This is a genomic window from Chryseobacterium cheonjiense, from assembly GCF_012927265.1.
GTDB classification, from domain to species: domain Bacteria; phylum Bacteroidota; class Bacteroidia; order Flavobacteriales; family Weeksellaceae; genus Chryseobacterium; species Chryseobacterium cheonjiense.
The window spans coordinates 229,762-287,432 of the sequence record NZ_JABBGF010000002.1; the positions used below are offsets into that span (position 1 = coordinate 229,762).

General features: G+C 36.4%; 52 protein-coding genes and 2 tRNA genes (2 of these 54 only partly in view). 26 read left to right on the forward strand and 28 right to left on the reverse strand.

Annotation, left to right across the window (positions count from 1 at the left end):
- From rpsT to HHL20_RS11595, 3 genes are all read left to right on the forward strand, one after another.
- Positions 1–2, forward strand: partial view of a 30S ribosomal protein S20 gene (gene rpsT / locus HHL20_RS11585; protein ID WP_072883895.1) — a 2-nt sliver only. It extends 253 nt beyond the left edge of the window; just 2 of its 255 coding nucleotides fall inside the window; its start codon lies off the left edge, out of view; only part of the stop codon is in view: it crosses the left edge, with 2 bases visible at positions 1–2.
- An 11-nt stretch (positions 3–13) separates the two neighbouring features.
- Positions 14–85: transfer RNA gene (locus HHL20_RS11590), tRNA-Glu, on the forward strand.
- A gap of 94 nt (positions 86–179) precedes the next feature.
- Positions 180–251: transfer RNA gene (locus HHL20_RS11595), tRNA-Glu, on the forward strand.
- Between the two features lie 129 nt (positions 252–380).
- Here HHL20_RS11595 and HHL20_RS11600 read toward each other — a convergent pair.
- From HHL20_RS11600 to HHL20_RS11645, 10 genes are all read right to left on the reverse strand, one after another.
- Entirely contained in the window at positions 381–1,322 is a 942-nt protein-coding gene (locus HHL20_RS11600; protein WP_169231353.1) for a transporter, read from the reverse strand.
- Between the two features lie 6 nt (positions 1,323–1,328).
- Positions 1,329–2,405: a cytochrome-c peroxidase gene (locus tag HHL20_RS11605; protein ID WP_169231354.1), complete on the reverse strand. Its 1,077-nt coding sequence runs from the start codon at positions 2,403–2,405 to the stop codon at positions 1,329–1,331.
- On the reverse strand, positions 2,398–3,225 hold the full coding sequence (locus HHL20_RS11610; protein WP_169231355.1) for an MbnP family protein: 828 nt from the start codon (positions 3,223–3,225) through the stop codon (positions 2,398–2,400). Before HHL20_RS11610 ends, HHL20_RS11605 begins: the two co-directional genes overlap by 8 nt.
- 180 nt (positions 3,226–3,405) lie before the next feature.
- Positions 3,406–3,774 (reverse strand): hypothetical protein, encoded by a 369-nt coding sequence (locus HHL20_RS11615; RefSeq protein WP_169231356.1) that lies wholly within the window; start codon positions 3,772–3,774, stop codon positions 3,406–3,408.
- A gap of 4 nt (positions 3,775–3,778) precedes the next feature.
- Complete coding sequence (locus HHL20_RS11620) at positions 3,779–4,453, reverse strand: superoxide dismutase (RefSeq protein ID WP_169231357.1); 675 nt, start codon at positions 4,451–4,453, stop codon at positions 3,779–3,781.
- A gap of 107 nt (positions 4,454–4,560) precedes the next feature.
- Complete coding sequence (locus HHL20_RS11625; protein WP_169231358.1) at positions 4,561–5,241, reverse strand: SCO family protein; 681 nt, start codon at positions 5,239–5,241, stop codon at positions 4,561–4,563.
- Positions 5,228–5,503, reverse strand: a complete 276-nt coding sequence (locus HHL20_RS11630; protein ID WP_169231359.1) for a YHS domain-containing protein — start codon at positions 5,501–5,503, stop codon at positions 5,228–5,230. Before HHL20_RS11630 ends, HHL20_RS11625 begins: the two co-directional genes overlap by 14 nt.
- Positions 5,504–5,882: 379 nt before the next feature.
- Positions 5,883–6,245 carry a hypothetical protein gene (locus tag HHL20_RS11635; protein WP_169231360.1) on the reverse strand — a complete coding sequence of 121 codons (363 nt, stop codon included), beginning with the start codon at positions 6,243–6,245 and terminating at the stop codon, positions 5,883–5,885.
- A 404-nt stretch (positions 6,246–6,649) separates the two neighbouring features.
- Positions 6,650–8,614 carry a heavy metal translocating P-type ATPase gene (locus HHL20_RS11640; protein ID WP_169231361.1) on the reverse strand — a complete coding sequence of 655 codons (1,965 nt, stop codon included), beginning with the start codon at positions 8,612–8,614 and terminating at the stop codon, positions 6,650–6,652.
- A 46-nt stretch (positions 8,615–8,660) separates the two neighbouring features.
- Positions 8,661–9,080 carry a Fur family transcriptional regulator gene (locus HHL20_RS11645; protein ID WP_169231362.1) on the reverse strand — a complete coding sequence of 140 codons (420 nt, stop codon included), beginning with the start codon at positions 9,078–9,080 and terminating at the stop codon, positions 8,661–8,663.
- 150 nt (positions 9,081–9,230) lie between these two features.
- Here HHL20_RS11645 and HHL20_RS11650 point away from each other — a divergent pair, with 150 nt between their 5' ends.
- On the forward strand, positions 9,231–9,638 hold the full coding sequence (locus HHL20_RS11650) for a type II 3-dehydroquinate dehydratase (RefSeq protein ID WP_169231363.1): 408 nt from the start codon (positions 9,231–9,233) through the stop codon (positions 9,636–9,638).
- Positions 9,639–9,773: 135 nt separating this feature from the next.
- Here the strand turns inward: HHL20_RS11650 and pckA are convergent, their stop codons facing one another.
- The 8 genes from pckA to HHL20_RS11690 all read right to left on the reverse strand — a co-directional run bounded on the left by pckA (position 9,774) and on the right by HHL20_RS11690 (position 23,493).
- Entirely contained in the window at positions 9,774–11,393 is a 1,620-nt protein-coding gene (pckA, locus tag HHL20_RS11655) for a phosphoenolpyruvate carboxykinase (ATP) (RefSeq protein ID WP_169231364.1), read from the reverse strand.
- Between the two features lie 127 nt (positions 11,394–11,520).
- Positions 11,521–12,426 carry a GYDIA family GHMP kinase gene (locus HHL20_RS11660; protein WP_169231365.1) on the reverse strand — a complete coding sequence of 302 codons (906 nt, stop codon included), beginning with the start codon at positions 12,424–12,426 and terminating at the stop codon, positions 11,521–11,523.
- A gap of 15 nt (positions 12,427–12,441) precedes the next feature.
- Complete coding sequence (gene fabD, locus HHL20_RS11665; protein ID WP_169231366.1) at positions 12,442–13,317, reverse strand: ACP S-malonyltransferase; 876 nt, start codon at positions 13,315–13,317, stop codon at positions 12,442–12,444.
- A 70-nt stretch (positions 13,318–13,387) separates the two neighbouring features.
- Positions 13,388–15,322, reverse strand: coding sequence for a LysM peptidoglycan-binding domain-containing protein (locus HHL20_RS11670; protein ID WP_169231367.1), 1,935 nt, complete (start codon positions 15,320–15,322; stop codon positions 13,388–13,390).
- Positions 15,323–15,359: 37 nt separating this feature from the next.
- Positions 15,360–16,946, reverse strand: a complete 1,587-nt coding sequence (bshC, locus tag HHL20_RS11675) for a bacillithiol biosynthesis cysteine-adding enzyme BshC (RefSeq protein WP_169231368.1) — start codon at positions 16,944–16,946, stop codon at positions 15,360–15,362.
- Between the two features lie 12 nt (positions 16,947–16,958).
- On the reverse strand, positions 16,959–18,896 hold the full coding sequence (locus HHL20_RS11680; RefSeq protein WP_169231369.1) for a putative porin: 1,938 nt from the start codon (positions 18,894–18,896) through the stop codon (positions 16,959–16,961).
- Between the two features lie 120 nt (positions 18,897–19,016).
- A complete protein-coding gene (locus HHL20_RS11685) occupies positions 19,017–20,621 on the reverse strand; it encodes a RagB/SusD family nutrient uptake outer membrane protein (protein ID WP_169231370.1) in 1,605 nt (534 codons plus the stop codon).
- A gap of 13 nt (positions 20,622–20,634) precedes the next feature.
- On the reverse strand, positions 20,635–23,493 hold the full coding sequence (locus tag HHL20_RS11690) for a SusC/RagA family TonB-linked outer membrane protein (RefSeq protein ID WP_169231371.1): 2,859 nt from the start codon (positions 23,491–23,493) through the stop codon (positions 20,635–20,637).
- A 546-nt stretch (positions 23,494–24,039) separates the two neighbouring features.
- Here HHL20_RS11690 and HHL20_RS11695 point away from each other — a divergent pair.
- The 3 genes from HHL20_RS11695 to HHL20_RS11705 all read left to right on the forward strand — a co-directional run bounded on the left by HHL20_RS11695 (position 24,040) and on the right by HHL20_RS11705 (position 25,909).
- Entirely contained in the window at positions 24,040–24,381 is a 342-nt protein-coding gene (locus HHL20_RS11695) for a hypothetical protein (protein WP_169231372.1), read from the forward strand.
- An 85-nt stretch (positions 24,382–24,466) separates the two neighbouring features.
- On the forward strand, positions 24,467–25,195 hold the full coding sequence (locus HHL20_RS11700; protein ID WP_169231962.1) for a S8 family serine peptidase: 729 nt from the start codon (positions 24,467–24,469) through the stop codon (positions 25,193–25,195).
- Positions 25,196–25,909 (forward strand): T9SS type A sorting domain-containing protein, encoded by a 714-nt coding sequence (locus HHL20_RS11705; protein ID WP_169231373.1) that lies wholly within the window; start codon positions 25,196–25,198, stop codon positions 25,907–25,909.
- Positions 25,910–26,000: 91 nt separating this feature from the next.
- Here HHL20_RS11705 and HHL20_RS11710 read toward each other — a convergent pair whose 3' ends face one another.
- The 6 genes from HHL20_RS11710 to rimP all read right to left on the reverse strand — a co-directional run bounded on the left by HHL20_RS11710 (position 26,001) and on the right by rimP (position 36,360).
- A complete protein-coding gene (locus HHL20_RS11710) occupies positions 26,001–26,795 on the reverse strand; it encodes a hypothetical protein (protein WP_169231374.1) in 795 nt (264 codons plus the stop codon).
- Positions 26,796–26,818: 23 nt separating this feature from the next.
- A complete protein-coding gene (locus tag HHL20_RS11715) occupies positions 26,819–28,348 on the reverse strand; it encodes a RagB/SusD family nutrient uptake outer membrane protein (RefSeq protein ID WP_169231375.1) in 1,530 nt (509 codons plus the stop codon).
- A gap of 11 nt (positions 28,349–28,359) precedes the next feature.
- A complete protein-coding gene (locus HHL20_RS11720) occupies positions 28,360–31,248 on the reverse strand; it encodes a SusC/RagA family TonB-linked outer membrane protein (protein WP_169231376.1) in 2,889 nt (962 codons plus the stop codon).
- A 306-nt stretch (positions 31,249–31,554) separates the two neighbouring features.
- Entirely contained in the window at positions 31,555–34,563 is a 3,009-nt protein-coding gene (gene infB, locus HHL20_RS11725) for a translation initiation factor IF-2 (protein ID WP_169231377.1), read from the reverse strand.
- Between the two features lie 78 nt (positions 34,564–34,641).
- Positions 34,642–35,877, reverse strand: coding sequence for a transcription termination factor NusA (gene nusA / locus HHL20_RS11730; protein WP_169231378.1), 1,236 nt, complete (start codon positions 35,875–35,877; stop codon positions 34,642–34,644).
- A gap of 15 nt (positions 35,878–35,892) precedes the next feature.
- The gene (gene rimP, locus HHL20_RS11735; RefSeq protein WP_169231379.1) at positions 35,893–36,360 is read right to left on the reverse strand and encodes a ribosome assembly cofactor RimP; all 468 of its coding nucleotides are present in this window, start codon (positions 36,358–36,360) and stop codon (positions 35,893–35,895) included.
- 210 nt (positions 36,361–36,570) lie between these two features.
- On the opposite strand from rimP, the gene HHL20_RS11740 reads away from it, so the two are divergent.
- The 16 genes from HHL20_RS11740 (at position 36,571) to HHL20_RS11815 (ending at position 52,358) form a co-directional block, all read left to right on the forward strand.
- Positions 36,571–37,893: a UDP-glucose dehydrogenase family protein gene (locus HHL20_RS11740; RefSeq protein ID WP_169231380.1), complete on the forward strand. Its 1,323-nt coding sequence runs from the start codon at positions 36,571–36,573 to the stop codon at positions 37,891–37,893.
- Between the two features lie 57 nt (positions 37,894–37,950).
- Positions 37,951–39,030: a dTDP-glucose 4,6-dehydratase gene (gene rfbB, locus HHL20_RS11745; RefSeq protein WP_169231381.1), complete on the forward strand. Its 1,080-nt coding sequence runs from the start codon at positions 37,951–37,953 to the stop codon at positions 39,028–39,030.
- 16 nt (positions 39,031–39,046) lie between these two features.
- Complete coding sequence (gene rfbA / locus HHL20_RS11750) at positions 39,047–39,910, forward strand: glucose-1-phosphate thymidylyltransferase RfbA (RefSeq protein WP_169231382.1); 864 nt, start codon at positions 39,047–39,049, stop codon at positions 39,908–39,910.
- 171 nt (positions 39,911–40,081) lie between these two features.
- Complete coding sequence (locus HHL20_RS11755; RefSeq protein WP_169231383.1) at positions 40,082–40,930, forward strand: ABC transporter permease; 849 nt, start codon at positions 40,082–40,084, stop codon at positions 40,928–40,930.
- Between the two features lie 30 nt (positions 40,931–40,960).
- Positions 40,961–42,196 (forward strand): ABC transporter ATP-binding protein, encoded by a 1,236-nt coding sequence (locus HHL20_RS11760; protein WP_169231384.1) that lies wholly within the window; start codon positions 40,961–40,963, stop codon positions 42,194–42,196.
- On the forward strand, positions 42,187–43,512 hold the full coding sequence (locus HHL20_RS11765; RefSeq protein ID WP_169231385.1) for a glycosyltransferase: 1,326 nt from the start codon (positions 42,187–42,189) through the stop codon (positions 43,510–43,512). Before HHL20_RS11760 ends, HHL20_RS11765 begins: the two co-directional genes overlap by 10 nt.
- 4 nt (positions 43,513–43,516) lie before the next feature.
- Positions 43,517–44,335 carry an NAD-dependent epimerase/dehydratase family protein gene (locus HHL20_RS11770; protein WP_169231386.1) on the forward strand — a complete coding sequence of 273 codons (819 nt, stop codon included), beginning with the start codon at positions 43,517–43,519 and terminating at the stop codon, positions 44,333–44,335.
- On the forward strand, positions 44,320–45,300 hold the full coding sequence (locus tag HHL20_RS11775) for an ATP-grasp domain-containing protein (protein ID WP_169231387.1): 981 nt from the start codon (positions 44,320–44,322) through the stop codon (positions 45,298–45,300). The genes HHL20_RS11770 and HHL20_RS11775 overlap by 16 nt, the downstream gene beginning before the upstream one ends.
- Entirely contained in the window at positions 45,301–45,948 is a 648-nt protein-coding gene (locus HHL20_RS11780) for an HAD family hydrolase (RefSeq protein ID WP_169231388.1), read from the forward strand.
- Positions 45,945–46,577: a NeuD/PglB/VioB family sugar acetyltransferase gene (locus HHL20_RS11785; protein WP_169231389.1), complete on the forward strand. Its 633-nt coding sequence runs from the start codon at positions 45,945–45,947 to the stop codon at positions 46,575–46,577. Before HHL20_RS11780 ends, HHL20_RS11785 begins: the two co-directional genes overlap by 4 nt.
- A gap of 2 nt (positions 46,578–46,579) precedes the next feature.
- Entirely contained in the window at positions 46,580–47,734 is a 1,155-nt protein-coding gene (rffA, locus tag HHL20_RS11790) for a dTDP-4-amino-4,6-dideoxygalactose transaminase (protein WP_169231390.1), read from the forward strand.
- A 2-nt stretch (positions 47,735–47,736) separates the two neighbouring features.
- Entirely contained in the window at positions 47,737–48,345 is a 609-nt protein-coding gene (locus HHL20_RS11795) for a DapH/DapD/GlmU-related protein (protein WP_169231391.1), read from the forward strand.
- A 10-nt stretch (positions 48,346–48,355) separates the two neighbouring features.
- Entirely contained in the window at positions 48,356–49,474 is a 1,119-nt protein-coding gene (locus HHL20_RS11800; protein ID WP_169231392.1) for a glycosyltransferase WbsX family protein, read from the forward strand.
- A gap of 59 nt (positions 49,475–49,533) precedes the next feature.
- The gene (locus tag HHL20_RS11805; RefSeq protein ID WP_169231393.1) at positions 49,534–50,355 is read left to right on the forward strand and encodes a glycosyltransferase family 2 protein; all 822 of its coding nucleotides are present in this window, start codon (positions 49,534–49,536) and stop codon (positions 50,353–50,355) included.
- A gap of 94 nt (positions 50,356–50,449) precedes the next feature.
- Complete coding sequence (locus HHL20_RS11810) at positions 50,450–51,361, forward strand: glycosyltransferase family 2 protein (RefSeq protein ID WP_169231394.1); 912 nt, start codon at positions 50,450–50,452, stop codon at positions 51,359–51,361.
- Between the two features lie 55 nt (positions 51,362–51,416).
- Positions 51,417–52,358: a glycosyltransferase family 2 protein gene (locus HHL20_RS11815; protein WP_169231395.1), complete on the forward strand. Its 942-nt coding sequence runs from the start codon at positions 51,417–51,419 to the stop codon at positions 52,356–52,358.
- Positions 52,359–52,404: 46 nt separating this feature from the next.
- Here the strand turns inward: HHL20_RS11815 and HHL20_RS11820 are convergent, their stop codons facing one another.
- Complete coding sequence (locus HHL20_RS11820; protein WP_169231396.1) at positions 52,405–53,439, reverse strand: acyltransferase family protein; 1,035 nt, start codon at positions 53,437–53,439, stop codon at positions 52,405–52,407.
- A 160-nt stretch (positions 53,440–53,599) separates the two neighbouring features.
- On the opposite strand from HHL20_RS11820, the gene HHL20_RS11825 reads away from it, so the two are divergent.
- The 3 genes from HHL20_RS11825 to HHL20_RS11835 are packed head-to-tail and all read left to right on the forward strand — an operon-like array spanning position 53,600 to position 56,135.
- Positions 53,600–54,145, forward strand: coding sequence for an acyltransferase (locus HHL20_RS11825; RefSeq protein ID WP_169231397.1), 546 nt, complete (start codon positions 53,600–53,602; stop codon positions 54,143–54,145).
- Positions 54,142–54,981, forward strand: coding sequence for a glycosyltransferase family 2 protein (locus HHL20_RS11830; RefSeq protein ID WP_169231398.1), 840 nt, complete (start codon positions 54,142–54,144; stop codon positions 54,979–54,981). Before HHL20_RS11825 ends, HHL20_RS11830 begins: the two co-directional genes overlap by 4 nt.
- Positions 54,981–56,135: a glycosyltransferase gene (locus HHL20_RS11835; RefSeq protein ID WP_169231399.1), complete on the forward strand. Its 1,155-nt coding sequence runs from the start codon at positions 54,981–54,983 to the stop codon at positions 56,133–56,135. Before HHL20_RS11830 ends, HHL20_RS11835 begins: the two co-directional genes overlap by 1 nt.
- On the opposite strand, the gene HHL20_RS11840 is transcribed toward HHL20_RS11835, so the two are convergent.
- The 3 genes in view from HHL20_RS11840 to HHL20_RS11850 are tightly spaced (at most 26 nt apart) and all read right to left on the reverse strand, a layout consistent with a single transcriptional unit that may run on beyond the window.
- Positions 56,136–56,894 carry an SDR family NAD(P)-dependent oxidoreductase gene (locus HHL20_RS11840; RefSeq protein ID WP_169231400.1) on the reverse strand — a complete coding sequence of 253 codons (759 nt, stop codon included), beginning with the start codon at positions 56,892–56,894 and terminating at the stop codon, positions 56,136–56,138.
- A complete protein-coding gene (locus HHL20_RS11845) occupies positions 56,894–57,127 on the reverse strand; it encodes a phosphopantetheine-binding protein (RefSeq protein WP_169231401.1) in 234 nt (77 codons plus the stop codon). The genes HHL20_RS11840 and HHL20_RS11845 overlap by 1 nt, the downstream gene beginning before the upstream one ends.
- Before the next feature lie 26 nt (positions 57,128–57,153).
- Positions 57,154–57,671, reverse strand: partial view of a 3-oxoacyl-ACP synthase III family protein gene (locus HHL20_RS11850; RefSeq protein WP_169231402.1) — the 3' portion only. Its footprint extends 457 nt past the window's final position; the window shows 518 of its 975 coding nt (coding positions 458–975); its start codon lies beyond the right edge, outside the window; the stop codon is at positions 57,154–57,156.

Here is a 57,671-nt window from a genome sequence, read left to right on the forward strand (position 1 = left end):
AATAAGTATAGTTGGCCCGTTCGTCTATCGGTTAGGACCTCAGATTTTCATTCTGGTAAGAGGGGTTCGATTCCCCTACGGGCTACAAAATTTAATTACTACTCTAACCTGGTAATTAATAAGAGTTGATACTTATAAAAACAAAAAAACTAACATACTGGTAACAGTAGAAGATAGCTGGCCCGTTCGTCTATCGGTTAGGACCTCAGATTTTCATTCTGGTAAGAGGGGTTCGATTCCCCTACGGGCTACTTAAAAAGAGATTCAATTTTTTTGAATCTCTTTTTCTTTTTATACGATGAATTTTATCTTAATCAAAACTGTCAGAGTAAAAAAAATAACCTCCACCATTAAAGTAAAGGTTATATTAGATATTACATTCAAATCCCAACATTCAGAAAAATACTGAACCTTGATTTTGCTTCAATGTCACCTCCGGCAAGATTGGTATAAGCAGGAAGCATCACTTCACTGCCCAAACTGAATTTTTTGTAGGAGGCTTCAAAACCCAGTTTTCCGTACAAGGCGCTTCCGGCGGTTTTAGGCATTACTTCTCTAAACTGCCTGTTCCAGTCGTAGACTTCACCCTGCATTCCGAATTTTCCGGATAAAATACTGTTTTCGTTTTTCCAGATTCTGTAAAATCCTGTCGCTGCATAATTCCACTGGTTTCCGAAACGGTAATGCTTTTTGTTTTCTGTTTTTAAAGTATAATCTGTGTTCAGCAATACTGCCAGTTTATCTTTCTGAAATTTGTAATTCAAAACCATCTGATAGTCCCAGCTTCCCGTTCCCAGTTGAAAACTCGGATTTACGCCTGTAATTCCTTTTTCATCAAATCTTCCGATCGGAATTTTCACTCCGAAACCTCCGTTCAGCTGATGGGAAGAATCTTTGGAATCCAGTAGCTGATAAATTCCCATTACATTCGCATCCCCAATTCCTTCAATTTTGATATCTCCCTGTAATGTTTTTTTGGTGTGAAACTGAAACGGAATACTTGCATATACACTTACATTTCTAGCAACCGGAATTTTTCCCCAAAGCTGAACCGTATTGAAATACTGATCCTGTGTAAGATGATTGACAAATAAATTTTCTTTGGCTCTGTAATGCTGTGCAAAATATTTAACGCCGATAAACTGGGGATTCAATAAAGATTCAAAACCTGAAGAACCGTTTCCTGCGGCACAGCCACACGCATCACAATCATCAAATAGAATCGGATTAAATTCTTTTGGAATAAATAAACTGTCACGGATTTCTTTTGCCTGACTAAAAAAGCATCCGGCTAAACCTAATGTTAAAAATATCTTCTTCATGATTTATTATTCTGCAAATTTTGGATTCGTTATAAAATTTTTATCGCTTAACGTTTTCAGAAAAGTGATGATGTTCTGTTTCTCGAAAGACGTCATTGGAATTCCGACGTGTCCGTTTTGTTTCAGCAACGGATCGAGATTAGGCTGGTTTTCCACATTTTCAGAATAGAAATTCATGACTGCTTCTAAACTGTAAAATCTTCCGTCGTGCATGTACGGAGCGGTATATTCTATATTTCTGAGACTTGGAACCCGAAATTTCATATTATCATTCCAATCCAGCGTTACACGATATCTTCCTCTGTCGCCGAACTGCGGATTATAATACATTCCTGTATTCCTATAACTTTCATCGGTAAACAGTTCTCCTGAATGACAAGACGCACATTTATTCTGAAACAAAGCCATCCCCTGATTTTCTTCAGCCGTGAAAACGGCGTTTCCTTTTTTCATACGGTCGTACTTTGAATCGGCGGAAATCATGGTTGCCATAAATTGGGAAATAGCTTTAAGGATTTTTTCACCGGTGATATTTTCATCGCCGAATGCTGCTTTAAACATCTTCTTGTAATTCAAATCTGCATTTAATTTTCCTACGACTTCAGGAAGAGAACTGTCCATCTCAAAATCTGTGGTGATCGGAACCAAAGATCTTTCGTCCAGATTGTGCCCGACTCCGTCCCATGTATAATTTTTCAGAAAAGCCATATTCTGTATCGGCGGTGCATTTCGGATGCCTAATCTGTCATCAATTCCATGACTTACGGTATGACCGTGATGGGTAAAAGCATATTCCTGAATATGACAAAAACCGCATGCAATGGTATTGTTTCTGGATAATTTTCCTTCGTAAAAAAGTTTTTTCCCAAGCGCTACTCCATTCACCGTAACCGGATTTCCTGTAATATCGAAAGTGAGTTCCGGAAAGCCAGATGGTTTGTCAAGACGATAGGCTTCATCTTTTGGCAAAGGTTCAATAAGCTCATCGCTTGTGCAGGAAGTTAATGCAAAAGCAAGAAAGAACAGGAAAATCCAAAGAGAGCCGGATTGCCCTCTTTTGGATTGCTGAAAACAATTAATCATTGTGAACGTGGTCTACTTTAAACATTTTTGAAACATTGTTCGTCACATTCACCAGATACTGGTTCGATCCCATTGCCATGTCGTTGGAACTATCCAATGTTAAAGCAGTCTGTCCGCTGAGATATTGATTAAGATCTGCCAGAATATGAACAGAAGGAGTAATTTCATTTGAAACTCTTGCTGTTGTAGGAAAATCAAGGGTAATTTCACGATAAAGATCCGGTGTATTGTTGGCTGAGGTATTGCCCATGTTTCCGCAATGGTTCATAAATTCTGTTGCTGCCGAAGAAGTTCCGTATTTTCCTTCGAGTTTTGTGAAGATGTATCCTGCCGCCCACGACCAAGCCATTCCCGCGGTTTTTGCTTTCTGCCAGAAAATTCCCTGTCCGCTTTGTCCCAAAAGATAAGCCGACTGACTGATGCCTAAACCGATTCTTATTTTTTTGTAATTGTTTTGAGGAATCTCTTTCAGGTTAATGTAATTGATTCCGGCAACAGCTTCTGCCTGGTCTACAATAAAGGCTCCGTTATCCGGATCGTTGTAATGATACTCGAACTCACCTCCGTTTTCATCAATTAAAGTAATGTTGCTGATTATATATTTCAGGGTAGAAAACTGATGCTTTTGTCCGTTAACGGAAGTTTGGGTGGTTTGGTTCAAAACTACATCTCCAAGATTATTGAACCCGTTTTCGAATTTTAGCTGAAGGTTTCCGGGAGTGGAATCTGCTGTCTCATCGTCATCGCCGGTTCTGCATGATGAAAGGGTAAATAAAGTAAGGGCAATAAAGAATAGTGATAAAAATTTATAGATTTTCATTGTTGATTTTTTAGTGATAAATAGGTTGATATACTCCATCGCGATAGGGATGGAAGCGGTTATCCTTTTTTTGGATTCTGACGAATGGAAGAATCTAAAAAAAGATAGTAGCGGACAGCCTGACCCGTTCAGCGGGAAAAGCAAGGGATAGGGGATCGCCCAAAATGATAAAATAATGCACTAAAAAACCGGTGGTCTGAAAATAGGTTTTAAAAACAGAAAGGAATACGCCGTTTCGTACAGAAAATGGGCGTTTGAAAAGAATGCGTTTTCCGTTGTATGGATTTTGGTAATTTCAGGGAGAACGTATATATCAAGGAGTTTCTGTCCTGAATTTTTTGTTTTGTTTAAAGGCGAAGAATCGGTGTCATTGGTTTTTGCAATTTGTTTGCTTACGTAACATTTTCCGTTACAGTGAAGCTCCGGATTGCTTTTGTTGACACACAAAACTTCGGAGATATAATGATAATTTACAGCATATTCCACCAATGGCACCAGAGGTCTGAATACCACAAATAGTGTGAGAAATATGCTGCAAATTAAGTTCATTGAATTATTTTTTGCTGATGGCTTCTTCGTATCTTCTGCTGATTTCTTTCCAGTTCGTTACGTTCCAGATCGCGGTTAAATAATCTGCTCTTTTGTTCTGATATTTTAGATAATACGCATGTTCCCAAACATCGATCCCGAAAATAGGGGTTCCTTTTTCTTCTACCACATCCATTAAAGGGTTATCCTGATTAGGGGTAGATGAAACAAACAGTTTTCCGTTTTTGTCCACTGAAAGCCATGCCCATCCCGATCCGAAACGGTCTGCCCCCGCTTTTGCCATTTTTGCTTTAAAGGCATCCATACTTCCAAAGGCATCATTAATTGCTTTTGCCAGCTTTGCTGAAGGCTGTGTATTTTTTTCTGGAGTTAAAACGGTCCAGAACAGTTCATGGTTGTAGTGTCCTCCTGCATTATTTCTCACTGCAGCAGGTAATTTCGATGCATTCGACATAATCTCGAATAAAGTCTGTTTTTCCTGAGGCGTTCCCGCGATTGCCTTATTCAGGTTCGCAACATACGCTGCCGCATGCTTGGAATAATGGATTTCCATGGTCTGCGCATCGATATTTCCTTCCAACGCATTGTAGGCGTACGGAAGTGGAGACTGCTTAAACTGAGCCATCGCAAACTGCGCCGCAAATACTGCACTTAAGGCAGCTACTTTCATAATTTTCATACTTTTTATTTTATGGTTTATTTTAGTCGGGAGATGGGTATGGAAGCTTGAAGTTCTTTACATACTACATAAAACTTCCATCTTCTAACTTCCACCTTCCAAACCTTTTATTTCAACAATTTTTTAATATCTTCCATTAAAATTTCGCGGTCCGGATGGTATTTCCCATTCAGCTTCGGAGTTTTTCCTTCAGGATCTCCATAGTTTAATCCCGAATAATAGAGAATCGGCATATTGTCCTTATTATACCGGCAACGGATGTTTCCATCTTTATCCACAAGGGCGATCATTCCACTGTGGTTCAGGCTTTCACTTTCATCTTCCTTATCTCCGACATAAATATTGAACTGATCAGCAATTTTACCGATATAATCCCTGTTACCCGTCAGAAAATGCCAGTTTGGAGATTTTACTCCGATTCTTTCGGCATGTTCTTTCAAAGTCTGAGGGGTATCATTCTCCGGATCAATACTGATGGAAATAATTCCGAAATCCGGACTATTGATTTCATCTTCGATGGCTCTCATATTGGTATTCATTACCGGGCAGATTGTAGGACATCTGCTGAAGAAAAACTCCACCAGATATACTTTTCCCAACATATCTTTATCGGTGATTTTTTTATTGTTCTGATCGGTAAGTTCGAATTGAGGGACTTTCATTACCGTATAGAGATTTTTTTTGAAATAGGCCATTCCGACACCGATTCCTAAGAAAAGCAAAGCAATAACTGCAATCGGAATAATTACTTTATTTTTGGAGTTATTGGTCTTTTTATTTTTGGACATATTTCTCCGGATTTTTTTTGAATTCGTCTTTACAGTAGGCACTGCAAAAACCGTACGTTTTATTTTTATAGACTGCAGTATCTTTCATATCTGCTTCTGTGGGCATATTGCAGATCGGGTCTACTGCATTGGCAAACTTCACCGGTTGCGAATTGGATTTTACTGCTGTTTTTGCCTTTTTATGTTTTACTTTAGGCGTTTCCTGGGCACATGCCATTAATGAAACAGACAATAATGCTGTTAAAATAACTTTTGATTTCATTTTTATTTAAATTGAAATTAATAATGTTTGAATGGATTGATTTTTTAACTAGACTTACTAATGAATTCCTTGCTTATCCTTAATTAATCATAATGTCTTCTAACGCAAAGATCACAAAGATTTTTTTATAAACTTACTGTTTTTAAGTTCGCAAAGGCGTTTCACTTAACAAAGAGCCCAAAGATTTTTATGACGACAATTACGGATAACTACAATGAATCTAATTTAATGCTAAGCTCGCAAGTTTTTTGTAAACTTAATGTTTACGGGTTCGCAAGGGTACTTCGACAGGCTCAGCATAAACTAAGCACTCAGCAATTATTGAAGCTAAGTTTATTTCAACATCAAAATTCAACTAAAGAATTAGCTGAAAATAATATTAAGCTAAAGGAGGATGGAATATTCTGGAAAAATATTCTGAAGTATGGAAATTGATATAGCTCGAATCTGATTTTTTGTTTGAAACATTAAACTGATTGTTCATCGAAAAGGAAAGAATTTCATGGGAGATAAAAACATCAATTCCTGAAATTTTTGCCGTCTGATTGGTAGTGGACTGTTTTTCTGTTTTTGCCAGCTCTTTAGAAACGTAGCATTTCCCTTTACAGGTTGATTGAGGTATATTTCTGTTTTCACAAAGATTTTTTACGATATAATCATAGTTAACCGCATAATTAATCAATGGCAAAACGGGACGTAATGCAATTGTGAAAATGATAAATATGGAAATAAGAAACTTCAATTTCGTTTATTATCACAAATATACTACTGAAATTTTGTTTTAAGGCAGATTATGATGAAAGTCAGCTTCAGCAATTATTTCATAAATGATTTATTTCCCACGGCTTTCTCAGATCACACAGCTTTAAATAAACAAATAACTTAAAGCATTAAAAATCTGCGGCAGTTTTTACATTTCTCAACCACGGATTGCACAGACTTTCACAGATGAATAAAATTATTTTATTATAAACTAAAAAGAATCTGCGAAATCTGTGGGAGAAAAAATAAATTCTGGCTAAAGCCAAATTGAAAAAATTATCCTTGCAAACGGGCTAAAGCCCGTTCCTATTGATGACTAAACCTATTTTGATAATATAGGCGCAATACAATAAACTTCTCATCTTAGTTCCCTCTTCCAGCTTATTAAAACTTCATCCGTTGAATTCTTACCGCATTTAAAATGGCAAGTAACGCCACTCCGACATCTGCGAAAACCGCTTCCCACATCGTTGCCAGACCTCCCGCGCCCAGAATAAGGACAGATGCTTTAATAGTAAAAGCCAACGTGATATTCTGCCAGACAATTTTTCTTGTTTGCTTTCCGATATTGATCGCCATAGGTATTTTGCCTGGCATATCATCCTGAATCACCACATCGGCCGTTTCGATTGTGGCATCGCTTCCCAGTCCGCCCATAGCGATCCCTACATCACTGAGTGCTACAACAGGAGCATCATTCACCCCATCACCAACAAAGGCAACGGATTCCTTTCCTGCTTTTATCTCTTTTACTTTATTAACCTTATCTTCCGGAAGAAGATCGCCACAAGCGTTCGGAATCCCCAATTGGGCAGCAACATGTTTTACAACAGAAGCTTTATCTCCGCTGAGCATAGTTGTTTTTACATGTAATGCTTTTAACCTGTTGATGGCTGATTGGGCATCGGATTTTACAGCATCGGCAATAGTAAAATATCCGGCAAATTTTTTATCATAAGCCACGGCAATCAAGGTATAAATAATGTTTTCGGAGTCGACATCATACTTTATACCGAATTGATCCAGCAGCTTGAGATTGCCTACCAATAATTCTTTATTATCAACTAAAGCTTTAAGTCCTTGCCCAGGAATTTCCTCTACACTTTCAAACTGAATGGAATGATCAATTTCTCCGGCAAATTCATGAATGGCCGTTGCTACAGGATGTGAACTCTTACTTTCCAAAGCATTAACAAGTTTTACAATTTCATCTTTATTAAATTCATTATTAAAGTGAATTTCCTGAACTTTAAAAACACCTTCTGTTAACGTTCCGGTTTTATCCATTACCACATGCTGAATATTAGCCAAAACATCTAAGAAATTACTTCCTTTGAATAAAATCCCATTTCTGCTTCCGGCACCAATTCCTCCGAAATATCCCAACGGAATGGAAATCACCAAAGCACATGGGCAGGAAATTACCAGGAATACTAATGCCCGGTACAGCCAGTCTCTGAACTGGTAGTTTTCAGCAAAGAAATAGGGCAAAAATGTAATTCCAATGGCAAGAAATACCACAATCGGAGTGTAAATCTTAGCAAATTTCCTGATGAATAATTCCGTAGGTGCTTTTTGAGCAGTTGCATTCTGAACGAGTTCTAAAATTTTGCTCAGTTTACTGTCCTGGTAAGCCGTTGTCACTTTTACTTCACTCACCGTATTTAAATTTATCATTCCTGCTAATACGGTTTCTCCTTTTGTTTTTGTATCAGGCTTGCTTTCTCCGGTTAGCGCAGAGGTATTGAAAGAAGCGGTTTCGGAAAGCAATTCTCCGTCTAATGCGAGTTTTTCCCCGGATTTCAGCTGAATTATTTCGCCGATATTTACTTTTTCTGCTTTCACGGCCTGAGGTTTTCCTTCTTTTAAAACCGTCACCTCATCGGGACGCTGGTCGAGCAAATATTTGATATTACTTTTGGCCCTCGTCACGGCCATTGCCTGGAATACTTCACCAACAGAATAGAAGAGCATTACTGCAACACCTTCGGGATATTCGCCAATAGCAAAAGCCCCTACAGTTGCGATTCCCATTAGAAAGAATTCCGAGAATACGTCTCCGCTTTTTATACTTTCAAAAGCTTCTTTTAAAACAGGTAACCCAACCGGAATATACGCAGCTAAATACCAAATGAAACGGATACTTCCTGTAAACCATTCCGGCTTTATCAGATGATCTAAAGCAATTCCCACTACTAATATCGTGAAAGAAAACATTGCCGGAAGGAACATTCTCAATACTGATTTATTTTCAGTATCGTGGGAATGTTCGTGGTCGTGATCATGACCTTTATGTTCGTGTTTGTGTTTGTGTTCCTGCTTTGGTTTTGTACTGCAACATTCTTCCATAATTCTTCAATTTTTATTCAAATGTACAGACAAAATACGTGCAATACTATTGCAAACTTTCCAGGCAGCTTTCGCAGATTCCTTTAGCAAAAAGTCTTATTTCGTCAATTCTGAAGTCGGATTTAATATTTTCGGGGAAAGAAATATCTTCCCTACAGGTAGTCTGCTTACAGATCTTACAGTAAAAGTGGAGATGCCAGTCTTTGTGGGTATTTTCGTTACAGCCATCGTGACAGAGTTTGTATCTGGTAGTCGTGTTTTCCTGAATGCTGTGAACAATTCCTTTTTCTTCGAATGTTTTTAAAGTACGGTAAATGGTGGTACGGTCTGCATTTTCAAAATGATTTTCGATTTCTGATAATGACAAAGCAGCCTCCTGGGAACTCAGAAAATCATACACCAAAATCCTCATGCTGGTGGGCTTTGTGTTTTTATCTATTAATTTATGTTCGATATCTTTTTTCATAGTCGCTTTGAAGATTGCTTTTTCAAAGTTAAAGGTTTTAAAATAGATGAACTGACAGTTCAAATAGCTTCTTCGAAGTTTGTAGTGTATATTTTATTAAAAATTAATCCAATCCACTACATTATAATGAAAAACCATTAATTTTATACCATGAAAGTTTTAATTGTAAACGGTCCAAACCTTAATCTTCTGGGAACCCGCGAACCGGAAATTTACGGAACTACTTCCATGGAAGATTATTTGGAGAATTTGGAGTCCGAATTTCCTTCCCATGAAATACAATATTATCAATCCAATATTGAAGGAGAAATTATCAACAGACTTCAGGAAGATGATTTTGATGCTTTGGTAATTAATCCGGGAGCATTTACGCACTATTCTTATGCTATTGCTGATTGCTTGAAAAATATTCAGAAGCCGAAGATAGAGGTTCATATCAGTAATATTTATAAACGAGAAGAATTTCGGCAAAAGTCTGTAACGGCAGCAAATACGGATGCAGTAATATCAGGATTTGGGATGGATGGATATCGATTGGCTATTTTAAGTTTAAAATAAATTTGAAAACCTGCTAAGATGCTTCGACAGGCTCAGCATGACAGACTCTAATACCAAATATTTTATTTAATAGGAGTTTTAACGCGAAGTATTTACAAATAAAAAATCCTCATCAAACGATGAGGATTTTCACATTTATTTAATTGTCTGTGTCTGCAGTTGAGGCCCTGAAGCGACTAATTTCTTAGCTTCTTCAGAATTGCAGTATTGTTCAAAGTTTTTGATGTATTTTGCTGCAAGATCTTTTGCTTTTTCTTCCCATTCTTCAACATTGCTGTAGGTATCTCTCGGATCAAGGATGCCTTCAGAAACATTAGGGAGTGATGTAGGAACTTCAAGATTCATAATTGGAATTCTTGTTTTCGGAGCATTTTCTATAGATCCGTCGATAATGGCATCAATAATTGCTCTTGTATCTTTTAAAGAAATTCTTTTTCCGGTTCCGTTCCATCCTGTATTTACAAGATAAGCTTTAGCACCGTGCTCTTTCATTTTCCCGATCAGCGTTTTAGAGTACATGGTCGGATGTAATGTTAGGAATGCTTCTCCAAATGCCGGTGAGAAAGATGGTTCAGGTTCTGTAATTCCTCTTTCTGTTCCTGCTAATTTTGAAGTATATCCGCAAAGGAAATGGTATTGTGCCTGATCTTCATCCAAAACAGAAACCGGAGGCAATACTCCGAAAGCATCTGCGGAAAGATAGACGATTTTTTTCGCATGTCCCGCTTTTGAAGGCAATACAATCTTATTAATATGATAAATAGGATACGATACTCTCGTGTTTTCCGTGATGGAATTATCTTTATAGTCGGAAATTCCGTTGTTCACCACTACGTTTTCCAGAAGAGCATCTCTTCTGATTGCTCCGAAAATATCCGGTTCTTTTTCTGCTGAAAGGTCGATCACTTTTGCATAACACCCTCCTTCATAGTTGAAAACGCCATTGTTGTCCCAACCGTGCTCATCATCACCGATCAGGTATCTTTTCGGATCTGCAGACAAAGTAGTTTTTCCTGTACCTGAAAGTCCGAAGAAAAGTGCAACATCACCTTCTTCTCCTACATTTGCAGAACAGTGCATAGAAGCCATTCCTTTTAACGGAAGGTAATAATTCATCATGGCAAACATTCCTTTTTTCATCTCTCCTCCATACCATGTCCCTCCAATGATCTGAAGTTTTTCGGTAAGGTTAAACATGATAAAGTTTTCAGAATGTAATCCCTGCTCTTCCCAGTTCGGGTTTGTCGTTTTAGATCCGTTGATTACTGTGAAATCCGGTTCGCCGAAGTTCTCTAATTCATAATGAGAAGGACGGATGAACATATTCGTAACGAAATGAGCCTGCCATGCTACTTCTACAATGAATCTCACTTTAAGTCTGGTATCTGCATTCGTTCCGCAAAAAGCATCTACAACATAGATTTTTTTTGAAGTCGAAAGCTGATCCAGAACAAGCTCTTTACAAGATTGGAAAATTTCCGGTGATGTCGGCAGGTTTACTTTACCGTCCCAAAAAATCGTATCTCTCGTAACATCATCCTGAACAATATATCTGTCTTTAGGTGAACGACCTGTGAAAATTCCTGTTTTTACTGATACTGCACCAGATTCCGTAAGCTCAGCTTTTTCAAAGCCCTGATTTTCAGGAGAAACTTCAGCCTGATATAATTCTTCATACGAAGGATTATAAACGACTTCATAGTTTCCTTTAATCCCTAATTTTTCTAAATCCTGGATGATTTTAGCGTTTTTCATTTTACTTATATTTTCTATTTCTTTTTTGGAGTTAACAAAATTAATATTAATTAATTGTTAAAAGTGGTTTAAATATAATGATATAAGTCAGAATGGCAAATAAAAAAACAACTTTATAACCTACTGATTACGAGCTAATTATTTCCGACCATTCAAAAATAGTGTTAAAATCTTTTCCCCAAAAATAGTCCTTAAAGCCGTCAAATTTTGAGCTCATGATAAAATCTCCGCCCCATGCACCCAAACTTTTAACAAAAACAGGGCAATCTTCGAAAAAACGGGCTTTAACTGTAGGAATTTCAAGAAAATCTGCTATTTTTTGCTCATGAATCAACATTAAGTCGGAAAAATTTTCCAATTCTCTGCATAACAAAATATTTCTTGTAATATCCGAAAATTCGTCAACGAGTTTTTGGGACTTATTTTTTGACTTGTATAAATTGATTCCTTCCCGGCTGTTCTGCTTCTGATTCAGATGGATAAAAATAAGATCATTTTTGAATGAAGGATTGAAATCTATCTTTTCATATTTTATCTCGGGTTTGCTCTGATAAAGCACTGCAGATTTCTCTTTTGCCACCGCGATATCATAACCGCTTCCGCCGAGACTTATCGTATTCAGATAAAAAGGATCAATGGCTGCCCATTCGGCAAGATTGTTCATTAAAGTAGAACTGCTTCCTAATCCATAGTCTGCAGGAAACTGAAGATTGGTCGTAAGGTAATAGGTAAAATTGCTTTTAAATTTAGTCTGTGAAAGCGCCTGAACGTTTTTTAAGGTTTTTAAGATGAATTCAGCACTTTGGGGGATATTGGTTTCTACAATCTGCCAGTTTTGATAATCGATGACAGCTTTTAACCAAAATTTATTTTGATGATAAGCTTCCCAATAGATAAGGGATCTTTGGTCGTTTTCTTCTTTAAAAGAAAACTCTTGTCCCAGCCTGGTTGGTACCGCTAAGACAAGAGCTCCGTCCATTGCGAAATATTCTGAAGTAAGCATCAGCTTTCCCGGTGAAAATATCTCGCCCATGATTGTATTGTTTATTTAGATTGCAGATGCCACGTCAACAGAACCGTCAATTTTCTTGATCAGTCCCTGTAACGTTCTTCCCGGTCCTACTTCTACAAAGTTATTGGCACCGTCTTTAATCATATTCTGAACCGACTGCGTCCATTTTACAGGACCTGTAAGCTGCGCAATCAGGTTTTTCTTAATTTCATCGGGATCAGAAACTGCCGTTGTGGTAATATTCTGATACACAGGAATTGTTGCTTTTCTGAATTTTGTCTGCTCAATCGCTGCTGCGAGTCTCTCTTGTGCAGGCCGCATCAACGGAGAGTGAAACGCACCATTTACAGGTAATAATAAGGCTCTTTTTGCTCCTGCTTCTTTTAATTGTACACAAGCTTCTTCAACAGCTGCTGTTTCACCTGAGATCACCAATTGCCCCGGACAATTGTAGTTAGCAGGAACAACGATTCCACTGATTTTGGAACAGATCTCTTCTACTTTGGCATCTTCCAGCCCAAGTATTGCGGCCATTGAGCTTGGGTTGGCATCACAAGCTGCCTGCATTGCCTTTGCTCTTTCAGAAACCAACTTCAATCCGTCATCAAAAGATAACACGCCGTTGGCAACTAACGCCGAAAATTCTCCTAAAGAGTGCCCTGCTACCATTTCTGCTCCGAGCCCGTTTACTGCTTTCAGGGCAGCAACCGAATGTATAAAAATTGAAGGTTGGGTAACTTCGGTTTTTTTAAGATCATCATCCGTTCCGCTGAACATGATAGAAAGGATATCGAATCCTAAAATTTCGTTGGCAGATTCCATCAGATCTTTGATGTCTTTTCTAGAATCATACAATTCTTTTCCCATCCCTACGAACTGAGAACCCTGCCCAGGAAACACAAGTGCTTTCATGTATTAATTTAAAATATTTTTGCAAATATAAATATAATGTTAATAATATTCTTTAGAAGTTAATCAGATGTTACGGAACCAGTCTGATTACCCGATAGCCCGTATTGACGTAGGCTCCGTTTGCTTTTGCTTTTACAAACTCAAATTTCGTTGCCAGCTGGGTCTGAACTTTATTCATTTGTTTAAAAATCTCTCCTTTTTTGTTTTCACGGGTAAGCATATCGTTTACTACATCAAAACCGATAATCGCATATTTTGGAGGTGTTTTACAGTATTTACTTTTATAAGCAGCAAGAATTTCTTTTTCAAAATTTCCGTCTGTATTGATTTTTCTGTCCATCAGATACACCAGGTTTGCCAAAGCAAGATCATCCACTTTTTTCTCAAAAGCCGGAACATAATGCATGCTGAATGCTTTTACGCCCTGAACTTCTTTAGACAATGCGATCACCTTATTGGCAAAAGCTTCACCGGTTGCATCGTTATCACTTGCAAGAATCGCAATGACAGGAGCCGATTGCCCGGTCATCATATTCTGGTCAAGCTGGAGATCTGAAGCCGAATTAACAATTGTCACGTTTGGATTTTTCAAGATTTTCTCAAGACCTGCCTTGATGTAGTTGGCGTTTTCTTTTTTAGCGTCAGCAAGAATATATATTTTCTGGTCAGAATATGCCGCTTTTACTTCTTCTACAATTTTATCCGCATAGGTCTGATCGTTTGTTTCAACGATAATGAGACTGCTGTAATTATAGAGTTCCGGAGAGTTAGCAAAAGGAGCTACAACGGGGATTTTCTGATTTTTTGTAAAATCCAGAACGTCTACCACATTCGATTTGAAGAATGGCCCGATGATAAGGTCGGTATTATCCGGATTTATCTGTGTTAAAGAGTTTCGGAAAGAAGCCTCATTTCCGGAATCAACAATTTTGATGTCTAATTTTTGTCCGTTTCTCGCATTCCTTTCAATGGCTAGTTTTGCTCCCGTAAGGAAATCAAGAGCCATTGTTCTGTATTGTGTTTCACCCGTACTGTACCCGAAAGGCAGCATTACTACAACACTCAGTGCATCGCCGTTTTTCTTTACATAGGCAGGATCAAGCTTTTTGATCTTTAAAACCATTCCGGCTTTTAACCCTCTGGATAATTCCGGGTTTAATGCAATTAGTTCATCAATAGAGATTCCGAATTTATTGACAATGGAAAATACGGTGTCTCCCTGCTGAACAGTGTATGTAACATAATCGTCAGCAGCGACAGCATTGCTGCTTTTAGAAGAGTTTTCGTTTCCGGAATCTACTTTTGCTTTTGAATTTTTGGTTTCTTCAAAAACATCTGCACCGGATGCATTTTCGTTTCCGGATTTCTTCACTGAAATTTTATCGCCGGGTTTTAGCCCTCTATCTTCAAGTCCTGGATTTAAAGCGAAAAGTTCTTCTCTGGTAAGATTGAACTGTTTTGAAATTTTATAGTAGTTATCTTTCTGCTGGACAATATATTCTCCTTCTGAAACCGTAACAGCAGAGGTGTCTACGATCTTTTCTTCAGGTTTTACTGTTGAAACGGCAGCTTGTTGCCCGGCTCCATATTTTTTTATGCTTTCAAGAGGCAGGGTAATTTCATCACCGATCTTCATGTGAGATTCGAGGTCAGGATTGAGTTTTCTGAGATCAGTTTCTGAAATCCTGTACTGCTTCGTAATTCCGTAAATGGTCTGTTTCGGCTGAAGTACAATTTTACCCAACTGTGCATTCCCTGCAGGTTTTGTGGAAACAGCCGCTTTAGCCGACGTTCCCGCTTTATCATTTTTTACGGTTAAAACTTCCCCGATTGCCAGCTTTCCATCTTTTACGGATGGGTTAAGCTTCAGCAGTTCATCTACAGTAAGCCCATATTTTTTAGCAATATTATAAGGAGTATCGCCTTTTACAACGGTGTGCGATTTCTGAGCAGACACCCCCAAAACCATACATAAACTGGACAGAATAAAAAACCTCTTTATCATATTGGATCATTATATTTACAAAAATACTTCTTTAAAATTAAATGGCAAGAATTATTAATTTTGACTCGTCAATTTGCATTTCTTCTAAACAAGTCTCAAGCCATGCAGTACCATGATCTGCAAAAAAAACACTGAAATTGTACACTCTTTCCTGCCAGTTCTTGGATGGATGTACCTCCAAAAATAGATTTTCAAGTCTTTCGAGCAGTTCTTTCTGCTTAATTTTTTCGGCGTGAAGTAATCTTTTTTTGAATCTTTCAAAAGATTTCATCTGCCGCACTTCTTCTGCCTTCACCATATTTCCGAAAGATTTCTCAGTAGTTTCGGAGACTCTTTTTAATTCTGAAAACTGCTGCTGCAGGATGTTTTCTTTTTCCTCAAGCAACTGCAGAATTTCATGATTGTCCAAGATCTTATTATTGGTAATAGCTGTGAAGTTCTTAAAGAAATCTTCAATATTTAACTGCAGTTTTTCAATTTTACCTAAAGTCTTTTTGTTTAGAAACAACATTGAGTTTCTTGGAATCAGAATCGGGAAAGGTAGTTTTATTTTCGTGAAATAATCCTTCAGTTCCAGCCAGTACATTATTTCGGCGTTCCCACCAATATAGGCGAGATTAGGCAATATCGTCTCCTGATATACGGGGCGCATCAATGCATTCGGACTGAATTTCTCAGGGTGATTTTCCAGCTCCTGCAGAATTTCATCTTGTGTGAACTGTATGTTTTTGTCAACAATTACATATTTTTTCCCGTTAAAATCAATCCGGTCTCTGGTTTCCGTGAGGTAAAAAAGATTGATTTCCCGTGGGTTTACCTGTACTTTTCCGTACTTATCCGTTAAAAGATTTACTTTTTCTTTTGAAGTTTCAAACAAACTAAAATTCAGAAGTTCATCCGTGAACGTCTGTTTCATTTGCGTTTTCAGCTCCTTTGAATCCCCGTCAAGAATCAGGAGACCAAAGTCTGAAAACAGGCGATTGACCAATATCTGAATGGCCTGCGTTAAAGTATTGCCCGCTTTGTAGGCTTCTTTCAGCATTAAAATCAATTCGGTGCCGAAAACAAAGTCTTTAAATTCTTTTTCGAATTCTGAAATGAAAAATGTATCACTCACAGGAATTCTTCCCACTGCTCCACCAGACTTTTCATTGATTTCGTAATAATTATTCTCTGTTTTAAAATGATTGATTTCGGCAAAGTCATGATCTTCCGACGCCATCCAATATACCGGAACAAAATTGAATTCCGGGAAGTTATCTTTTAAATAAGAACATGTTTTGATGGTCTGCAGGATTTTATAGACAAAGAAAACCGGTCCAGAGAAAAGATTCAACTGATGTCCTGTCGTGATTGTGAATGTATTTTCGAGCTTTATATCCTGTAAGTTCTGCTTTTGCTTTACTGAAAGCATGAGATCCGAAAGCTGATTTTCCAATACAGCCGCAAGACTTGCTCTTTGCTGTTTTGTAAAAGTGTTTTGCTTTTCGTCTATTTTATTTTTAAAGTGATCTAAAGAAAAGGTATTTTCTTCGAAACCTTCAATTTTCTGATTTAAAAAATCTTTTACCAATTGAGGTATACTGTCTATATCCTGAAAAGATATTTTATTAATTGTTTTCAACCTGTTATAATTTTAGTTGAACAAATACCATACAATCCCGATGTTCAGTCTAAAGTCATAGACCGGATAACTTGGGAATGCATACGCTTTATTGTGAGAAATAACGGTACCTATCTGCTGGCCTTCAATAAAGAAGAACATTTTTTTGACTTTCATATTAAAGTAAATATCAGCAATCGGCTGGCCGCCAATTGAGAAAGAATCTGCACCCGGCAGAATGTATTCGTTAAGAATAGGGAAATATTGTCTTGATGCAAATTTTGAGAAATAGTACACTTTTATACCGGCCTGTATTTCGGCAGCATTTTTAAACGCTTTTGACTGGTAAAAGAAATTCGCCCGTCCGATAAATCCCGGTAACGGCAGAAGGTCTTTGTTTGTCAGCACGTTCTGGAACTGCAATCTTGTATTTAAATGGAAATTCCTATAACTGAATGTAGCATCACCCCCGATCTGGGAGATATTCACTGAACTTTCGCTTTGTTTCGGCATCGCCGCTACATCAAAATAGGTATAATTTTCAATTCTGAAATAATTGGCAAACAATTCGGTTTTGAACCATTTAAGGTTAAGACTTCCTCCTGCTTCCATTACCGTCTGGTTCTTTGCGTTCTGAAAGTAGTAGTTGTAATTGTTGTAAATTGAAGTATTCAGAAGATAATTAAATGACGGATAGGCAGTCTGAAAATTCAATTTTGTATTGACAAAATAGTCTTTTACTGGTTCAAATTTCAGATTATTCGCCGTTCTAAGGTAACTTCCGAACTGGCTTCCGTTTGAGAATTCCAAAAATGAATTAAGCTGAAACTTGTTGAATAATTTAATCTGAAGATTACCTACTGCTCCTATTCTGTTTTCTTTAATCTCCGCAGGGATTTCAACCAATGGTAAAATGACCTGACTGGATCCTAATTTCAGCATCTGATATCGGACTCCGGCATCAAGTTTAAACTTTTCATTATCCCAAACCAGACTGACGGTGTTGCTAAAATTGTCTGAGTATTTTTTTGAAGATAAAGGCCCGTCTGGTACAAGCTGTTGTGGGGCTTCATACCAAAATGCTTCCGGCGTGTTCTGGGTATAATAATATTTATTTCCCTGATGAGAAATGGTGTGTCTTATTTTAAAAGGGATCTTTTCTGAATTGAATGGCGCAAACTGATGCGTCAGGTAATACCTCCGATACGAAAACTGAGAGCTTGATGCTGCGAGATTGACCTGCATATTTTGTCTGTTCCTGGAATCGCTGTTTCCGTTTTGGAAAAGGCTGTCTACCGCAATTCCACCGTTTTCCTGGTTGTTCACATTCTGATGGAGATAGTGGGCAAATAATTCATAGTTTCCGCTTTTGGAAACGTAATGCCCTGAAAATAAGGTATTGTTATTGGAGGCTAAGGAGTTCCTGTACATTCCCTGAGATCTTAATCCGCTGTATTCCAAAGAAAAGTTGAATCTCTTCCCGATATTCTGGGTATATGAAGATCTAAGTGCCGCCCCATTTTTCATAGCATTATGATAAATGAATGTTGCGGTTGGAGTCTTTACATCATAATAATGAATATCATTAACACTAAGTATACCATACGATTTATTGGTGGGCAACAGTTCCAGGTTCTGTTCGGGATTGAGTTCATAAGAAAGAGGATTAAATCCTGCCCCGATGTTTGCCACCTGAACTCTTCCAAAGTTATCCCTGTTGTTGTATTGTGAAAAAATATAGGTTTTATCAAAAGTCATTACGGTGTCAAATACTTTCTTCTCCGCAAATTGTGTCTGATATAAATAATCGTTAATCGTTGGTTTAAATATTCTCAAGGAATCTTTCTTTCCAGAATCAATGACCAAAGTATCTTCTCCTTTCTTAGGAAGCTGATTTAAATCGGTCTTGTTTCTGACCTGAGCATTTACCGTAAGGCTTAAGAAGAGTATTATTGAAAGTATATACTTCATGTGTCGATTTTTATACAAAAATGCAAGTGCAAATTTTGTAAGGCAAAAATAAGAAATAATGGGGAATAAAAAACCCCGCACGAATGTACGGAGTTAATAAATAATTAGTTTGAATATATCTTAGTATCCAGGATTTTGTTGACAATTTGGGTTAGCTGCTGTTTCATCTAAAGGAATTGGTAAGGTATACCTATAATCACCATTAGGTAAATTCGTAACTGTAACAATATCATCAGTAGCGTTTCTATCCATGGTTACTCCAGCTTTTGCAGCAAGACGCTTAAGATCAATATAACGATGCCCTTCCAATGCTAATTCTGCTCTACGTTCTTTTAAAATATCTGCATAAGCAACTTGAGCACTTGTATAGACAGGTGTTGTTGCCAGACCCAAATAATTCCTTGCAACTCTAACTTGCTGAATTAGAGATTGTGCAACAGACAAATTATTAGCAGACACTTCTGCTTCCGCTAAAATGAAATACATTTCGGATAGTCTGAATAATTTTAAATCGTTTCGAGTAGCAGCACTTGTTTTTCCCGGATATTTATCAATTATCAACTTATCTGTATTAATTGGGGCAGTACTTGTAGCATAATTTAGGTCAACAATTGATGTAGGGTCTACATAAGCATATCTTCTAATATCACCTTGTACATTTATTAAATTGAATAAATTTCTGCCAAGAAACCACATTGGTACTCCAGAAACAGTCGATGTATTTGTATTCCACCTTGTGCCAATACTACTTCCATTACCAGTTGCCAATCTATTTAAAGAAAATATGATTTCTCCTCTAGAAGAATCATTCCATAGATTTCTGTAAGGATTAAATGAGGATGCAATTCCATAGAAAGCAGAGTTCCATGCTGAAGTCTGATTAACTGGTAAAGTAGCTGGCGGCGTTGGATTAGTAAATACCCCAGAAGTACCTCCTGTAATCGGAGTCGCTACCGTTAATGTTAATCCTGAATTTGAAATTACATCTTGAGCATATTGTTTAGCCAAAGTATAATTCCCTCTATACGCATTGAACCTTGCCGAAAGAGCATTTACAAAACCTTTATCTACATAGAATCTAGCAGCTGCATTTGTCGGTAAAGAATAAGCTAAAATACCTCTTGCATAATCCAGATCAGCATTAATGAAATCATACACTTCCTGATTTGTTGATCTGGGCAATTGTGCATCCGTATCCGGGATATCTTTCACTAATATAACACCTAAAGCATTTGGATTAGTCATATCTGTGGAAAAAAGTGATTCTAATTGAACATAAGAATATGCTCTTATAGCTCTTGCTTGTGCAATAATACTGTTATATTGTGCAGTCTCTGATGAAGAAGGGGTAATTTTACTAGCCCCTTCAAGAAGTCTATTTACTCTATTGATAACCCTATAATGCGTTAACCAAATTCCAGAAACAAGACCTTCTGAATTATTCAAAAAATAACGATGTAACTGAAACTCTTGTCCTCCGCTGCCACTTCCAGGCTTAACTTCATCAGAAATTACCGCGCCAACATAAATTTCATTATTGGTATCTAAAGTTCCATACACAGAACCCACTAAAAAATCATTCAAATTTGAAACACTGGTAAATATTGCATTATCATCAATAAAACCTGGCTGATCTATATCTACTGCATCATTACAACTATTGGAAACAATGCTCACAGCTAAAAGTGAATATACTACAATTACGCTTTTAAATATCTTTTTCATGTTTTATTCTATTTTAAAAATCAATATTAGCCCCTACTGATACAGTCTTTGGGTTTGGATAAACATTCAACGAATATGAGGTTATAGGCTCTGGATCAAAACCTTTCCAACTAGACCAGGTATAAATATTTTCTGCTTGAACAAACAATTTAATTGATCTAACTGGTAAATTTCCTAACTGGCTTTTTGTAAAATTATATCCAAGCGAAATATTCTTTAGCCTAATAAAATCTGATTTGAATAAGAATCTATCTGAAGAACCTTCTAATCCAGCATTATTTGCATTTAAAGAAGGAAGGTTGGCCCCAGTATTTGTAGGTGTCCAGGAATTTAATAAATCTGCTGATACATTAATGTTATTACCAGCGTAGAAAGGATCCATTACCCAAGAGTACAAGTTATCATAGATATAACCACCTTGTTGGAAAGAAAATAAAGTATCTAGAAAAAATCCTTTATAATCAACATTAAATCCAAAACCTCCTGTGAATTTGGGATTCGATGACTTTCCTGTTAATCTTCTGTCATTAGCTGTTGGAGATTTGGTTACATTTCCATTTATGTCCAAAAATAATTGTTCTCCATCAGCAGGATCAACACCTAAATAAGGATACAATTGAAATTGGCTTGCCGGACCACCTATTGCATCTACTACATCACCAGTTAAATTCTCCTTATCCATTGATACAATTTTATTAGAATTGTATGCTGCATTAGCAAAAACAGATAATTTAAAATTCTCGTTTCTAATCGCATTATATCTTAAGAGTGCTTCAATTCCCTTATTATCTAAAATACCATTATTACCATTAATAGTATAAACACTAGTTACACCAGAAACATTGATATTATTGAATAATCTTGATGTTCTTTTTTGATAATAGTCTACACTTCCCGTTAAAACACCTTTATAATTAAAGTCTAAACCAATATTGGATTGCTTTACCTCTTCCCATCTTAAAGCAGTATTACCTAAATTACCTAATCCATATCCTGGTAAATTTTGGTAACCTGTATTACTACCATACTGATCTAGGTATGCAGTTGGTAATAAAATCAAAGGATTAACATTATTTGCCGGTGCAGTTAAGTTTTGGTTGCCGGATGTACCTAATGAAGCCCTTAATTTTAACATTTCAAAACCAGAACCTTCCATAAAAGCTTCTTTATCGATATTCCATCTAAGTCCTACTGACCAAAATGTTTCCCACTTATTTGCAGGAGCAAATCTGTATGAGCCATCTCTTCTTACTACCGCATCCAAACCATATTTATTCTGATAGTCATATTCTAAAGTAGCAAAATAACCTAATGTTCCTGCCTTAACCTTTTGGGCTGTCGCTGAAGGTCTGTATATATTTGGAGTAGCTGGGTTAAATGGAACATATCCAGTACCTGCGCCAAAGGCCCAGTTAAGAGGGTTTAATCCATTTTGCTGTTGGGTATTATTTGCCCAGTGTATCTTATTATAATCCAAGTAAGCTGAGACAGTAACATTATGGTCTCCAAACTCTTTATTAAAAGTAACATTGGTTACAGAGTTGAAAGTTAAATCTTTTGTTGTATTAAATTGCTCAAAACCACCATATTGAGCACTTTGTCCAGCAGCTACAGCGAGAGAAAGATATCCATTTGCTGCCCTGGCAAAAATCCTTTCATATTCTTTGTAATCAATTCCTGTCCTATTACCAATAGTTAAATAATCTGTAACTTTATAACTTGCATTAGCATTAGCAGCTATGCTAATTTCCGTGAATTGATTTCTTATACCTCCATTGATAATGTCTTGAAGGATCCATGGCCGATTTCCTGCGGTATCAGTGCCAATGGCATTAAACAAATCCCTTCCGTTAGAGTAAGGAGATGGAGCCACATAAGTAGGAGAAAGAATAGATCCAAATAACGGGTTCTGAATAACATTCGCATTAATTGCAGTATTCGTCTCGTCATCAAGCTGATTTCTTCTTGAATAGCCCAGACCAATGATTGTCCCATAATTGAGTCTTCCATTTTTAGACTTCCCACTTAAATTATTCCTTAACGTAAATCTTTTAAAATCAGTAGATTTTATAATACCTTCAGACTCTAAGTAACCTAATGATGTATAATTATTTATATTTTCGCCTCCTAGAGATAAACTTAAATTATGCTGTTGAGAAAACCCAGTCCTCATAAATTGTTTAGTCCAATCTGTATCAATGTTCCATTGATCTATTTCCTGCTGAGTCAATGTAGATCCAAACCCTCCTCCATATTGATTCTGAATAGTCAATAATTGCTTGCCGTTTGACATATTATAATCTGTCTTCGGATAGGTTGAAAAAGAAGTTAATGCGTCATAAGAAATTTTTAAAGCAGAGTTGTATTTTCCTCTTTTTGTTGTTATTACAACAACACCATTAGCTGCCCTATTTCCATAGATTGAAGTAGCCTGCGCATCTTTCAAAATAGTAAACGTATCAATATCAGCGGGGTTTAAATTTCTAAATTGAGAGGACGATGTTATCAATCCATCAACGACATATAATGGATCCGTAGATGCATTTAATGAACTAATTCCTCTAATCAAAATATTGAATTGTCCAGAACCAGGAGAACCTGAATTAGAATTTGCAACTATACCAGGGGCTGTTCCTTGGATGGAATTAAGAACAGATATGTTAGGTCTGTTTTCTATTGTTTCGGACCCTACCGTTACTGAAGAAACCGTAGAAGATGCTTTAGTAGCAGTCTTACTATATCCCAAAACAACCACTTCTTCAATGGCTTTTTCTTTAGGAACAGTATCATTTTTTGTTTTTTGCGCTAATAGTGCCTGTCCTCCCATAAAGAACAAGACACCTGCGCTTAATACTCGTAATTTCACATTCATATTAACAAATTTTAATATTTAATGAGACAAATATGTTAATAAATATTAAAATCACCAAACAACAACAGATCGCAACATGTTGAAATACAGTATTTTAAATTAATCAAAAGCAAATTTTTAATTTATAATATTAATTCATAATTATTTTTAAAGAAAAAAATTTTTGTAAAAAAAAATTATGAGTGTATTAATTTTTAATAGAAAAAATTATTTAGAATTATTCTAAATTTATAAAATATAGTTACTCAAGCAAATACAAACTCTTATTAATTATAGAATAACAGTAGATCTCTTTTTTTCAACTGACAAGATGACTTTATTTTTTTACCACAGTTCTCTGTAATGTCTTATTTAAAACAAAATTTTAAATATTCTGAAATCTTTTGGTTAAAAATTCATTTTTTCATCAACTAGAATATTTTCCACAGTATCAAAATTTTTCAATACAAATGTTAAAGGAAATTAAGATATAGATTTTTTTCACGTAAAGATTTTTTGAAAGAATTACAGTTTTTCTATTTTTACTGCTTACGTAAACACATCAATATGAAAAATAGGAGATTATTACTTTTTACTGCAGTTTCCTGGTTCTTCACATTACAGGGCCAAACCGCCGATGAGCGAAAAGAAATTTCAATTCAATCTAATAAAAGCGCTAATACACTATTGCAACATAGATTAAATGTTGAAAAATCTCAGCGTGATTTGCGAATATCCAGATTTCTAAGTCAGAATTCCGGATATTCAAAAAAAATCAGCCAGCCAAACTTAGGAGTCCGAGAGCTTATCGATGTTTTACCTAATGGCGAATATATTTATGCCAAACTGATAATGCCGGCGCCTCGATCACCGCAAGAGCTAATAAACTTTATAATGGCGGCAGTTTAGGTCTTACTATACAGGGACAAAATATGATCGCAGGCGTTTGGGACGGCGGAAGCTCCAAGCTTACCAATATGGATGAGCTGCAAATATAGATCATGCTACTCATGTTACCGGAACTATTTGTGCTCAAGGAATTCTATCGACAGTAAAAGGTATTGCATTCAACGCTTCAGTACTTAATTATGACTGGAATGATGATCTTTCTGAAATACTGTCACAAGCAAGCTCAGGATTATTAACATCCAATCACTCGTATGGTTTTGGTGCATTGAGCAATATTTGGTTTTATGGTGCATACGATTCTAGAGCGCAAACATTTGATGAGATCTGTTATAATAATCCGTATTATCTGCCGGTGGTTTCAGCAGGCAATAGCAGAAATGACACTACCTCGCCAGGATCTGTTCAAATTTCCAACAAAGGCGGATATGATTTAATCTTCGGACATGGCAATGCAAAGAACGTCATGACTGTTGCCGCTGTGAGTGAAGTTTCTAACTATATTGATGAATCTAGTGTAACGATGTCTTCTTTCAGCAGCTGGGGACCATCGGACGATGGCCGAATAAAACCTGATATTTCTATGAAGGGAGTAAGTGTAAGGTCTACACTAAGCACCTCCAATACGGCTACAGGTCTTTTATCCGGAACCTCCATGGCGTCACCGGGAATTACCGGCGTTGTCTTACTATTACAGCAGTATTACAAGCAACTTTATTCCAACTACATGAGATCTGCCACTGTAAAAGGATTAATATTACACACAGCAGATGAGGCGGGATATTGGCCCGGTCCGGACTATGAATATGGATGGTGATTGGTAAATGCGGAAAAAGCCGCCATTGTTATACGAGACAAAAATTCTGTAACTTCTACAAAAAGCATTATTGATGAACTTTCTTTGAACAACGGCGCTACTTATACAAAAACAATTACTGCAAGTGGTACAACTCCTTTGAAGATTTCCATCTCCTGGACAGATCCTCAATCTCCATTTTCAAACTCCGGCACTGTAGGTCCAACTACAAAATATCTGGTAAATGATCTGGATATAAAAATTACCAAAGATGGAATCACTTATTATCCATGGAAAATGCAGGGCATGTCTGCACCATTCGATACTGCAACGAATACAGGAACTAATGATTCGGATAATTTTGAAAGAATAGACATTAATAATCCTTCAGGAACATACACAATAACTGTTACCCACAAAGGAACATTATCCGGAGGCAGTCAGAACTTTTCTCTAATTGCAACAGCCGGGTCTCTAAGTATTTTAAGTGTTGGAGAAACTCAACAAAAAGAAGTAACGCAGTTTTATCCAAATCCCGCCAAAGATTATATTTATATCAATGAAATCGAAAGTAATTTGAAAGTTACGGTTTACGATGTATCAGGAAAAATGGTTTTAAATACATCATTGACAGATAACAGACTTGACGTAAACAGCTTAGAAAAAGGGAATTATGTTGTAAGCTATAGTAGTAAAAAAGGGATGAAGAAGAGCTTTAAATTTATTAAAGAGTAATATTGAATTTCTTCAAATAAAAATGACTGCCTTTTCAGACAGTCATTTTTTATTTATTTAATTATTTTACTTTAATTAAAAACTATTTATATTAGTTCTTTACTAAGCTAAACTTATATCCTGCATTACTACCATAATTAATGGTTGTAATATCTATACTTCCAGTACAGAAATTTACTTTACCACTGCCGCTAACATTTAAAGATCCGGTTGGAGCACCATAGTTAAACGCTTCGTTTGATTGTACAGTAATTGTACCATCATTAGCAACCGTAACAAGCATGTAAGCTGTGGCGGAGTTCGAAATATAAATATTATTGTCTGCTAGTATTTTAAACTGATTTGGAGCTGGCCCTTGTTGAACAGTTATTAAATCACCTGGTTCATAATCCTGCCATGTGTCTGATACCACTTTATATGTTCCAGAAAAAGGCGTGATATTGAAAGGACATGCTTTTGTATACTGTAAAATATAGGTTTGATCAAATGTTGCATTTGGAATTGAAGAAGATTGCAATTTAAATACAATCACCTTTGGTGCTACTGTAGCACCTGCTTCTAAAAGCTTTACCTGAAACTTACCTTCAATTTGCCCAGCATTTACAGTTGTATTCTGATTTACAATTTGAAAATCTACACCTTCTACAGCATTTGAAACACTTGTGTCAACAACAAGCTTAACCTGTGCAGACCCTTCAAGAGCGCTAACGGTTCCAAAATCGATATTTACGGTAGTAGAACCTGTTCCTTGTGTTACTACAGCTTCACCTCTTGTACCCTTGTTAAAATGTAGGTAAGGTTGTCCTTCATATACTTCGGCATCATCTTTACAGCTGTTTAATGCAAATACAAAGAATGCCAATATTAAAAATGCAATTTTTTTCATAAATTTTAAACTATTAATTAATATTAATAACCAGGATTTTGTTGGATATTAGGATTTGCATTAATTTCATCCAATGGAATAGGTAATGTAAATCTGTAATCACTAGCAGGTAATGTAAGAGGAAGTGTTTTGTTATCATCATCATATACATCTCTGTCTACACCAACTCCGGCAGCAACACCTAATCTCTTTAAATCTAAATAACGGTGTCCTTCAAAACAAAGCTCTCTTCTTCTTTCTAATAAGATATCAGCATAAGCCTGTTGAGGTGATGTATAGTTTATAGCAACAGATGCTCCGGCTAACGATCTTGCCTGTCTTACAGCTCTCACTCTAAGTCCAGCTGTTGCTAAATCTCCTTCACGAACTGCAACTTCAGCTAAAATAAGATACATTTCAGAAATTCTATACATTTTGATATCATTTCTTAATCTCATTGTTGCACTTGCTAAACTACCTGATTTACCAGGATATTTGTTAATAACAATAACATCACTTTCTCTAGGGCTTGCTCCGTTAGGATAAAATGCATCAAATGTGCTTGAAGCATCTACAAATACAGGAGATCTTACATCGCCACCAGGTAATTCGTCAAGTAAAGAATATAATTTTCTACCCATATCAAAATTAACAGATCCATCAATATCTGTAGAGTTTGTCGTCCACAAACTTGCAATATTAGACCATGCACCAGTTGAACTGTTTGGTCTGTATAATGACCATAAAATTTCACCTCTTGTAGTATCTGCCCACATCCCAGCATATGTCGATCCTGCCGACAAACTCAAGCTACTTGTAGTGATAGCAGCTGTCGCATTCGTTTTTGCATTGGTATTATCTCCTTTGTAGTTATAATACCTTGCTGCAATCGCATTGATACTTGCCTTTTTATCCAAGTAATTTTGAGCTGGAACAGTACCTGCAGTAAGATTACTTGAATTCCAGTTTGTAAGTGCATATTGTAAATCCGCTTCGATAAGTGCAAAAACTTCTGAGTTCTTTACTCTTGGCAATTTACTTGTAAAAACATCCACAGGTTCTGTACTAAGCATTACTCCTAAAGCATTCGGATCCTTCATATTTGTTGAATAATAAGCCTCCAAAGTTGTGTAAGCATATGCTCTTATTGCTCTTGCATGAGATATGATATTAACATATAGAAGTTTATTATTTGCAGAAAGTGAATTATAATCAATTAACTGGCTTCCCTTTAGAAGAATGTTAACTTTATTGATAATATTATAATTACTAGCCCAAATAGCTGCAGCTTCAGCTGTTGTAGAATTTAACGTAAATCTATGAGTTAAGATGTCGGAAGTACTTACACTGCTTGGCCCAAATCCTACTTCATCTGTAAAAAGTGATGTAAAATAGATCTCATTTAAAGGATCTACAGATGGATAGACACTACCATTAAGAAACTTCTGCATATCTTCAACAGAGGTGAAGGCAGCTTGCTCACTGTTAATTTCACCGTCCTGGACGATATCTAGTGCATCATTACATGAAGTTAGCACTAAAAAAAACGATAATATATAAAATACTTTTTTCATTTTAATAATTTTTAAAAATCAATTTTTACCCCTACAGTGTACATTCTAGGATTAGGATATACACTTAAATTCGATCCTGTAAGTGGTTCTGGGTCGAAACCTCTCCATTTTGTCCATGTATAAAGATTTTCTCCCTGTACATATATTCTTAACCCTGTGATAGGCAGATTTTGTAATTGCTCTTTTTTCAACTGATATCCGATAGTAATAGATCTTACTTTTAAGAAAGATGCATCTTTTAAAAAATAATCAGAATCTGCTGTGAATCCCCAGTTTGTTGCTCTTAAACTTGGAATATCTGAATTGGAGTTTTCTGGTGTCCATGCTCCTAATAAATCTGTTGACATATTGGAAGAACCTACAGCACTTGATCCCAACCCTTCTGGGTTAGCTAACCAGTAAAGTGCATTATCAAATTTCTTTACTCCTGCCTGGAATGTAAATAAAGCATCAAAGAAGAATCCTTTATGACTGCTTTCAAATCCGAAACTACCTGCATATTTAGGAACCGGGCTTACATTCAGATATTGTGCATCTTCAACCTGAGGTGCTTCTGTAACTCCACCATCTTTTGTATAGAATAATAGGTTACCATTACTTTTATTCACCCCAGCATATTTATACACATACCATTCGCTTAGCATGTGGCCAGCTAAAGTGGCAGTACTTCCTGGTGCAGGATCGCCATTGATGTTATATTCGTTAATTTTATTATCATTATAAGAGCCGTTGGCAAATACACTGAAAGAAGTATTTTCATTTCTCAAGACATTATATCTTAATCCAAGTTCAATACCTTTGTTAGTCATTTTACCATTGTTACCTACGATAGAATAAGTACCCGCTACCCCTGAAACCGGAATAGAGCTGAATAGATCAGTAGTCACCTTATTATAAACGTCAAGAGTACCCTCTAATTTATTATTTAATAAAGTAAAATCTAAACCGATGTTTGCCTGTGCTACATTTTCCCACTGTGCAAATGGATTACCATAAGCAAAACCTAATCCCAGAGCATTACCGTAACCTGTTGGTGAGGTATACAAATCTCTTACAACCTGGCTTGCTGTTAATAATGGATTGGATCCGGCACCAGCAGCAATAATATTTTGGTTACCATTCGTTCCATAAGACGCTCTTAGTTTAAGAACATTAAATACAGACCCCTGCATAAAGTTTTCCTGGTCAATATTCCATCTACCTGCTACAGACCAATACGTCGCCCATTTATTGTCACCAATAAATCGGTAAGTTGCATCTCTTCTCAAAGTACCGCTGAAACCATATTTCCCTGCGTAGTCATAATTTACAGTTCCGAAAACAGCCAAAGTTCCTGCTGTAACTCTAGATCCACTCACTGATGGAATATATGGGGATGTTGCACTATTGTCAAATGGCACATATCCTGTTCCTGAACCCGGAACATATGTTCTTGGATCTAGTCCGTTTTGTCTTCTGGAAGTTGATCTATAATATACTTTATTATATTCCATGTTCACAGAAGCATCAACAGAATGGTCACCAGTTTTACCGTTATACAAAGCGGAAACCACATTATTAACAGTTAAATCTCTTGTTGTAGACTGATCTTCAAAACCAGTATACTTAGCATTACCTTGAGTTGCAAGTGCTAAATAAGACCAAGGAGCTCTACCTGTAATTCTATCACTTTGTCTATAATCAATACCAGTTTTGTTATTGATTGTAAAGTTTTTAGTGATCGCATAAGACGCTCCTAAATTAGCCCCAATAGACACTTGGTCTACAAAATTTGGAAGATTACCCCTCGTTAAAAGGTTTTGTAATACATAAATATTGTTTCCATTATTAAAATTGGTTCCAATACTATTAAATAAAGCTTGTCCGTTTGAATAAGCAGTTGGTGACAAATATGGAAGCCCTTGAAGAACCCCAAGAAGCGGATTCTGAACAGAGTTATTTCTGATTCCTGAATTGGTTTCCTCGTTTAATTCGTTTCTTCTTGAAAATGCAAGAGCAATCTGCGAGTTAACGTTCAGCTTGTTATCCTTAGACTTTGCCTGAATGTTTGACCTAACTGTAAATCTTTTAAAATCAGTTGTAGGAACAGCACCTCCTTGTTCCATATAACCAAAAGAGTTATATGAAGAGATGTTTGCACCCCCTGTTGAAAGCGCTACATCATGAGATTGAAACAATTCTGGTTTGAAGAAATATTTAGACCAGTCTGTATCAATTCCAGCATCCACAGCAGCTTTTGCATCATTATAGAGAGGAGAACCTTCATTATAACCATACAATCTCATAATTCCTAAATATTCATTGGAATTAGCTAGTTTGTATTTATCAAGAGGTCTTAAAGACATACCGGTCATTCCTGTATAAGAAACTTTGAAACCACTATTGTACTTACCTCTCTTTGTTCTGATAACTACTACCCCGTTCGCTCCACGGTTACCATATATAGCAGTTGCCGCAGCATCTTTTAGAATGGTTGTAGATTCGATATCGTTTGGGTTCAAGTTTCTATATTCTGATGCATTCGATGGAATATCATCAATCACAATTAATGCATCGGTATTACCATTGATGGAACTTGTACCACGAATCAATAAACTGAATTTAGCAGAACCCGGGCTTCCGGAACCACCATTCATAAGAACACCGGGAGCAGAACCTTGCAAAGAAGTCAATAAATTGGTATTTGGTCTATTCTCGAAGAATACTTCTCCTACAGTATTTGAAGCAACAGTTGATTTAGGCTTCGTAATACTTTTTGAATACCCTAATAAAACTACCTCATCAATTACTGTCTCTCTTTTTGCCGTGTCTTTTTTCTTAGTTGTTGTTTGCTGTGAAAGCACAACCCCTCCAAAGAAGAATAATGCACCTGCACTTAACACACGTAATTTAACATTCATATTAACAAATTTTAATATATTTTAGCGCAAATATGTTAATAAATTTTAACACACGCAAATTTTTAATATTCAATCTTTTTTAAGATTATTTTTACGTATATATCAATAATAACATCTTTATTGTGTAAATTATAATAATACATAATTGATTACCAATTAAAAATAAATAAACACTATTATTACGAAATTTAACATATCTCATTTAACATAATTATAATTATTTAGAATCATTACAAATTATATTTTACATATAAAAAGGCCCGCTTTTAAATAAAGCGGGCCTTTTTTATCTCTATTGAGTGAGTTTTATTTTAGCTTCTTCTTAACAGCTACTTCTTCGTAAACTTCCAGAATATCACCGGTTTCGATGTCGTTATAACCTTTCAGGTTCAATCCACATTCGTAACCTTTAGTTACTTCTTTTACATCATCTTTGAAACGTTTCAAACTTTCAAGCTCCCCATCGAATTTCACGATACCGTCTCTAAGCAAACGAACCTTAGACTGTCTGGTAACTTTCCCTGTAAGAACCATACAACCTGCAATAGTTCCGACTTTGGAAATCTTGAATACTTCACGGATTTCAACATTACCGATCACCTGCTCCTGAATTTCAGGAGAAAGCATCCCTTCCATCGCTTCTTTTACCTCATCGATGGCTTTATAGATTACAGAATATGTTCTGATCTCGATTTCTTCACGGTCTGCAAGATCTTTGGCATTTGCACCGGCTCTTACGTTGAATCCGATAATAATCGCATCAGACGCTGCTGCTAAGTTGATATCAGATTCAGTGATCTGCCCAACACCTGAGTGAAGGATTTTCACACTGATCTCTTCTGTAGATAATCTTTGTAACTGATCAGAAAGTGCTTCTACCGAACCATCCACGTCACCTTTAAGGATAATGTTCAATTCCTTGAACTCTCCTAAAGCAATACGTCTACCCAATTCTTCAAGCGTTGTATGCTTTTTAGTTCTGATAGAAAGTTCTCTCTGAAGCTGTTCTCTCTTGTTAGCAATGGCCTTACCTTCACTTTCATCAGCATAAACACGGAATTTATCACCTGCTGTAGGCGCTCCATCCAGACCTAAAATGGTTGCAGGAATTGAAGGACCTGCTTCAGAAAGATTTTTACCTCTTTCATCAAGCAAAGCTTTTACTTTACCATGATTTTTACCTGCTACTACATAATCACCAACTCTTAAAGTTCCGGTTTGAACTAACATTGTTGCTACGTAACCTCTCCCTTTATCAAGAGAAGCTTCAATAACAACTCCGTTTGCTGCACGATCAGGATTTGCTTTCAATTCAAGTAATTCAGCCTGTAATAAAACTTTCTCAAGCAATACATCTACATTGTTACCGAATTTAGCTGAAATTTCCTGCGCCTGAACGTTTCCACCCCATTCTTCTACCAAAATATTCATTCCGGAAAGCTGCTGACGGATATTATCAGGATTTGCATTCGGTTTATCAACCTTATTGATGGCAATAATCATTGGTACCCCTGCCGCCTGTGCGTGGGAGATTGCTTCTTTTGTTTGAGGCATTACATCATCATCCGCAGCAATTACGATAATTGCAATATCGGTAACCTGTGCACCTCTCGCTCTCATCGCCGTAAAGGCTTCGTGACCTGGTGTATCTAAGAATGTAATTCTTTGTCCGTTTTCCAGTTTAACATTATAAGCACCAATGTGCTGAGTAATACCTCCTGATTCACCGGCAATTACATTTGTTTTTCTGATGTAATCCAGTAATGAGGTCTTACCGTGGTCTACGTGACCCATTACCGTTACAATCGGAGCTCTTGGAAGAAGATCTTCTTCGTTATCAATTTCATCTTCAGAATCTGAATCTTCAAGATCCGCATCCGAGAATTCAATTTTATACCCGAATTCATCTGCTACTAATAACAAGGTGTCCGCTTCAAGTCTTTGGTTCATTGTAACCATTACTCCTAATGAGAAACATGCAGAAATTACTTCTGTAGGAGACACATTCATTAAACTTGCCAATTCACCAACAGTGATGAATTCGGTTACTTTTAATGTTCTGTCTGCCGCATCAATTTCCTGCTGACGTTCGTCCTGCTCTCTACGGAAGTTTCTCTTATCTTTTCTGTGTTTAGCAGATTTCGATTTACCTCCTTTATTAGTTAATTTCTCAAGAGTTTCCTTGATCTGATTTTTAACTTGTTCATCCGTCAACTCAACAGGCATGGTTCTTTGGCCAGGTCTGTTTCCGCCTTGTCCGCCTCTGTTGAATCCGCCTCTGTTTCCGCCTTGGCCTCCCTGTCCTGGGGGACGGTTGCCCTGAGCACCCTGGTTGTTTCCAAAACGGTTTCCACCTTGACCTCCCTGTCCTGGGGGACGGTTACCCTGTCCACCTTGACCTTGAGGACGGTTTCCTTGTCCGCCTTGATTGTTTCCAAAGCGGTTTCCACCCTGGCCTTGAGGACGGTTTCCTTGTCCCTGATTATTTCCTCCTTGTTGGTTATTGTTTCCACCCTGCGGATTTTGGCCTCCTGGTTTTTCAATTCTTTTTCTTTTCTTTTTAGCTCCTGCTCCCTGTTTAGGGGCAAACTGAGTTAAATCGATTTTTTCTCCAACAATTTTAGGACCGTCAAGTTTCTGGTAAACGGTTTCAATTTTTTGTGGTTCCTGAGATTCCTCCCCTGTTTTTGCAGGTTCAGCTGGTTTTTCTTCCACTGGTTTTGCGACAGGCTTTTCAGCAACAGGTTGCGGAGTTTCTTTTACAGGTTCTGCAGGTTTAGGTGCAGGTTTTTCCTCTTCTTTCTTATCTTCTGTTTTCGGTTTGTCTTTTTTCACGGGTCTGTTTCGGGACTCGATCTGAGACAAATCTATTTTGTCCAGAACTTTGAATTCCTGTTTTTCAGGAGCTGCTTTCACTTCAGGAGCAGGAGCAGCCTCTTGTTTTTTCTCTTCAGCCACAGGTTCCGGCTTCGGAGCAGGAGTTTCTTCCACTTCAGGTTTTTTAGGCTCTAAGTCTATTTTCCCTAAAATTTTAGTTTCCGGTTTATTAGCTTTAGCTCTTATTACTTCAGGGGTTTTCTTTTCTTCAATTTCCAGTTTTTCTTCCGGAACTTTTGTGATCACCACCTCATGGGAAGCTTTTCGCTGTTCGCCGTCCTTGGCAAACTCAGCCTCCAATGCAGAATATGCCGCTTCTTCTAATTGAGCGTTAGGATTGCTTTCAACCTCAATGCCCTTTGACTGTAAAAATTCTACTAATCTGGACATGGAAATGTTGAATTCCTTAACCGCTTTATTTAATCTAATTTTTGGCATCTATATTATTTACTGTTTTTTAATTCTTAAAATTAAAGTATTTCTTTTTTACTGTTTATTAAAATTTATTTACAAATCTTAATCTTCGAATTCTTCTCTCAGAATACGTTTCACTTCTTCAATGGTTTCTTCTTCAAGATCTACCATATTCAATAAACTTTCAGTCTCTTTATCCAAAACTGATTTTGCTGTAGTGAGACCTACTTTTTTAAATTCATCCAGAATCCACTGATCGATATCGTCATTGAATTCTTTCAATTCAACGTCATCATCTTCGCTGGCTTCTCTGTGTACATCAATTTCATAACCTGTCAACCAAGAAGCAAGTCTGATATTCTGACCCTGTTTTCCGATAACTTTGGAAATCTCTTCAACGGGCGTATATACTAATGCATATTGCTGATCCTCGTTGATGTCAATTTTATTGATGGTAACATTTCCTAAAGCTCTTTTCACCAAAATTTCAGGGTTTTTAGACCACTGGATCACATCGATGTTTTCATTTCTCAACTCTCTTACCACACCGTGAATTCTTGATCCTTTTACTCCCACACAAGCTCCTACAGGATCGATTCTGTCGTCGTAAGCATCTACTGCAATTTTCGCCTTCTCACCAGGAATTCTTACCACTTTCTTGAGCATAATCGTTCCGTCCTGGATCTCAGGAATTTCCAGCTCTAATAATTTCTCAAGGAATTTAGGTGCAGTTCTGGAAATAATAATCTGCGGTTTTGAACCTTTGAAATCTACTGTTTCTACGATAGCTCTGATGTTTTCTCCTTTTTTAAAGAAATCGGATGGGATTTGATTTTCTTTAGGCAAAATAAACTCGTTCCCTTCATCATCAAGCAGAATTACATGCTTGTGACGGATATGGTGAATTTCTCCTACTACGATCTCCCCGATTCTGTCTTTAAACTGCTCATACAACATGGCATTGTTGTGCTCCTGCAATTTCGTAGCCAAAATCTGCTTCAGGGTAAGAATATTTCTTCTTCCCAGCTGTGCAACAGGAATTTCCATTGTAAAATCTTCACCTACTTCAAAGGTAGGATCAATTTTTTTGGCTTCGGAAATTTCGATTTCAAGATCATCGTCTTCAGACATTTCGTCTTCCACAATGGTTTTATTTAAAAAGATCTGAAAATCGCCCTTATCAGGATTCACAATCACATCAAAATGGTCATCCGAATCATATCTCTTTCTTAAAAGAGTTTTCAGTGAATCTTCAATAATCGCCATAAGATCAATCTTACTGATCCCCTTTTCGTCTTTAAAATCACCAAAGGATTCAATCAACGCTATATTGTCCATGTATTCTTTTTTCTTTTAAAATTTAATTGTTACTAATGCTTTTTTAATCTCAGAGTACGGAATTTCCTTTTCCTCCTCCACATCTACTTTACCTTTCCCAATATCCTTCGGTTTGCGGTAACGCAGAATAAGGGTAATCCTTTCTTCATCTGCTTTTACCAGCTCTCCTTCAATTTTCGAAGAGTCGTTCAGCAAAACCTCAATTTTTCTTCCGATATTTTTAGCAAACTGTCTTTGACTGGCCAACGGCTCGCTTAAACCGGCAGACATTACCTGCAGACTGAAGTCATGTTCCTCACGGTCCATATTGAATTCAATCGCACGGCTTGCATCCAGGCAATCCTGAAGAGAAACCCCGTTGTCACCATCTAAAATCACCGTAATATCATCACCGGCAGAAATTTTCAGATCTATAAGAAATAAGTCCTTTCTGGTCTCCAGAAATTCGTTCAGTAATTCTTCAATTCTTTTTCTAAACTCCATATGTTATTTAAAATCCAGATTTACCCGTACGAAAAAAGGCTTTCTTCCGAAGGCCTTCCCATGTTTTTCCGTAAATCCACTGCAAATATACGAATATTTATGAGAAATGCAAAATATCTTATTATCAACACAATAAGTTAATTATTATTTAAAACTTAACCATGATGGTATTTTTATTATTTTTGTACTAATTTTAAAAAAACATTCACTTTGAATATTACTATTGTAGGAACAGGTTATGTAGGATTAGTCACAGGAACGACTTTAGCAGAACTTGGAAATTCAGTATACTGTGTAGATATTGATGAAAAAAAAGTAGAGGGAATGAAAAACGGCGTAGTTCCCATTTATGAGCCGAATCTTGAGGAGATGTTTTTAAGAAACATTCAGTCCGAGAGATTATTTTTCACGACCGATTTAAAAAAAGCATTAGACAAAAGCGAAGTTATTTATCTAGCTTTGCCCACTCCACCCGGAGAAGACGGATCTGCCGACCTTTCTTACGTATTGAAGGTCGCTTCCGATATTGGAGAAATGATGACCGATTACAAAGTCATTGTTAACAAAAGTACAGTCCCCGTAGGCACAGCAGATAAAGTAAGGGAGGTTATCGAATCAAAAACAACAATTCCTTTCGATGTGGTATCGAATCCTGAATTTCTGAGAGAAGGTTTTGCCGTTGAAGACTCTATGAACCCCTCAAGAGTAGTGGTGGGATCCAGCTCGGAAAAAGCAAAGGATATTATGGCAAAAATTTACCAGCCTTTTACCAACACAGGGATTCCTATTATATTTATGGATGAAAAATCATCCGAACTTACAAAATATGCTGCCAATTCATTTCTTGCTGTAAAAATTACATTCATGAATGAAATTGCCAACTATTGCGAAAAAGTAGGAGCAGATGTAGACAAAGTTCGTCTAGGAATGGGAAGCGACGACAGAATAGGCCACAGATTCCTGTTTCCAGGCATCGGGTACGGCGGAAGCTGTTTTCCTAAAGATGTTAAAGCTTTGATAAAATCCGGGAAAAATGAAGATTTTGATTTTCAAATCCTTGAAGCTACAGAAAAAGTAAATGCCGCTCAAAAAGTAATTCTTGTCGGAGAAATTGAGAAATATTTTGGAGGAAATATCGAAGGAAAAACAATTGCGATGTGGGGACTAGCCTTCAAAGCCAATACCGACGACATCCGCGAGGCATCTTCTCTTGATAATATTTCTATTTTATTGGAAAAAGGGGCAAAAATTGTAGCCTACGATTCCGTTGCAGAAAATAATGTAAAAAAACTTCTGGGAGATAAAATTCAGTTTGCCAAAACCATGTATGATGCACTGGAAAATGCAGACGCGTTATTCATTGCCACCGAGTGGCCTGAATTTAAAAACCCGAATTTTGAACTGATGGCTAAAAAAATGAAAAACAAAGCTGTTTTCGACGGAAGAAATATGTATCCACTGGAAATTCCTGAGCAAAACGGATTCTATTACAAGAGTATAGGTCGTAAAACCATTCAGCAAGACCCAAGTTAAATTAAAAGAATCAAGTAATGCCAAAAGCCAAAGGCCGCGGCCAATAACACAAAAAATATGAAAAATATAATCATTACGGGTGGCGCCGGATTCATCGGTTCGCATGTGGTAAGAGAATTTGTAAAAAATAACCCGGATATTACCATTATCAATCTGGATGCCCTTACTTATGCCGGAAATCTTGAGAACTTAAAGGATATTGAAAATGAGCCTAATTATGTTTTCGAGAAAGCAGATATTACAAGACCTGATGAATTGAGAACCGTTTTTGAGAAATATAATCCTGATGCGGTTGTACATCTGGCAGCAGAAAGCCATGTAGACAGAAGCATTACGGATCCGATGGCATTCATCAATACCAACGTAAACGGCACAGCGAATCTTTTAAATCTATGTAAAGAATTCTGGACGTTGAATCCGGATCATACCCATGGAAGATTTCCTGATGAACAAAGAAAAAATCTTTTCTATCATATTTCTACCGATGAAGTTTATGGAAGCTTGGGTGAAACAGGATTCTTCTTAGAAACGACGCCGTACGATCCGCAGTCTCCATATTCTGCTTCAAAAGCAGCATCCGACCACCTGGTGAGAGCTTACGGAAATACCTACGGAATGCCTTTTATTGTTTCAAACTGTTCAAACAATTATGGCCCGAATCATTTTCCTGAGAAATTAATTCCACTTTGTATATCTAATATTATCAATGAGAAACCTTTGCCGATTTACGGTGATGGCAAATATACGAGAGACTGGCTTTTTGTCATTGATCACGCAAAAGCAATCCATCAGATTTTTAATGACGCTAAAACAGGGGAAACCTACAATATCGGAGGATTCAATGAATGGCAGAATATTGATCTCGTAAAAGAACTTATCCGACAGATGGATGCAAAACTGGGCAGACCGGCAGGTTATTCAGAAAAGCTGATCTCATTTGTAAAAGACAGACCGGGACACGACAAACGCTATGCTATTGATGCTACAAAACTAAATAAAGATCTTGGATGGAAGCCATCGGTAACTTTTGAAGAAGGATTAGCAAAGACCATCGACTGGTATCTTGAGAATAAAGAATGGCTGGAAAATGTAACAAGCGGAGATTACCAGAAATATTACGAAAAACAATACAATTAATACAACACAAGATTAGATGAAAGGTATAATTTTAGCCGGAGGTTCCGGAACAAGGCTTTACCCTCTTACAATTGCCGTAAGCAAGCAGTTAATGCCTATTTACGACAAACCGATGATCTATTATCCGCTGTCAACTTTACTATTAGCAGGAATCAAAGATATTCTTATTATCACAACTCCTCATGACCAGGAGGGGTTTATCAAACTTTTGGGTGATGGATCACAAATCGGCTGCAATATTCAGTACATGGTGCAGCCAAGCCCGGACGGATTGGCGCAGGCATTTATTCTGGGAGATAAGTTCATCGGAAATGATGCAGCAGCATTGGTTTTGGGAGATAACATTTTCTATGGTTCCGAAATGGGTACTTTGCTTAAAAACAAAACCAATCCCGAAGGCGGGGTTGTTTTCGCATACCACGTTTCAGATCCTGAACGATATGGAGTTGTAGAATTTGATGATAATTTTAAAGCGGTTTCTATTGAAGAAAAACCCGTGAAACCGAAGTCTAACTACGCCGTCCCGGGATTATACTTTTATGATAATGAAGTCGTTGAAATTGCAAAAAACATTAAGCCTTCCGCAAGAGGAGAGCTTGAAATTACGGATGTAAATAACGTTTACCTGAGCAAAGGGAAACTTGAAGTAGGCGTTCTGGACCGGGGTACTGCGTGGCTTGATACCGGAACTTTCGATTCTCTTAATGACGCCTCGGAATTTGTACGGGTGATTGAAAAAAGACAGGGTTTCAAGATCGGATGTATTGAGGAAATAGCTTTTAGAAATAAATTCATCAATGAAGAAAAACTGTTGGAAACTGCATTGAAATATGGAAAGAGCGGCTATGGAGAATACCTGAATCAGTTGGTTATCAAATAGATAAACAACCACACTGTAACTATTACATTATTAACTAAAATTATTGTATTATACAACAAATCTTAGTAAATCACCATCAGCGTTTAATTTTTTTAACTGAATAATAATTTTTTAAGAATAAATATGCAAGATATAAGAAAATAATATAAATTTGCATTAAACTCTACACAAATGAATGAACCACAAAAAAAGTGGACCGAAATAATTGAAGCCAAACATTCTCTGTTTGACTTAAAATTAAGAGAGGTATGGAATTATAAAGATCTTGTTTACATGTTTGTTAAGCGAGATTTCATATCAAGTTTTAAGCAGACAATTTTAGGTCCTATCTGGTTTTTTATAAACCCGATCCTTACTACCATTACTTTCCTCATTGTTTTTGGCAAAATTGCAGGATTACCAACCAATAATATTCCGCCTTTGCTATTCTATCTTTCCGGAGTAACACTCTGGAACTATTTTTCATCTTGTCTTCTGGGCACATCTTCTACATTTACAGGAAACGCGGGTATTTTCGGAAAAGTCTATTTTCCGAGGCTTGTAACGCCCATTTCCATCGTCATTTCAAACCTGATGCGCTTCGGAGTGCAGTTCCTATTATTTTTGATCATTTGGGTATATTATCTGGCAAAAGGAGAAATTCACCCGAATATATGGATTGTTGTAACTCCATTCCTTATTATCCTGATGGCACTTTTCGCTTTGGGAACAGGGATGATATTCTCTTCGCTTACTACTAAATACAAAGATCTCAGCATGCTCTTAGGTTTTGGAGTAAGCCTGTATATGTATGCTACTCCTGTGATCTATCCTACCTCGGCATTACCTGGTTTTTTTAAAAAGCTTGCTTTTTATAATCCATTAACGGGAATTTTTGAATGTTTCAAATACGCATGGCTTGGATCAGGAAATTTCTCACCTTCAATGCTCATAATAAGTTCTGTTATCGTTCTCTTACTTATGATTGCAGGAACACTTATTTTCAATAAGGTAGAAAAGTCTTTTATGGACACTGTTTAAAAAATTTATTAACATCCCAATTTTATAATCATGCTGGCCTTAAAAGCAGAAAATATATCAAAGCAATATAGATTAGGACAGGTAGGCACCGGAACACTATCTCATGACCTTAATCGTATGTGGTACATAATCAGAGGAAAAGAAGACCCTTATCTGAAGATTGGCGAAGAAAATGACAGAGCCATAAAAGGAAAGTCAGAATATGTATGGTCTCTGCAGGACATTAATTTTGAAATCGAACAGGGAGATGCTGTCGGCATTATCGGAAGAAACGGCGCTGGTAAATCGACCCTTTTGAAACTATTAAGTAAAGTAACCAAACCAACTACCGGAAAAATATATACCCGTGGAAGAATTGCATCGCTTTTAGAAGTAGGTACCGGATTTCATCCTGAAATGACAGGCCGGGAAAATGTGTTTCTAAACGGTGCTATTCTCGGAATGACCAGAAAAGAAATCAACCGAAAATTCGACGAAATTGTAGATTTCTCCGGTGTAGAAAGATATATCGATACACCTGTAAAAAGATATTCTTCCGGAATGTATGTACGTCTTGCTTTTGCCGTTGCAGCCCATCTGGAATCGGAAATTCTTATTGTAGATGAGGTGTTGGCAGTAGGCGATGCAGAGTTTCAGAAAAAATGTCTGGGAAAGATGGGAGATGTCACAAAAGGAGAAGGAAGAACCGTACTTTTTGTAAGCCACAATATGACGGCCGTTAAACAGCTCTGCACATCCGGCATATTGATGAAAAACGGCAGAGTAGCTCATCGGGGAGATATCAACAGTGTATTGGAAAATTATATTATCAATGAACTGTCCCCTACTATTGAATTTAGATACATAGAAGACCCTGGCAAAAAAGCCCAGATTAAAAAAGTTAGGGTATATAACAATAAATCTGCAGAGACAACGGAGTTTGGCCACAATGAAGATATAAATCTTGATATAAGCTTCATTAACAGGAATGTAAATAAAGGTATTAGAGTAAACATTGCCATCTTAGATAAATTTGAAAACGTAATATTCATTACACGAAAAGTTTTCGAAGGAAAAAATGAAAATAATTTTACTGTAAAAATAGAAGGCGGCAAATTAATCCCGAATACTTATGTGCTTTCATTGGCAATAGACACCCCTTCAGTAGAACTTTACGATGTTATAGAGGGAGGGATCCAGCTTAATATTATTGAAACAGGACATGAAAATTTTCTTGCCGGAGATACAGACAATGGGATCATAACTCCGCCGGTAATATGGATGTAACAGCAATGGATAAAAAAAATGTATTAATACTTTCAACAGGTGATGTAAACGGCGCATATGAAGCCGCTTATAAAGTTGCCCATATTATCAAAAATTTGGGGCATAATGTTATCATGTGTGTAAAGCATAAAACAAAGAATGAAAATTTTATAAAGCCATACAGGTATTTATCCCCTTCATCAGCCAATCCCAATATAGTGATGAGAATTGTTAATAAAATCAGAAATAAGATCAATCCTGTACAGTCATCAAAAGTGATCAGTACAGACAGGAAATACTCTTTCTTCAGCAACAACGAATCATCAGAAAACATACATGTTGAAAGCATGCTGGAGACCGTAGGATTTACACCTGATTTTGTCTTTACAGGAATGACAATTAACTTTCTCAACAGCACAGATCTACTTAATATATATAATGCAACCAAAGCAAAAATATATAATATTACGGTAGATATGAATCATTTTACAGGAGGATGCCATTATTCCTGGGGATGTGAGGGCTATATTAAAGGATGTGATAAATACTGTCCTGCAATTACAAAAGAAAATGAAAAAATAACTGCCAAACAAAATTTTGAAAAAAAATATGAAAATGCACAAAAAGCTAATTTTCAAATTATCGCCGGTTCAGGATTAACATTACTTCAGGCCCGAAATTCAAAAATATATAAAACCCGGAAAACGATTTATAACATCAATAGCCTAATTGACACAAGACTGCTTAACAGGAAGAATAAACCTATTGCCAAACAGGTATTTTCCCTATCCGGGGACTGCTTTTATATTTTAACAGGAGCTCAAAATATGGAAGATCCAAGAAAAGGTTTTTCTTATCTTCTTCAGGCTCTTGAACTGTTAGACAGAGAATTGCCATTGGAAAAAAAAGAAAAAATAGTGCTTTTGGTGGTTTCTAATAGTATTAATGAAGAATTTGACAGCGTTACCTTCAAAAAACAGAAAATAGATTACATAAAAGATTACAGATTATTATCCCTATTATATCAGGCTGCTGATCTTTTTATCAACTCATCTATTGAAGATTCAGGCCCTATGATGGTATCTGAAGCTCTCGCCTGCGGAACGCCTGTCGTTGGCTTTGATACGGGAATTCTTACCAATATGGTTATAGATAATTATAACGGCTATAAAGCCCCTGTAAGAGACAGCAGAAAATTGGCAGATGGAATAAGGAAAGTCTTTGAACTCAATAAAGATACTTATGAAATTTTTTCTAAAAATGCCGTAAAGCAGGTTGAAGAATTTTCTTCTTATGAATATGCCGAAAAAATTTTCAAGCAAATTCTTGAACAATAAAAGTATGAAAAAGGTATTAATTTTCGGAGCTAACAGTTTGCTTACAGCGCATCTTCTAAAACAACATCCGGAAGATCATGTTTCTGTTGTTTACCATAGTAAGCCATCTCAACTGACAGATAAAAACTATCCGCTCTCTGATTTTAAAAAAATTGATCCGAATCAGGATGTTGTATACATTTTAAGTGCCCTGATATCCAATGATCCTGAACAGCTGGATAATATATTAAATACCAACATCCTACTCATTAAAAATATAACAGAACACTTTGCGTATTCTAAAATAGTATATTTTTCGAGTGTTGCTGTATATGATGGAATACAGAATGGCATCATCGATCACGCTACTACTCCATCACCATCATCATTATATGGTTTAAGTAAGCTTTTTGCCGAAAAAATAGTTGAAAAATGTTCAAAATATGCTATTCTCAGAATTTCATCCGTATACGGCTCATTGATGAAAGAAAATACTTTTTTGCCAAAAATTGTTACTGCTGCAATAGAAGACAATACAATCGATCTTTTAGGTAAAGGTGATAGAAAACAAAATTATATTCACGCAGAGGATGTTGCTCGTTTGGCAAAAAAAATATCGCTTGAAGATAAAAATAAAATCATACTGGCAATATCACCGAATAATTATAAGAATCTTGAAATTGCTGATTTTATCAAGGAATTAACAGGCTGTGAAATTACTTTTCACGATAAAGACTTTTCAAGATCTATAGAATACTTTGAAAATGACCCCACTGTAAGCAGTCATGCATTTATACCAATAAAACAAGGATTAAAAGAACTGATAGAATGGAAAAGAAAATAGTTTTAGTTACAGGGATCGGAGGAAATGTTGGGCAGGGAATTTTGAGAAACATTAAAAAAACTCAATTCCCCATAAAGATTATTGGCTGTAACGTCACTGATTTTTCTGCCGGCAATTATCTTTGCGATACCTTCTATAAAGTTCCTTATGCAATGGATGAGGATTATATATCCGCCATTAACTCCATTGTAGAAAATGAAAAAATTGACCTGATAATTCCTTCCACGGATTATGAGGTTTATTATCTTTCTTTATACCAAAATAAGCTAAAGACTAATGTGGTTGTAAGCGGCCTGGAAACTTCTAAAAATTATTTAGATAAGTATTTAACATTTCTGCACCATAAAAAAAACAACCTTCCTTTTGCGCAGTCATATCTACCGGGTGATTATGAAAAAGGGAAATTTGAAAATTATATTGTAAAGCCGCGGGAAGGCAGAGGTTCAAGAGGAATTCATATCAATCCTTCCGATATCAGATCTTTTGATGACAGTTATATGGTGCAGGAATTAGTAACAGGAAAAGAGATTACCACCGCTTTTTATGTTTCAAAAGAAAAAGCTCTACATGGATTTATTACCCTTGAAAGAAAATTAGAAAACGGGGCTACAAATGAATGCTTTGTAAACCGGATGTATGATAAGCAGCTTCAGGATATTTTAGAAAAAATGATTTCCTGCAATCACTTTACAGGAAGCGCAAATCTTCAGTCTATGGTAAGGGACAACGGAGAAATTGTTCCTTTTGAGATTAATTGCAGAATATCAGGAACCAATTCCATCCGTTCTAATTTTGGCTTCGAAGATGTGAAATATACTTTGGAAGAGCATTTATATCACATTTCCCCTTCTGAACCAAATATTACCGAGGGTAGTGCCATAAGAATCATGTTGGATATTATTTATCCTCACAACAGTAATATTAGCGAGTTAAAAGACAACTCATCACAACATTATATTTTTTAAATGAGCAAAATAACCCGAATAATACTTTTTGATGCAGCCAACACGCTAATTTACAAGCCTACCTTGTATTATAAAATAAGAAGCGTTCTGGCAAAGTATTCTTATGAAATTGAAGAAACAAAACTTCAGTATCATCATAAGCTTTTATCGGAAATTATAAACTTTCCCGACAGAACGTCAAAAGAATTTTATAAAGATTTCAACTCAGAACTTTTGCTGTCGTTAGGTATTATTGCTTCAGAAGAAATATTAAATGAGATTTTTACAGCATGTTCATATTTAGAATGGAAAGCTTTTGATGATTTATCCATATTGAATGAGCTTCCGATAGAAAAAGCCGTTTTATCTAATTTCAACAGCAGTTTAAGTAATATACTTGATCAGTTGATAGGCAAGAACATCTTTTCGGAAATAATAATTTCTGAGAATGAAAATTACAGAAAGCCTTCTTTAGAGTTTTACAAATTAGCTCTAAAAAAATTAAATGTGGAACCAGAAGAAGTTCTTTATATCGGAGACTCTTTAAAATTGGATGTTATTCCTGCTAAAAAATTGGGTATCAAAACCTTATTAATTGACAGACAAAACATATTTTCCAGCTTTACGGATAGAATAAGCAATATGAAAGATATTATTAATTATTTATGAAACAGATCGCAATCATAGGTTCAGGGCATTTAGGCCAGCAGATTCTGTATTACATACATTCTGATACAGACCATAAAGTTGTTGGCTTTTTTGATGATTTTCAGGAAAAAGGAAGCACCATAAAGAATATCCCAATATTAGGAAACACTAATGATGTTGAAGATATTTTTAAACAGAATATTTTTGATGAGCTGATTATTGCCATTGGTTATAAACATTTAGAATTTAAAAAACAACTCTTTGAAAATTTCAAAAATAAAATCCCTTTCCACACTTTTATCCATTCAACAAGTATTGTTGACCCGACAGCCAAAATAGGTCAGGGAACTGTTATATATCCTAATTGTATGATTGATCAGGATGTTGAAATAGATGATAATGTCATGATCAACATTTCCTGTTCTGTTGCCCATGATTCGGTGATAAACAAACATTGTTTCTTATCTCCGTCAGTAAGCATCGCCGGTTTTGTAAATATCTCAGAACTTTGCATTCTTGGGATCAACAGCACCGTTATCGACAATATAAACATCTCAGAAAAAATTCAGCTGGGAGGAGGCACCGTAGTGATAAAAAATTTAGATACACCAGGATTGTATGTTGGTAATCCTGCAAAATTTATAAGATAGATATGATCCCATTCAATAAGCCATTTATTATAGGCAAAGAGCTTTCGTATATAGAAGAAGCGGTAAAGAGCGGTAAAATATCCGGTGACGGAATATTTACAAAAAAATGCCAAACCTTTTTTGAACAGAAATATAGCTTTCCTAAAGTGTTGATGACGACATCGTGTACGGATGCATTGGAAATGGCCGCTATTTTATGTGATATAAAGCCGGGTGATGAGGTAATTGTGCCCAGCTATACATTTGTTTCTTCAGCCAATGCTTTTGCTCTTCGTGGCGCTAAAATCGTTTTTGTGGACTCATATCCGAACAATCCGAATATAGATCCTGCAGAAATAGAAAAGCATATCACCAAAAAAACCAAAGTGATTGTTCCCGTACATTATGCAGGGATAGCCTGTGATATGGAGGAAATTATGAATCTTGCGCATAAGTATAATTTATTTGTAGTGGAAGATGCTGCACAGGCAATCGACAGCTACTACACATTTTCGGATGGAACAAGAAAAGCGTTAGGCTCTATAGGCCATTTTGCCGCTTTCTCTTTTCATGAGACTAAAAACATCATTGCAGGCGAAGGTGGAATGATCGTTATTAATGATTCCCGGTATTTTGACCGTGCTGAAATCATCCGGGAAAAAGGAACCAACAGAAGCGCATTTTTCCGGGGAGAAGTTAATAAATATGGTTGGGTAGATCTTGGTTCATCTTTTTTGCCATCCGAGATTATTTCTGCTTTTTTATATGCCCAACTTGAAAATCTGGAGATTATCCAGAAGAAAAGACTAGAGATATGGAACAGATACCAATCCGGGCTCATTTCTTTACAGCAAAAAGGAGTTATCTCTTTACCTGAAATACCTTCTTATGCAACAAATAATGCTCATATGTTTTATATTGTTCTTAACAATTATGAAGAGAGAACCGGCCTGATTCAGTATTTAAAAGAAAAGGACATTCATCCAGTATTCCATTATTTAAGTTTAAATAAAAGCGACTTTTTCCTGGCCGATAATCCAGAAATAGATATTCCTCATTCGGATCATTTTACAGATTGCCTTCTAAGGCTTCCCTTTTATTATGAATTATCCGAAACTGAGCAGGATAGAATTATAGAACTGATAAACAGCTATTTTAAAGTAATCACAATATCATAGATATGAATTTCTTAAAAAAATATATTGTCAATTTTTTGTTTAATGTTCTGAATTCCGGTGCCTATAAAAGGCATGCCCAAAATAAAATCAACGAGTGGGCAAAGAAAAGCTTTAAAAGTTTCGGGGCAAACTCCCTATTACCGGAAGAGCATTGGATAAAAAATCCAAAATACATTTCAATAGGTAAAAATTTCAGTTCATTATATCATCTAAGGCTTGAAGCCTGGGATCGATTTATGGGAGAAGCTTTTAGTCCTGAAATAACCATTGGTGATGATGTAATTTTCAATTCTGATGTTCATATCGGAGCTATACATAAGATTGTTATCGGAAATAATGTTCTTATGGCAAGCAGAATATATATCTCCGACCATTCCCACGGAGATATAACCGGTAATGACCTTGAAAACATCCCGGCACAAAGACCTTTATATTCTAAAGGACCGGTAATTATTGAGGATAATGTTTGGATAGGCGAAGGAGTATGTATTCTTCCGGGAGTTACCATTGGCGAAAACAGCATTATAGGGGCCAACTCGGTCGTCAATAAAAGCTTCCCGAAAAATTCAGTCATCGCAGGGATTCCTGCAAGACTTATTAAAACACTTTAAAAAACAAATGATGAAAAAAATAAAACCCCTTGCTTTTTACCTCCCTCAATACCATCCTGTTCCCGAAAATGACGAATGGTGGGGTAAAGGTTTTACAGAATGGACCAATGTCACAAAAGCAAAGCCTCTTTTTGAAGGACACGAACAACCTATATATCCTGCTGATCTCGGGTATTATGACCTTCGTGTTCCGGAAGTCAGAGAACAGCAGGCTCAGATGGCAAAAGATTACGGTGTCCATGGATTTATCTATTACCATTACTGGTTTGGCAACGGAAAACAGTTGCTGGAAAAAATTGCAAATGACGTTCTTACCTCAGGAAAGCCAGATTTTCCTTTCTGTTTCTGTTGGGCAAACGAAACCTGGTCCGGAATATGGCATGGTCTTGCAGAAAAAATTCTGGCAGAGCAGGTTTATCCGAATGAGCTGGATTTAACGGATCATTTCAACTACCTTCTTCCATTCTTTAAAGACGAAAGATATATCAAGATAGACAATAAGCCTCTTTTTATCATCTATCATCCGAGCCATTTAGAAGAAGGAGATCCTCACTATATTTCAAAATTCAGGGAGCTGGCAAAAAAGAACGGATTTGATGATTTATATGTCATGGCATCCAATAAACTCCGTGATGATATTGATTTAAAATCAATGGGATACGACGGCAAAATATCCAATGCATTTCAGAAAGCATGGATCCCTTATATTAAGAAAGGTGAATATATTTCCCCTTATCAGTATTATAAAAACAGAATAACAGAACTACTCGGATTTAAGAAAAAAATTAAACCGAAAGTCCTGACTCAAGATGCCAAGGCTATTGTTAATGATCTGCAGTTTATGGAAAGTAATGTTCCTACTTACCCATGTGTTCTGCCCAATTGGGACAACACTCCCAGAAGCGGACACCGAGGAGTTGTGCTTACCAATACATCACCGGAATTATTTGAAAAGCAGATTGAAAAAGCGATTGCTTATCTCGATGATAAAAATAATTATCCCGAACCATTTTTAATTATCAAATCATGGAATGAATGGGCAGAAGGTAATATCCTGGAGCCGGATAGAAGATATGGTTTCAGATACCTGAATGCATTAAAAAGAATATTGGATAAATACAATAAATAAGAACAGCTGAATACTGTTCTTATGTAGCCTGATGACTCATGTATAAAACACATTATTAAATGAATGGTAAAGTTTCAATTATAATTCCCTGCTTTAATCATGCTCTGTATTTAGAAGATTGCATACAGTCTGTTATAGCGCAATCCTATACAAATTGGGAATGCATTATTATAGACGATGGTTCCGCAGATAATTCATCAGAGGTAGCTCAAAAACTGATAAATCATAAAATTCACTATGTTTATCAGCAAAACCAGGGAGTATCCTGTGCCCGAAACAATGGAATAAAGCAGGCAACAGGAGACTATATTTTGCCTCTTGATGCAGATGATACACTAAACCCTTTAGCATTAGAGAGAATGTTAGAAGTTTTTGCTAAAAATGAAGAAACAATGATTGTTTTTTCAGATACGGTGACGTTTGGCCATAGCAATAATAAATTAACAGTAGAAGAAAAATTTAGCATTAAAGAATTATTATTACAAAATAAACTATTCTGTACTTCAATGTTTCCAAAAAAATACTTCGATCAGGGTATAATGTATGACGAAAAACTTACAGGAGGTCTTGAAGACTGGGAGTTTTGGATACAGCTTATTTCTTCGCATCGCACCCTTCCTGTTACCAAAATAGATTATCCGGTTTTCAATTATAGATCTCATGCCGGTAGTTCAAGAAACAATGATGTCTTTAAGGATGATCATAAAAAAGAAATGATCTACAATATGATTTATGAAAAGCACAAAGCTCTTTTCCACGAATTTTACCCAAGCTACATTTCACTTTTAAAAAGAAAAACTTTTTACGAAAAAAAATTAGAGAATATATACAGCCGCAAACTGTACAGAATATATAACTTTTTAATAAAATTGTTTAGATAGACTGATTATATAAGCAGTAAATGACTATATCTAATGAATTTTATAAAATAATATATTGAAGAAATACATTTAAAAACACAAATCCCTTAAATCAATGGTTAAAATAATTATTGTAAACTATAATTCTGAAAAATGGATTGATCGCTGTTTATCATCTATTGATCAGGCGGGATTAATTGAGCACACCATTATTGTCGATAATGCCTCCGCCGATGGTAGTCTTCTTATCATTGAGCGAAGCTTTCCTAAGGTGGAGCTTATTAAACTTACTTCCAATTTAGGCTTCGGGCAGGCCAATAATACAGGAATTAAAAAAGCATATGAACAAGGCTGTGATTACGTTTTTTTAATGAATCAGGATGTGTATCTAGAACCCAATACCATTGACAGCCTTATTAAAGTCGCAAAACTAAATCCGGATTTCGGGATAGTAAGTCCGATGCATCTTAATGGAAATGGTTCTGAACTGGATTTCGGCTTTTCAAATTACATTGTTCCTTCACAATGTAAAAAGCTATATTCAGATATATTTTTACAAAAATCAGGACCTCTCTATGAATTACCTTTTGTAAATGCCGCTGCCTGGTTAGTAACGAGGAAATGTATTGAAAAAGTAGGTGGATTCAACCCGTCGTTTTATCATTATGGTGAAGATAATAATTATTGCCAAAGGGTACTGTACCATGATCTGAAAATAGGCATTGCCCCGGAAGCATTGATATACCATGACAGAGAAAGCAGAAGTGAAAACCAATATTTTGACAACAATCTTTTGTTTTATGAAAGAAAATTGATCACCATCTCTTCAGATCCGTTTAATGATAAAAAACTGGTGAAAGAAATAGCCATTCATTCTTATAAAATGATGGTAAAATCTTTACTGACCTTAAGGCTAATGTCTCTTAAGGAACACTACAGGAAAATCAGGATCTACCATTCGCTGGATTGGAAAATGATCTTCCACAACAAAAACCAATCCCTCAACAAAGGAAAAAGTTTTTTGTAAAAAATTAACAATCCGGTTTGTACTATTTATTTAAAATTTTAAAACACACTATCAGATGAAAATTTCAGTCATTATTCCCGTATACAATGCCGAAAAATATATTTCCCAGGCCGTAGAATCTGCCCTGCAGTTTGAAGAAGTCTGCGAAGTCATATTGGTAGAGGACAATTCTCCCGATAACGCTCTGGAGGTTTGCCGCCAGCTCACTGAAAAATACAGCAGGGTAAAACTTTATCAGCATTACGACAAAGGAAATCATGGTGCAGGAGCCACAAGAAACTTAGGAATAGCTATGGCAGACGGCGAATTTATTGCCTTTCTTGATGCGGATGATTATTATTTACCCAACCGTTTTGACGCCGAAAAACAGTTGTTTAAAGACCCAAAAGTAGAAGGTGTTTACGGAGCTTTAGGAGTTCATTATTATTCTACAAAGGCGAAGGAACAATACTACCGTCTTTTTAAAGATAATTTAACTACTGTGTATGAAAGGCATGATCCCAAAGATGTCTTTCCGGGCCAGCTTGGTATGAAAGGAAGTTTCGGGCTCTTCAGCATTGACTGCCTAACCATAAGGAGAGACGCTATGGTTAAAAAACTAAACCCTTTCTTCAAGACACATTTAAGGCTTCATCAGGACACCGAGTTTTTGTTCAGGTTATCTTATTATCTTGATCTTTATCCCGGGATTTTAGATAAAGCTATTGCAATGAGAGGCGTTCATGCAAATAACAGAATTACGGTGGTAGATTCTAAAAAAGTAAACCCTGCCACAACCAGAGTTCTGCTTTGGAAAGAAATAAATGAGTGGGCACAGAATGAAAATACAATTTCCCAAGACATAAAACTACACATCCGGAGAATGCACAGAAGCTACGAAATAGCTCTGGCACCAACATTAAAAAAATGGGCGATGATCACAAAATATCTTTTTACAGATTACAGAAGCATTCGTTCAGGCCTATATAATATTAACTTCAGGAAAGATCTTTTCTGACAATTATCTTAATTAAAACATACACTAAGTGTATCGGTATACATTTTCATCGTTTCAGAAAACTTAATTTCTTGATATAATCCCGCATCGGTTTTTCAATAAAACGGTAAAAAATTGCTGAAACAGCTATTAGAACCAAAATGTAAATCCAAAATACCGTATCGCTTTGAGATACCTGGAAGTAATCCCATAGGACCGATCTCAGAATATACAGCAGAGGAATATGAATGATATAGATCGCATAACTAATTTCTCCCAGAAATTCCAGTGGTTTTAATGAAAATATTTTGGTCAGGAATCCCGTATTACAGGAAATAAAATAAATAACCGGAACAAATAAAACAGCCATTAAACCATTATGGAAATTCAGCGGAATAAAAACCAATGACAACATGACACCTACAAAAAGTACAATAACGGCAAGATCATAATTTTTTTCTTTACGGTTTTTCACAAAGAACAGCCCTGCAAGGTTTCCTATTAAAAATTCATTAATGTGCCAAAGCGGAAAATAATGAATGAATTCATGACTCTCGGTATGCGGCCCTTTATAGGAAGGCGAATTGATATACAAATTGGAGAAAACCTGGGTGCCGATCCAGATCAGAATCGCAATAATCCAGATGCTTTTGTTTCCTTTTGAGTACAAATAATTATACAGTAGGGGAAACAACAGATAAAACAGAAACTCTACAGAAATAGACCAACCCGGAAAATTAAGAATAAGGGCTTTTCCCGGTATCCAGCTCTGAGCCCCGGAAAGATATAAAAAAGCTTTATAAAAGCTGAAATCGGAACATCGTATTACAAGATAAAGCAACAGCCCCACAACATATAGAGGATAAATTCTGGCGACACGGTTCCTGTAAAAATCCCGGTAACTGATTTTTTTCTTTCTATGGTACGCAACAATCATGATAAAGCCGGAAAGAATGAAGAAATAGCTCACCCCAACGTTGGCCCTGAGAAAAATATCCGAAATAAAACTGATCTTATATAAAAATAAATCTTTATTAAAATGAGAGATAACGATCGCCATTGCAGCGACAAAACGGGTAAATGTAATCTGACTAATCTTCACAGAATCGCAACATGCTTTAATCTATCAATCCGGTACTCCGGCTCCGAAGACTTTTTTGATATAAAGTATTAATTTTAAGGCACAAAAATAAGATTTATTCTTAATTATTATGTAAAAACAAATTATATTTGTACAATACAAATGAGAAAAAAAATTTATTATGCTTTATGAAATTTTAGCAAAGCTCCAGAGAAGAAATCAGATTTCTCTTCTGAAAAGACACCCTAATGTTTCTTTCAAAGAAATAAGGCTTGGGATTAATGACCAATTCGTACTGCATAAAAATGCGAAGAAAATAACGATAGGAAATGCCGCCAGCTTCAGAAATTATACACATATTCTTGTTGAAAAGAATGCAACCTTAGAAATAGGTGACCATTTTTTCATGAATAATTTCTGTTCCATCAGTTGCCTGGAAAGCATTTCCATAGGTGATAATACATTATTCGGGGAAAATGTAAAGCTGTATGACCACAACCATGTGTACCATACCCAACCGGATTTTAAACTGTTTCATTCGGAATTTACCAAAGCACCAATTGTAATCGGCAACAATTGCTGGCTCGGCAGTAATGTTACCGTCTTAAAAGGTGTCACTATCGGCGACAACTGTATCATTGGTGCAGGGTGTGTCATTTACAAAGATATTCCGGACAATACAACCGTAGTCAATCATCAGAATTTAATGCTAAAAAAACAGTCATGAAGTTTTCCATACTTATTGCACATTACAACAATTCCCGGTTCTTCATGGATTGTTACGAAAGTATTTTACAGCAGACGTATACAGATTGGGAAGCAATTATATTAGATGATGCTTCCGCTGAATCCGAAAAGGATAAAATTAAGGAACTTATTTCAGCTGATCAGAGATTCAAATTTTTTGAAAATGAGAAAAATTCCGGCGTAGGTGTTACAAAAAGCAGGCTGATTGAGCTTGCCAAGGGAGAAATCTGCGGATTCGTAGATCCCGATGATGCTATTACTCCTACAGCGATCCAGAAATGTATGGAAGTATTTGCAACCAAAAAAAATACGGTCCTCACCTTCTCAAGGTTTATGACCTGTGACCATAATCTTAAACCTGTCGCACCATTCAGATCTGCGATGCAGGTTCCGAATGGAAATCCTTACTTTTTTAACTTCCCCATACAGATTGCTCATTTTGTAGCATTTAGAAAAGATATTTATGAGCAAACGGAAAAAATGAATCCGGATTTAAAGATTGGTGAAGATCAGGACCTTTACCTTAAAATGTATGAAAAAGGAAAAGTAAGATTTATCAATGAAGTTAACTACCTGTACAGGACCCATGAGGGAGGTATTTCCCAGAATGAAAACAAAAAAAGGTCCCACGAATATTTTGCGCAGGTTATCTTCAATACCATGAAACGCAGAGGTCTCACTACTATCAACGGGAAAAAGATTCCTGATCATTATACCAACGCAGATGAGATATTTGATCTTCTGCAATATCAGCATCAAATACCTTTCCGTTTAAGAAAAAAAATGCAGATTACCTTACAATCAATTTTCGGCTAATGTTAGAAAAAAAAATAAAAATTTTGTTCAGGCACCGCTCCATGGAAATGGGAGGCGTAGAAAAAGTACTGCTCAGCTTACTCAACAACCTTGATCCTGATAAATTTGAAATGACCGTTTGCCTTACTCTCAACCAGGGCGAGCTGCGTGATGAAATTCCCCGCCATGTAAGGAAAGTATACCTTACCAACGGAAAAGAAGATTTTTCCGGTAACCCTTTGCTGAAGAAAATTCAGCTTGTATTTAGAAGACTAAAGCTGAAAAAGCTGAAAAATAATCCTGCCATCGCAGATCGTCTCATCAATGACGTTTTCGATGTGGAAATCGGTATGGATTACAGAGATTATGACGCCATTCTTAATTCTACCAATAAAAATTCAAAAAAAATAGGATGGTTTCATTCTGAAATTAATGTTCCGAAATTCCAGCCTTTGGTACCCGCAATTTTAAAAAGCTTCCCTAGGTTTGATCATATGGTGTACTGCTCCCATAAGATCAAAGACATGATGCATCATTATTATCCCGATCTTAATTATCCGGTTGAGAGTGTCATTATCAATCCTATTCCTGTTGACGAAATCAAAAAAAAGGCACAGGAAGAACCTGACGACTTTCCGGAAGGACCCGTTTTCGTTTCCATCGGAAGACTTCACTCAAGAAAAGGCTACCATAAGCTTATTGAAGCTCACAAAAGACTTATACATGAAAGATTTTATCACAGCATTATCATTATTGGTGACGGCGATGAAATGAAGAATCTGGCTTCTCAAGCCGAAAAATACAAAGTAGGAAATACTTTTATTTTAAAAGGAAATCAGATGAATCCTTATCCCTACATCAGAAAAGCAGACTACTTTATTCTTCCTTCAGAATCTGAAGCATGGCCTCTGGTAATTGCAGAAGCGTTACTTCTTCAAAAGCCCATTATTGCAACGAATGTAGGAGATGTGGGACTAATGATAGAAGACCGTAAAACCGGCTACCTCATCAGCTATGAAGTTGATGAAATGTACTCGGCAATGAAGACCTTTCTTACCGATCCCGGACTTATTGCTCACATCAGAGAAAATCTTACAAATATTGAAAGTCAGTTTGACAATCAAAAAATATTTAATTGTATTGAAGAAATGATTACAACAACCTGCAAAAAATAATTATTGTGCAGAGTATCCTCCGTCAATCACCAGATTGGTTCCGGTTACCCATCTTGAAGCATCGGAAAGCAGGAAGATACACGCATTGGCCACATCTTTAGGTTCCCCTATTCCCAATGGGTGTTTCCTGATAATTTCCGAAGAGGCCTCTTCGCCAATATCTTCAAACATCTTTTCTAAAATAGAGGTATTTACCATTGCCGGGCTTATACTGTTTACGCGGACATTGCTTCTGGCGAGCTCCATTGCCAAAGATCGTGCTCCGGAAATGACAGCTCCTTTGCTTGCCGAATAAGCGACTTTTCCAGGCTCTCCGACCATTCCCGCAACGGAAGAAATAAATACAAAGCTGGACGTTTCATCTTTATATTTCTTTAAAGATAAGATTTTGGCAATTTCGAATCCGGCTATAACATTTACAGCAAATATATCGCGATAGAGTGCGGGACTATGCTTTTTTAACGGCAGTGTTTTTTCGATCCCTGCACAATGTATAAATCCTGATATTTTACCTAATATCTGAGCTTTGTCCGCTATCAAAATTTCAAGATTTTCATTGTGTGCAATATCCTCTGCAATGACTTCAACTTTACTTTCCGGATTTAGCAGGGATACGGTTTTCATCAGTTCATCACGATTTCTTCCTACAAGAATGAGATCAGCACCTCTTTTACTGCACTCTACACTACAGCTTCTTCCAATCCCGGAAGAAGCTCCTGTAATGAGGATAACCTTATTTTGCAAGGAAAAAGAATCCATTACTCTTCAAAATTTTCTTTCCCTATCACATTCATAAGATCCGAAACCGTTTCTATATCCTTAAAATGCTTGGTATCGATTTTCTTACTGAAATGTTCGTCTACAAATGCAATAACGGCAAGCAAGCTTATTGAATCATAGCTCTCTAAAGATTTCAGGTTGGTTTCAGGGGTCAGAATTTCATCTTCTTCAAGTTCTTCCTGAAGTTTTTCTAAAAAAACAGATGTTTTCATTTGGTATAATTTTAAAGTTTGTGTTTTTACATTTCCATGATGGTGGCGCCCCAGGAATATCCCACCCCGAAACCGGCCATTAATACCTTATCCCCGGTCTTCAGCATTTCTTTATCCATCATATTTTTCAAAGCAATGGGAATGGTTGCAGATACGGTGTTTCCCGTTTTTTCCATATCAATATAGAATTTCTCTGCCGGAATTTTTGTTTTCTTTCTCAGATAATTCAGCATAAAAGAATTCGCCTGATGGAATACAAAATGATCAATATCATCCATTTGCATTTTATTGATTTCCAGTGTTTCTCTTACGAGTCCAGGGATATTTTCAATCGTAAAATTAAAAATTTCAGGGCCATTCATGTATATATTTTCGGGATTGAACTCATGTTCTGGGTTAAGTTTAAAATCTTTTTTGAAGGCACCTTTTTTCACGATAAGATTTTCTGCTCCGCTTCCGTCGGTACCAAGGCAGAACTGGTACTCACGGGAACTTTCTGATTTTTCTACAATTGCTGATGCAGAAGCATCCCCAAATATGCTCC

Bases quoted from the DNA above. Each gene is read 5' to 3' on its own strand.
- HHL20_RS11600 (WP_169231353.1), bottom strand. From the start codon at position 1,322: ATGAAGAAGATATTTTTAACATTAGGTTTAGCCGGATGCTTTTTTAGT.
- HHL20_RS11605 (WP_169231354.1), bottom strand. From the start codon at position 2,405: ATGATTAATTGTTTTCAGCAATCCAAAAGAGGGCAATCCGGCTCTCTT.
- HHL20_RS11610 (WP_169231355.1), bottom strand. From the start codon at position 3,225: ATGAAAATCTATAAATTTTTATCACTATTCTTTATTGCCCTTACTTTA.
- HHL20_RS11615 (WP_169231356.1), bottom strand. From the start codon at position 3,774: ATGAACTTAATTTGCAGCATATTTCTCACACTATTTGTGGTATTCAGA.
- HHL20_RS11620 (WP_169231357.1), bottom strand. From the start codon at position 4,453: ATGAAAATTATGAAAGTAGCTGCCTTAAGTGCAGTATTTGCGGCGCAG.
- HHL20_RS11625 (WP_169231358.1), bottom strand. From the start codon at position 5,241: ATGTCCAAAAATAAAAAGACCAATAACTCCAAAAATAAAGTAATTATT.
- HHL20_RS11630 (WP_169231359.1), bottom strand. From the start codon at position 5,503: ATGAAATCAAAAGTTATTTTAACAGCATTATTGTCTGTTTCATTAATG.
- HHL20_RS11640 (WP_169231361.1), bottom strand. From the start codon at position 8,614: ATGGAAGAATGTTGCAGTACAAAACCAAAGCAGGAACACAAACACAAA.
- HHL20_RS11645 (WP_169231362.1), bottom strand. From the start codon at position 9,080: ATGAAAAAAGATATCGAACATAAATTAATAGATAAAAACACAAAGCCC.
- HHL20_RS11650 (WP_169231363.1), top strand. From the start codon at position 9,231: ATGAAAGTTTTAATTGTAAACGGTCCAAACCTTAATCTTCTGGGAACC.
- pckA (WP_169231364.1), bottom strand. From the start codon at position 11,393: ATGAAAAACGCTAAAATCATCCAGGATTTAGAAAAATTAGGGATTAAA.
- HHL20_RS11660 (WP_169231365.1), bottom strand. From the start codon at position 12,426: ATGGGCGAGATATTTTCACCGGGAAAGCTGATGCTTACTTCAGAATAT.
- fabD (WP_169231366.1), bottom strand. From the start codon at position 13,317: ATGAAAGCACTTGTGTTTCCTGGGCAGGGTTCTCAGTTCGTAGGGATG.
- HHL20_RS11670 (WP_169231367.1), bottom strand. From the start codon at position 15,322: ATGATAAAGAGGTTTTTTATTCTGTCCAGTTTATGTATGGTTTTGGGG.
- HHL20_RS11680 (WP_169231369.1), bottom strand. From the start codon at position 18,896: ATGAAGTATATACTTTCAATAATACTCTTCTTAAGCCTTACGGTAAAT.
- HHL20_RS11685 (WP_169231370.1), bottom strand. From the start codon at position 20,621: ATGAAAAAGATATTTAAAAGCGTAATTGTAGTATATTCACTTTTAGCT.
- HHL20_RS11690 (WP_169231371.1), bottom strand. From the start codon at position 23,493: ATGAATGTGAAATTACGAGTATTAAGCGCAGGTGTCTTGTTCTTTATG.
- HHL20_RS11695 (WP_169231372.1), top strand. From the start codon at position 24,040: ATGAAAAATAGGAGATTATTACTTTTTACTGCAGTTTCCTGGTTCTTC.
- HHL20_RS11710 (WP_169231374.1), bottom strand. From the start codon at position 26,795: ATGAAAAAAATTGCATTTTTAATATTGGCATTCTTTGTATTTGCATTA.
- HHL20_RS11715 (WP_169231375.1), bottom strand. From the start codon at position 28,348: ATGAAAAAAGTATTTTATATATTATCGTTTTTTTTAGTGCTAACTTCA.
- HHL20_RS11720 (WP_169231376.1), bottom strand. From the start codon at position 31,248: ATGAATGTTAAATTACGTGTGTTAAGTGCAGGTGCATTATTCTTCTTT.
- infB (WP_169231377.1), bottom strand. From the start codon at position 34,563: ATGCCAAAAATTAGATTAAATAAAGCGGTTAAGGAATTCAACATTTCC.
- nusA (WP_169231378.1), bottom strand. From the start codon at position 35,877: ATGGACAATATAGCGTTGATTGAATCCTTTGGTGATTTTAAAGACGAA.
- rimP (WP_169231379.1), bottom strand. From the start codon at position 36,360: ATGGAGTTTAGAAAAAGAATTGAAGAATTACTGAACGAATTTCTGGAG.
- rfbB (WP_169231381.1), top strand. From the start codon at position 37,951: ATGAAAAATATAATCATTACGGGTGGCGCCGGATTCATCGGTTCGCAT.
- rfbA (WP_169231382.1), top strand. From the start codon at position 39,047: ATGAAAGGTATAATTTTAGCCGGAGGTTCCGGAACAAGGCTTTACCCT.
- HHL20_RS11755 (WP_169231383.1), top strand. From the start codon at position 40,082: ATGAATGAACCACAAAAAAAGTGGACCGAAATAATTGAAGCCAAACAT.
- HHL20_RS11760 (WP_169231384.1), top strand. From the start codon at position 40,961: ATGCTGGCCTTAAAAGCAGAAAATATATCAAAGCAATATAGATTAGGA.
- HHL20_RS11765 (WP_169231385.1), top strand. From the start codon at position 42,187: ATGGATGTAACAGCAATGGATAAAAAAAATGTATTAATACTTTCAACA.
- HHL20_RS11770 (WP_169231386.1), top strand. From the start codon at position 43,517: ATGAAAAAGGTATTAATTTTCGGAGCTAACAGTTTGCTTACAGCGCAT.
- HHL20_RS11775 (WP_169231387.1), top strand. From the start codon at position 44,320: ATGGAAAAGAAAATAGTTTTAGTTACAGGGATCGGAGGAAATGTTGGG.
- HHL20_RS11780 (WP_169231388.1), top strand. From the start codon at position 45,301: ATGAGCAAAATAACCCGAATAATACTTTTTGATGCAGCCAACACGCTA.
- HHL20_RS11785 (WP_169231389.1), top strand. From the start codon at position 45,945: ATGAAACAGATCGCAATCATAGGTTCAGGGCATTTAGGCCAGCAGATT.
- rffA (WP_169231390.1), top strand. From the start codon at position 46,580: ATGATCCCATTCAATAAGCCATTTATTATAGGCAAAGAGCTTTCGTAT.
- HHL20_RS11795 (WP_169231391.1), top strand. From the start codon at position 47,737: ATGAATTTCTTAAAAAAATATATTGTCAATTTTTTGTTTAATGTTCTG.
- HHL20_RS11800 (WP_169231392.1), top strand. From the start codon at position 48,356: ATGAAAAAAATAAAACCCCTTGCTTTTTACCTCCCTCAATACCATCCT.
- HHL20_RS11805 (WP_169231393.1), top strand. From the start codon at position 49,534: ATGAATGGTAAAGTTTCAATTATAATTCCCTGCTTTAATCATGCTCTG.
- HHL20_RS11810 (WP_169231394.1), top strand. From the start codon at position 50,450: ATGGTTAAAATAATTATTGTAAACTATAATTCTGAAAAATGGATTGAT.
- HHL20_RS11815 (WP_169231395.1), top strand. From the start codon at position 51,417: ATGAAAATTTCAGTCATTATTCCCGTATACAATGCCGAAAAATATATT.
- HHL20_RS11825 (WP_169231397.1), top strand. From the start codon at position 53,600: ATGCTTTATGAAATTTTAGCAAAGCTCCAGAGAAGAAATCAGATTTCT.
- HHL20_RS11830 (WP_169231398.1), top strand. From the start codon at position 54,142: ATGAAGTTTTCCATACTTATTGCACATTACAACAATTCCCGGTTCTTC.
- HHL20_RS11835 (WP_169231399.1), top strand. From the start codon at position 54,981: ATGTTAGAAAAAAAAATAAAAATTTTGTTCAGGCACCGCTCCATGGAA.
- HHL20_RS11840 (WP_169231400.1), bottom strand. From the start codon at position 56,894: ATGGATTCTTTTTCCTTGCAAAATAAGGTTATCCTCATTACAGGAGCT.
- HHL20_RS11845 (WP_169231401.1), bottom strand. From the start codon at position 57,127: ATGAAAACATCTGTTTTTTTAGAAAAACTTCAGGAAGAACTTGAAGAA.